The organism is Bacteroides sp. An19 (assembly GCF_002160215.1).
Lineage (GTDB): Bacteria > Bacteroidota > Bacteroidia > Bacteroidales > Bacteroidaceae > Phocaeicola > Phocaeicola intestinalis.
Window position 1 is genome coordinate 1 of the sequence record NZ_NFKD01000039.1, and the last position, 42,406, is coordinate 42,406.

The window sequence follows — 42,406 nt, forward strand, 5'->3', positions numbered from 1 at the left end:
AAGGCCACGAACATCCGTAACCGTGTGAGCATACACGAGCGTCCGGCGGAAGCCGACGGCAAACGTTTCGGGGACTGGGAGATGGACCTCATCGTGGACAAGGACAGCAACGCCATCCTCACGCTGACGGAAAGGAGCACGAACTTCCTGTTGATGGAAAGGCTCAAGCACGGGAAGAAAGCGAAGCCTGTGGCAAGAACCGTGTGGAGGTTGCTGCTGCCATACAAGGGAGAGGCCTTGAAGTCCATCACCACGGACAACGGCAGTGAGTTCGCCGAGCATGAATGGATAACCAAGAAGCTCAACGTGCCCGTGTATTTTGCCGATTCCTATTGCGCATGGCAGAAAGGAGCCATAGAAAACGGCAACAAGCTGATACGGCAATATATCCCGAAAGGAACCGACATCAGTACGGTTACAGAAGGAAAAATAACCAAGATCAGGAAGAAAATTAATGCCAGACCGAGAGAAAAACTCAATTTCTCGACTCCGGCTGAGGTCTTTTTCAAAAATATTTCGTAATGTTGCACTCGCTGGTTGACTCTGCCGCTGGTATCGTTTGTTGTAGCTGTTCCATTAGCTTGGGTGATACTTTACAAATATACCGAAGATTTTGTATTGAAGGCTCCGCTAAGTCCGTGGATATTCATCGTTGCCTTGCTGTTGGTTGCAGTGATTTCTTTGGGCACACTTTGGTGGCAAGTAAACAAGGCAGCCCGTATCAATCCGGCGGATGTGATGAAGGCGGAGTGATTAAATTAAGAATTAAGAATGATGATTATACATTACTTGAAAATTGCTTGGCGTAACCTGTGGAAGTATAAGACGCAGAGCGCGATTTGCATCGTGGGGCTGGCGGTAGGCTTTGTCTGCTTCGCCCTGTCCGCTTTGTGGATACATTACGAAACGACGTATGATTCGTCCTACGAAGGGGCGGACCGGATGTATCTGGTTTATAAGAAAGATATATTGAGTAAATCGGGATATAGCATTGGCCTGCCTTATCCTGTATCAACTTGGCTGAAGCGCGATATGCCGGATGTAGAGGCTACGTGTGCGTTTTCTTGGGGAGCAAAAGGAATATTGGTTGGAGAAAATGGGCGTAAGATAGAAGGAGGCGATTTGCAGGCAGACTCCTGTTTTATGAACCTGTTCGGGCTTTCGGTATTGAAAGGAAATTACGATTTCCTGTCGGTAAAAGACAAGATAGCCTTGACCGAAGAGTGCGCCATGCAATTGTTCGGTTCTACAGATGTACTGGGCAGAAAAGTAAAGCTGAATGAGCGGATGGAGCTTTCGGTATGTGCCGTTGTGGAGGGATCGGGTGAGCATACCAGTTTCCCGTTTTCGTATTGGTACAATCATATAGACCCTGTTTGGCACGACCAGTGTGCATACAACGTTTGTATGGTTGTCATAAAATTGCGTGAGGGGGTAAGTCTGGAAGCATTCCAACAGAAGTTCGACCGTTATGTAGGGCGGCTTACGGAGAAGCAAGGGAAAGCCGTCTTGGAAGGGTGCCGTTTCATCCCTTTGAGTAGGTATCATTATGCTTCGTTCAATGAAGAACGTACTATCCGCTTCAATTATCTGGTGTTGTTTGCCGGGGTAGGGTTGCTGGTCATTCTGAGTTCGTTGTTCAATTACCTGATGTTGTTCGTGAGCCGTATGCGGATGCGTGAGCGTGAAATAGAACTTCGTAAGGCGTGCGGTTCTTCCCGTATGCGATTGTTTCTGTTGTTCATGACCGAATATTTGCTGGTAATCGTATTTGCCGGATTGGTCGGAATGGTGTTAATCGAACTTCTTCTTCCTCTTTTTCGGAATGTATCGGGAGTGACTGGAGGCGTTAACGCTTCTTCGTTGGCTTATTTTATGGGGATATTGTTGGTTTCGGCTTTATGTTTGTTCCCGTTCATCCGTTACAGGGAACGGGGATATATCCGCAGGTTGGACGTATTCCGCAAGGCAAGTGTCTTTTTCCAATTGCTGGTCAGCATGCTGTTTATATGTTGTGTAAGCGTGTTGCTCAAGCAAGTCATTCATTTGCGTCATGCCGATATAGGTTGGGAACGGAAAAATCTGGCTGTGTTCGATTATATGTATCCGCAAGATGATTTTGAGCAAATAGCCAAGCGTGTAGGGCAGTTGTCATATACGCAAGTTTTATTGAAGGGTCATTTGGGATTGTTTCATGCCCAGATGCGTATGGCTTCTTCAATAGATGATTGGGAAGGGAAACAGGATTCGGATGCTTCGGTAAATATAGAATTTATCCCCGAAGGCGAAACTTTCATGCGTTTTTATGGCTTGAAATTGCAGGAAGGTGATTATCCGAAAGCGGGTGCTAATGAAATAGTACTCAATGAAAGTGCAGTGAGAGCATTGGGCATACACAAGATAGTGGGAAAGTCTGTACATATGACAAATAAATGGTGTACGGTAACAGGAATTGTGAAAGATTTTCATACAACGGCTCCTACCGTTCCGGTCAATCCGATAGCTCTTACGGGAGAAGCCCATGAAGCGGAAATCGATGGGATCCGAGTGGTTTATAGTGGAGATTGTCTGGCGGTAAGATATCACGAAGGAAAGGGAGAGGAATTGCAAGCGTATGTTGACCGGATGATGGCAGAAGACTATCCCGATGTAAGGTATCGTTTAACCGATATTGAAGAAGCATACGACCGGTATCTTCAATCGGAATATTTGTTGCTGAAATTGCTGGTCTTCGTATCTGTGGTGTGCATGGTAGTTTCCTTGTTTGGCATTTACTCGTTGGTGACACTTGCTTGCCGGCAGCGGCGGAAAGAAATAGCAGTCCGCAAGATAAACGGAGCTACGGTAAGCGATATATTGCTTATTTTTGTGAAGGAATACTTTCTGTTGTTGACATCGGCGGCTCTTGTGGCTTTCCTCATCGGCTACATACTGATGAAGCATTGGCTGGAGCAGTATGTCGAGCAGACCGAAATCAGCGTATGGCTTTTCCTCCTTATTTATATAGGTATGGCGTTGGTGGTTTGCCTGAGCATCGGCTCGCGCGTATGGGAAGCCGTGCGGCAGAATCCGGCGGAAGTAATAAAGGAAATGAATTGATTTTTAAGGTAACGAGGAAACGAGTTGACAAGATAACGAGGTTTAGAATACCAAAGCTATCTAAAAGCCTTGTCAACTTGTCAACTCGTCACCTTGTCAACTGAAACTAAAAAAATATGATACAGCATTACTTGAAAATTGCTTGGCGTAACCTGTGGAAGTATAAGACGCAGAGCGCGATTTGCATCGTGGGGCTGGCGGTATGTTTGTTGTGCTTCAGCATTTGCCTGTATGTATGTCGGCTGATGTGGGCAACCGACCAATGCTTCCCTCAGAAAGAGCGTATTGGCGAGATTGCGATGAAGGAACCCCAAGGAGCGAAAGATTTGGCTGGAGTGCCTCCGGAACTGATAGATAAGTTGCGTATCCTGAACGGGATGGAAGCAGAAGCCTTTACATACCTGGGGTATCCAGGCTATCGTTCGTTTGAGATAGAAGTGAAGCCCGACGAGATGTTGCCGTTCGACCCGATGCTATGTATGGAAGTAGATACGTGTTTCCGTCAAGTATTCGGTGTGGATGTGCTGGCGGGTTCGTGGCAAGCTGCCGTGCATACGCCCAATGCGGTCATCTTGTCGGAAACCTTGGCGCGGCGTATCTATGGAAACCGCTTGCAGGATGCCATCGGAAAGCGTTTGTGCACCACGTCGAGGTTCGCCTTTGCGGGTGCGAACAGTGGCATCGGCTATACCGTGCAGGCGGTGATGGCAGACATTCCTTCCAATAATAGTTTTACGTATATGCAGCCTCTCGCCATGCTGGTGTTGAATGATAGCGATGGGAGGCTGCAATGGAAGGGAAAGGACGTGACGGGAGGTATGGGTTATGTATTGCTGAAAGGAGGGAAAGATAGCCGGAAGAAACTGGAAGCAGACCTTCGCACCAAGGGATTGGGTTTGCAGATGTTCGGCAGGGAGTTCGATGTGCATGTCCGTCCTTTAGGTTATGCCTATTGGAAGTACGGTGGTACGATGTATATCGTGTGGATTGCCGGCATTATCGGGAGTCTGGTGCTTTTGGTGGGGTTGCTCAATTTCTTTTATTTCCAAGTGGGGACTTTTCTGGCGCGTAGCGGCGAGTACAGTCTCCGGCGCGTATTCGGGGGAGGCAGCGCACATCTGTTGGGGCAATTATTTGTTCAGGCGGCACTGACGGTGCTGATAGCTTTCCTGTTGGTCTTTGTCTTGATAGAGTTGTTGGCACCCGTATTGCACATCGACATGATGGAGTTCGAACTTAGCATTGATGGTCCGGTATTGCAATACCAGTGTGCCCAATATCTGTTGTTGGTGCTGGCAGGCAGCTTGGGCGTATGCCTGTTTACTGTGGCACGTACACGTCGGATAAATATCCAGACAGGCATCCGCGGCATAAGTATCGGACGGGGCAAGCATCGGGTGCGCAACATCATGCTTGCCATCCAGTATTTCATTTGCTGGATATTTGTCACCTTGTCTTTCGCACTCTATCTGCAGGCAGATAAAACCACATCGGCACTCTTCGGTACGTTGACCCGTCAGGAGAAAAGCAGGATATTGAGCATCCCCTTGGATTACCCGTTTATGAAGCAGGCGGAAAAGCTTGCCTTGATAGAGCGCATGAAACAATGTGCGGGGGTGGAAGATTGCCTGTTGTCAGACGTTGATTATACACAGGGTGCCTCCGGCAATGTGTTCTATATCCAGCCGGATTCCCGGCGCGATAAGGAGGAAACTCCGGTCAATATTCTTAGTGTGCCTCATAACTTTTTCCGGTTCATGCACATTCCTGTCTTGCAAGGCAAGGTTCCCAATACAGAGAATGAACTGGTAATCGATCAGGTTTTCGGGCAGGAATTGCGCACGAAGCACCGGATGGAGCCTTTGGGTGCTACACTTTATGGATATTACGACGAGGGATATAAAGTAGCAGGGATAAGCAGTCCTTTTGTGACCAATGCCTACGGAGGAACGTTTGCTGAGAAAGGGTATGTTTTCCAGCTGGTGGATTTCCGTCAGTATGTGGGGCATTGTTACCTGAAGTGCTATGCCGGAAAGGCAGATGAAGTGCGCACGCAGGTTGACGGATTGTTGCATCAAGCCTTACCCCATACGGTAGAGCCGCGTATCTCTACTTTTCAGGATGACATCGAGGCGAAACAGGGGATAGAAAATGCACTGAAAGGCATCATCTTCTTTCTCGCAGTGGTATGCGTGACCCTTACGCTTTTAGGTGTTTACGCAGCTATTACCATTGATACGGAAAGCCGCAGTAAAGAGGTCGCCATCCGCAAGGTGCATGGGGCAAGCGTGGGGCAGATTATGTGGCTTTTTGCCCGTACTTACATCGGGATAGGTGGGGCGACGGCTTTGTTGGCTTTTCCGCTGCTTTATGGATTTATGGAGTATTGGGAACAGATGTATCGCATTTTTTTCCGCTACGGAGTTTGGTTTTGGGTAACTGTGTTTCTGTTTGTGGCTGCGGTCACAGCCTTTACGGTTGTGTCTCGCATTGTGCGCATTGCCCGCATTAATCCGGCAGAAATGATAAAGAAGGAATGAAACTAGGTGACAAGGAAACTAGGTTTAGAGTACCAAAGCTATCTAAAAACCTTGTCAACTTGTCAACTGAAAATATTTAATTAAAATAATAACGAACATGAGAAAACTGATGTTAGCCTGTATGCTTGCCGGAACATTGGCGGCACAGGCGCAAGGAAGATTTACAATTGAAGGTACTTTGTCGGGGGTAGACGAAGGAACTGTGTTGGGGTTGTATAAAGACGAAGGAGGAGTAGGTACGGAAGTAGCGGTAGATACATTGCGGAACGGTCGCTTTTTCTTCGAAGGCATGACTACAAGCAATGAAGTGGAAGAGTACGACGTGATGGCAAAAGACTATGGAAAACTGCCTCCTGTCTGGCTTAGCTTGTGGATCGGGCCGGATACGCATTTGAAAGTGAAAGGTGAGAATGCATTACTCCGCACGTGGAGTGTGGAAGGGGGAGCGGAATGTCAGCAGTTTCAACAGCAGTTGATTGAAGCGTCTAAAAAGGAACTGGATGCTTTTCAACAATCTACGATGGAAGCTGTCACTTTGAGCCTGACTTTGCAAAACGCTTCGGGAGAGCAACGGGAGTCGATAATCGCTAAGTTAAAACAGATGCAAGATGAGCAAGACAGCTTGCAACGGTGTGTCATGGCGAACAATATCCGTCTGATGAAGCAGACGGTGGTAAATAAGGTATGGATGAACAGCTTGAACGGATTAGGGATGTCGCTGAAGTATGATAAAAAGTTCTTGCATCGGGATGAGGTGAAAGCACTTTACGAAAGTTTGCCGGATGAATGGAAGAATACCGATGAAGGAAAGTCTGTCTATACGGCACTCTATCCGCCGGTAGTGGTGAAAGACGGGGAAATGGCGGTTGATGGAGATTTGTATGACCTGCAAGGCAAGGTGCATCATTTGAGTGAGTTCCGTGGGAAATATATCCTGCTCGATTTCTGGAGCAGGGGATGCGGTCCCTGCATCCAGTCGCAACCGGAATTGAAAGAAATCAGCGAGCTGCATAAAGATAGCTTGGAAGTGGTCAGCTTGAGTATAGAGACTGAAAAAGGATGGAGAGCTTCGGTAAAAGACCATCCGTTGGCATGGAATAACTGGAACGACCTGCAAGGGCGGAACGGTATTTCTGCCCGTTATGGAGTGAACGGTATTCCGCATTTCGTGCTGATAGCTCCCGACGGACACATCTTGAAGAGTTGGACAGGATATGGTCCGGGTTTGTTGAAGGTGCAGCTCCGCCGGTGGATGCATCCGCGGCCTCAAACGGTCTACGGCACACACGAAGGCAATCCGACGGTAGACTACCCTGTGTATGGAAGTTCGAATACCGATGCCTTGCAGATAACGCAAGTGGAACGGACTGATACCGCAACCATTGTCCGCATACATGCTTATTATATCCCCAAGTATTGGATTCGGTTGAGCAAGGAAACCCATTTGGTGGCAGATGACGGGACATCGTGTCCGGTACTCCGTTCGGAAGGTTTTCCCTTGGGTGAGCGGTTCTTTATGCCCGAAAGCGGAGAGGTAACGTTTACGCTATATTTCGCCCCACTTCCGGCAGGCACCCGTACCTTCGATTTTACGGAAGGCGATGGGGCCGATTCGTGGCAAATCAAAGGGATCAGGTTGAGAAAATAATTATAGGTAATAAGGGAAAAAGTTGACAAGGTAACAAGGAAACAAGTTGACAAGGTTTAGAATACCAAAGCTATCTAAAAACCTTGTCACTTTGTCAACAAAAAAATAGAAAGAATATGATAAAGACAAACAATTTACAAAAGGTTTTCCGCACCGACGAGGTGGAGACCTGGGCATTGAACAATGTGAGTATTGAAGTGAAAGAAGGCGAGTTTGTAGCCATTATGGGTCCTTCGGGATGCGGCAAGTCTACGTTGCTGAACATCTTGGGGTTGCTCGACAATCCTACGGGAGGTGAGTATTACTTGAACGGGAAGGAAGTGTCGAAGTACACCGAAGCGCAGCGCACGTCCATTCGCAAGGGAATCATCGGTTTTGTATTTCAGAGTTTCAACTTGATAGATGAACTGAATGTGTACGAGAACATCGAATTGCCTTTGCTTTACATGGGTGTTCCGGCTTCCGAACGTAAGCGGAAGGTGGAGGAAGCTATGGAAAGGATGGCGATAGCCCACCGTTCGAAACATTTCCCGCAACAGCTTTCAGGAGGGCAGCAGCAGCGTGTGGCGATAGCCCGTGCGGTAGTTTCCAATCCGAAGATGATACTTGCCGACGAGCCGACCGGTAACCTGGATTCGAAGAACGGAAAGGAAGTGATGAGCCTGTTGACCGACTTGAACAAGGAAGGCACCACCATCGTGATGGTGACCCACTCGCAACACGATGCCGGTTATGCCGGACGTATTATCCGTCTGTTCGACGGTCAGGTGGTGACGGAAGTGGCGTTATGATGGTATATGTTGGTTAAAAACGCAGATTAACGCAGATTTTCGCAGAATTTGAATATGGGTGAAAGTTTGTGTTAATCTGCAGGAATTTGAGTTCAATTGATTAGTTGATTCTTATGTCTTATTATCAGTTATTGCGGTTGATTGTACGAGGCTGGTGGCGCAACAAGTTGTTTACTGTGGTAGCATGGGGCAGTTTGGTCATTGGCATCTTGTGCGTTTCTTTGTTGGGAGCTTTTGTATTGCATGAGTATCGTGCCGATAAAGTGATTCCTGACGGAGAACGTATCTTACGCCTGACTCAACAGGTGTCAATGGGAGAGCAGGCAGCGACTACTTTTATATATGGACCGGATGTGCCGCAAATCGTGTCTGCTTTTCCCGAAATAGAAACTTCTACCCGTGTGTCGAAACGTAGTAAAGTTTCGGTTGTATATCGGGATGAGACGTTTTCAATAGAACGGTTTATGCTGGCAGATTCAACGTTTCTTGACTTCTTTCCTTTGAAGGCGGTGCAAGGCAGTTGGCAAGAAGTACAAGTACAACCGGATGCGATTGCTTTGGAAGAAAAGACGGCGTTGCGGATATTTGGCTCATCGGATTGCTTGGGAGAATCCCTTGCCATGACTGTTGACGGAGATGTTCGTCCGATGGTTGTGAAAGTGGTGTTCCGCAATCCGGCGCAGGCTTTATTGTCTGTAGGTGCTTTGAGTCTGTCGGCAGGTTCTGATGACGGAGAAGCTTGTTTCATCAAATTGCGTGAAGGGACGGACTTGGATAAATTCCGGCAGAAGTTTGCGGAAACTCTTCTTCCTACGGTATTGGGTAAAGGTCATTTGGATACACAAACTTTACACGAGTCTTATTTTGATACCAGTGTGCAGGACCTTGTTTTGCGGCATCGTTCGCTTGTCATTCTGGTTATTGGAGGAGTCGTGGCATTGCTTGTATTGTTAGTCGCTTGTTTCAATTACCTCAATTTAGGGCTTACCCGTTTGTTGGACCGGATGCGTATGTTGCATATTGAGGTTTTTGCCGGTGCGTCGCGGAAAGACATTTATCGCCAGTTGTTTTTAGATACGTGCCTGATGATTGGGCTGGCGTTCATTTGTTCTTTTTTGCTGATGAATGACCTGTTGCCTTTGTTCAACCGGTTGATGGATGTCGAGTTGACGATGGGGTACATACTGTCTTATCAAGTATTGCCTTGGTTGTTGTTGGGAGGTATTGTCCTTGCGGGGATTCCTGCCTTTTTCATCAGCCGGAAGTTGCAGTCGCTTACCGAAAGCGAGTATCGTTGGTTCTATCAGGGTAAGATAAGACGTTTGCTGGTGTCTTGCTTTCAGGGAGGACAGTTTGTCGTGACCTTGGTTTTATTCAGTGTGTTTTTGATTATCCATAGCCAGTTGGAACTGATAAAGAAAGACAACCTGCGGTTTGAGGGAGTAATTGATGTGTATGTAGAAAAGGATTGGGGACCTCCTGTTTCTGCGTGGATGGAAGAAGCAAGGCATTGGCAAGGAGTAAAGGAGGTGACCTTGTCCGAAACAGGGCTTTTTGAAGAATCAATGGCCATTATCGGAAAATCGGGAAATCCGGAAGACATTGTTTGGATAGATATGGTTTCGTGCCGGAAAGACTTTTTGGACTTTTATCGGCTGGAACTGATAGACTCGGAACAGACCGCTCGTTTGCTTCCTGCTACCGCCTATCCCGTTGTGGTGAACGAAACATTTGTGAAGAAGTTTGTTCCTGATGGCATCAATCCGATTGGTGAACAGGTGTCCAAATACCTTCCCGATGAACCGTTGTTCGATAACCGGACTATCGTAGGGGTAGTGCGTGATTTCAGGAAAAGGTCGTTATCCGAATCGGTTTGGCCGTTGTTTATCAGCCTGAACGATGTATCGTCTGCCGATGTGCAAACACTTTCGGTAAGGGTAGAGGAGGGCAGGAAAGCGGAAGTCTTGAAACAGTTGAGACGGAAATGGGAAGAGGTTTATCCCGACCGGACGTTTGTATATCAAGATATAGGAGGTATATTGGAAGAAGCCAATCGGGATGTCGTGATGTTGACGGATATCCTGTCTTTGTATGCGGCAATCAGTTTGTTGCTGACTTTTTCTGGTTTGTTCAGTTTGGTGCGTTATACCGTCCGTCTGCGTCAACGTGAAATTGCCTTGCGGAAGATACATGGAGCTTCTTTGGGACAAATACAATGGATATTATCTTGCTCGTATGTAGCGGGGGTGGCAATTGCCTTCCTGATAGCCGTGCCTTTGGTGTATGCTTGCATGCTACCGTGGCTGGAGCATTTCCGTTATTATGCTCCCATCTCCGTTTCACATTTCATGATACCGTTGGTGATTACGGCTGGAGTCATTTTCCTTACCGTGTGGCTAATCGGTTATAAAGTTGCGAAAATGAATCCTGCTGAAGTCATCAAGCGGGAATAACCGATTTTATGCGTATATTTGTTACATTATTCAATAAAAACAGCTTATGAAAAACAGTACATTTGTTGCATCGGCTTTATCAGCCTTGATGCTGGCGGCTTGCCAGACAGGACCTAAAGTCGTAGAGAACCCACTGATTGAGAGTGCCAACAGCATGACACTTGATATCGCGAAAGTAGAACTGACCGACACCGCTACGGTGTTGCATGTGGATGCGTATTTCCGGCCGCATTATTGGATTCGCATCGATTCGAAAACTTATCTGCGGGCAGAAGGTAAAAACTATGCTTTGACTGATGCACAAGGTATTACACCCGATTCGCTCTTCTGGATGCCTGAGTCGGGAGAGGCTTCGTTTGTGCTTTCTTTCCAGCCGTTGCCCAAACGGACAAAGTCTTTCGACTTCATCGAGTCGGATTGTGCCGACTGCTTTAAGCTGTTCGGCATAGACCTTACCGGGAAGAAGAGTTATGATACTCCTGAAGGCATTCCTGCCGAAGCTTTGCAGATAGACGGGAATGCAACCATGCCTGCACCTGTCTTTAAGAGTGGGGAAACGACGGTTGAAGTCCATTTGCTTCATCACCGGAAAGAATTGGGAAAGGAACAGGCTATGTATGTCAACACTTTGACAGGCGGGCAAGAGGAATATACGGCAGCCATTGATTCGGTAACCGGAGTAGTGACATTCAAATTTAGCCAATATGGTCTGGCTGAGGCTTTGTTCCCGATGGCTGGTTCGGTATTGCTTGCTCCCGGCGAACATGTCACGGTGTATATAGACCAGCGGTTCAGTGGCCAACGTATCGTTGCCAGTCGAAAAGGTTCGGAAATACAGTCGTTCCGGACATTGTATGCAGATGGCACGTATGCCAATCTTAATAACCTGGTTAATAGCCGGACGGATTGGCCCGCATGGTCAATGAATCTGTATAGCGGCAAGTTTGGGGATTACAAGATGAGTGCGGAAGCGTATGAAACGTATGTGGTAAATCGGTATAAGGAGTTGTCGGATAGCATTGCGTCGGATAGCCTGCCATCTTTGATGAAAGAATGGATGCTGTTGTCCTTGAAAGGCGAAGCAGTTGTGGCTATGATGGATGGAGACTGGGGACGTGAGTTCAATTACCGCTACTTGCATAACGACTGGGACAGGCGGAATCCCGTGAAAGGAATCGACCCGATGAAGCCTGAAAGCATCTTAGGGCTTACCAAGTTATTCGATATAAACGACCTGCAACTGTTAATGGGGGCACGAAGCTCTGATTATATCGGTAGTGTGGCGTATGCGGATGAAGCTTGGATAAAAGCTGCCGGCATTCAGACCGGACTGGTACCTTCGTTACGGAAGTTTATTCCGCTTGTCGGGAAAGCACAGGCTGGGACGTTGACCGAAGCCGATATGAAAGTATTCGGTGCGGAAGACAATCCGTTTTATGCGGATGCATTGAGAGCGATGCAGCAAGAGACGTTAGCCCAATTAGAAGCTGTAAAGGATAAGGCGGTTGTTGAGCGGACTCCCGATGTACCGGTTGAGAAGTTGTTCGATGCCATTGTATCTCCCTATAAGGGCAAGGTGGTGTTGGTGGATTTTTGGAATACGTGGTGCGGTCCCTGCCGTGCGGCTATCAAGGATACCGAGCCGCTGAAAGATACGGAGCTGAAGAGCGATGACTTGGTATGGATTTACATTGCCAACGAGACATCGCCCATTGTTAAATACAAGACCATGATTCCTGATATCAAAGGCAAGCATTTCCGCCTGAACGATAAGCAGTGGGAGTATCTCGCCAAAAAGTTCAAGATAGACGGCATTCCTTCTTACGTATTGGTGGATAAAGACGGATCGTACCGTTTACGTAACGATTTGCGCGACCACGATTTGTTGTGCAAGACATTGGCAGAGAAAAGCCAGTCTGAATAATAAATCGGTGTAAAGAGTTGTATCTGGCGGAAAATGATGTAAAGGGAGTTCCGCAAAGTACCGGTAGATACTTGTTAAGAAACGAATATATACTTCATTTGCCGATGAAGTATATATTCGTTTGCAGTTTCAGTATATATGAAACTGCTTTCGAAGATATCTTCGTTTTTCAACCCTGCTTACTGGCAGCATGCAGCATTGTCACTTATTTTCTGTGCAATCTGTGGTGAAAGCAAAATGCCGTTAGAAGGCAATGCCTTCGGGCACGATGCTTTCAATGCGGTTCTCCACTTCGTCGGGCACTTTGGAAAAGAAATCCAGTCCGGTTTCTTCTTCTACCTGGTCTACCTTGACCATGTAGTTCTTCAGATTCTGGTGATGTGCTTTGTTTTCGAACAGGAAGCCCATGGCAATGGGGTTTTTTCGGTTGTAGATGAGCACGACTTTAAAGAAACGGTCGGGTACAGCCACCTGGTGCTTTCCGATTCGTTTGGGTGAAGAAGTGTCGTAGATGGGACCGCAGGCGATGTATACGGTGCCGTATTTCTTTGCCCATTTGCGGCAACTCTCTTCCAGGTCGCCCCAGTCATCGCGGTTTAGTTTGCGGTTTTGCGGGCAGATGTTGCTCATGTAGAACGATTCTTTCATTGCCTGTTTGCTCCATTTCATGTCGGCTGCCGGGGCCATGTGTCCGCGGTCGTAGCCCGAATGGGTGTAGTCGGAGGTCTCCACGCGAGGTTCAGGCAGACTGGGGTCGGGCAGGAACTGATTGGTGCGTCCTTCTTCTCCCGTCGTTTCCTGGCGCGTAAGTTCCCATGCCACCCAGTTGGGGGTTTTATAATGATGGTTGTAAGACACGGTATATCCGGTATGGGTGATGATGGTTTCGTCTCGCTGGCGGATGGTTTTCGGTATCTCCAGTTGTAAGGAGTATCTGCCATCTGGCGCTTTGGCATTTGTGTTTTCAGTGACACTTGCTTTATCCGTCAGTGTTCTGATTGTTTCGGAGCTGAATATTTTTCCATCGTTCTGGTAGAGGTAAAGAGCTCCGATAATGATTGCTGCCAGCAGGATAAAGCCTTTCAGTCCTCCTCCTGCTTGTTTTTTACGTTTTTTTGCCATATTACAGAAGTTTGAAACGCATCCGGAAGATGCCGTCTTTATAGTCGTGGCTGATGATTTTGAACATACCTATTTCGGATGTGTTGGCTACGTGCAGTCCGATGCAAAGGCATTCATCGTAATCGCCCACTTTCACAATGCGTACGGTGTCCGAAGCTCCTTCGGGCAGGCGTTTCAGGTCGAATCGTTCCCTGGCTTCTTGCTGGGTGATGAATTCGGTAGTGATGGGCAGGTGCCGGGCTATGACTTCGTTTACGGTTGTTTCGATGTGGGTTATTTCTTCATCGGTCGGGGCTTGTGGCAGGGCAAAGTCGAGTTTGCTTTTCTTGCGTTCAATGTGCGCCGATACGGCTCGGCCGCATCCGAAGAGGTTGACCATGGTACGGTTTACGATGTGTTCGCACGTGTGCATGGGCGGATATTCCGTCTTGTTATGTCCGTTGAGTTGAGGTTGTTCCATAATTCTTTTTTTGCGTGGTGTATTTTTTTTGATGCATCATGACACACAGATTACCCGGATAGCATAAAAATGTCTGTCTGCGTTATCTGTGTGTCATTAAAATGCACAAATTAATTATAATTACTTGTTCATGTTGCTGTTGGTCAATGTCTTGCCTTCGTATTCACCGGTCAGTGCATTGAGGAAAACTTCTATTTTTTGTGCTTCTTCGGGCGATAGTTCTTGTCCTACCTGGTATTTTGCCATCATGGTAATTGCCTGGTTAAGTGTTTCTACACTTCCGTCGTGGTAATACGGATAGGTCAGTGCCACGTTGCGCAAGGTTGGTGTCTTGAAGCGGTATCGGTCTCGTTCTACCTTGGTTTGTGCCCATCGTCCGTTGTCTCCATCTGTCAGTCCCGACTTTTGGGTCAGTTCCCGGTCTTCAAAGTAGTTGGCGCGTTGTCCCATCAGTTCATAACTCAGCCCACCCATGCTGGCACCGGCATGGCATGTGGCGCAGCTATATTGCTTGAACAGGTTATAGCCTGCTATCTGTTCGTCGGTCATGGCAGACTTTTCACCTTTCAGATAGCGGTCGAAAGCCGAATTGGGTGTTACCAGCGTTTTTTCGAATTCGCTGATGGCGTCAGTGATGGTGGCTTGGCTCAGCCCTTCGGGATAAACCTTTATGAAGTCTTTTACGAACGCTTTGTCTTCGGAAAGTCGTGCTACGATTTCATCGAATGACTGGCATCCCATTTCTACGGGGTTCAAGGGAGGTCCTCCGGCTTGTTCTGCCAATGTCTCAGCACGTCCGTCCCAGAACTGTGCGAAATTGAAGCAGGCATTATATACCGTCGGGGCATTTACTCCGCCCAGCTGTCCTTTGATACCTTCCGAGTAGCGTTTGTTGTCTACTCCGGCGGTGTTCAGGCTGTGACAGGTAGCACACGAAACGGTTCCATCGGCAGAGAGCCGTGTGTCGTGATAGAGCAGTTTGCCTAAAGCTGCCTTTTGCGGATGATAAGCGATGCTGTCGGGCAGAGGACGTACGGGTTCGTTGACAAATTCGGGTGCTGCCAGCGGGTTGTGGAAATACCTGGCACGGATGCTTTTGATAGCTGCCAGCATCCGGTCGCGCTTTTCAGGGGTGATGGACGAGCCCCAATGTACGAGGTAATACTCTTTCATCGGCATGGAACCGTCGATGATGCATTGCTCTACTTTGTTGAGGTCTACTTCATTGGGTACCGATTCGTCTTTCATGGTGCGCATGAAAGGCAGGATGTCGAATGTGGCATAACCTTCTTGCACATGCTTGTTTATCATTCCTTTGATGACAGGGAAGTGGGCATAGAAAGGCAAATCCGGTGCCATTGAATGGCAGGAGGCGCATCCGCCGTCTGTCAACACTTGAACCACTTGCTCGTTTGCCGTTAAACTGGCAGACGGAGCATTGTTTACAGCTCGGTAGATGACGGCGAGCAGGGCTATTACCGCCACCACGGTTAAAACAATGATTGAACTTTTTTTCATGTCGTTTTTTTATGTTATTGAGTTTTTATATTTATGGGTTGTTTCCTATAGGCTAACTATTTTGTTATTCACGGGACACAGCTGGCAATCTGTTATGCTTTTGTCAAGTATATACGTGCATACTGTTTTGTGCCGAGGGCAGGTAGTTGACACCATACCAACACATCTGCATGCACAGGAAGCCGGTTGCCAATAACAGGACGTTCCACTTCTGGTGCCGGGGCTTGCCATAGAGACGGAGGTGAAGGTAAAGCAGATAGATGCTCCATGTGACGGCGGCCCATGTTTCTTTCGGGTCCCAACTCCAGAAATATCCCCATGCTTCTTTTGCCCATAGGGCACCGCTTAGCATGCCGAAGGTCAGGAAGGCCAGCCCGATACATGTCAGGCGGTCGATGGTGGGTTGATAGCGGCCGGTATGTTTTATCACACCTGCCAGGGCAAGCAGGAAGGCACAGCCGAACACGGCATAGGCAAAGATGTAGACTGTTACGTGGGGCACGAACCAGTAACTTTGCAAGGCAGGCATCAGTGAGCGGTCGTGCTGTTCGGGGTTCATCAGATTCATGATGACGAATACAAGGGTGAGTAGGGTGGAAAGGGGAAGTATCCACCTGTAGTGCCAACGTCGGTAGGTAAGCAAGCCGCATAGCATCAGGAAGAAAGAATACCACAATCGGGTTTCTCCTTGGGTACGGAGCGGCGGACGTTGCAACGAAATCCAAAAGCAAATAATGAAGGCTGCATAGATACACAGTCCGGTACAGGTCAAGGCGAAAGCTTTCTTGCTGAATTCCGTGCTACGGAATGCCGCGAAGGCACCTCCCACCCATAGCAGTGTTGCACTAAGGGCAAATCCGATAAATTCGTCCCATGTCAGCATGTTTCATCACCTCCTTTCTTTGGCAGGGCAGGTATCCCTTGTGTAAATAAGAGTACACAACCAGCTATCAGCATCCAGATTCCTGTCCATAAAGCATACTTCCAAGGCTCTTTCACCAGTTGCAACACGCAATAATGTGGTTGTTCGTTTGCCGGTACGTGTTCGTAATCTGTCAGGTAAAGATTGTCCGTCCACGAAAGTGTGTAAGGGTGATTTACTTTCAAGGTAGCACTTTTGTCTCCTATGATTACTTGGGCGTTGTAGCTTTGTGGGGTTCCATCGGGATGATAGGCTATATCGAATGTCTGCAACTGCATGGAATCTTTCAGCAAGATGCTTTTTCCGTGTCTGTCGAATGCTTGCCGGGTCGGTTGGTCTTTGGTGACCAGTATCCTCCATTCATGTGTGTCGGCACTTCCCGCCATTCCACCTCCTAATGCAAGTAGCAGTCCGATGTGGGTCAAGGCAAAGCGCAGCTTGTGTGCCCGTTTTCTGCACATGCCCCGGTAAATGACGATGAGCAGGTGGGCAAGTAAGGCAATGAGGGTGAATACCGTCCACCATGAATCGGGGGTCAGTAACGTACCGAGGCCCATCAGCAGGCATGAAACAAAGGTTATCCCCAATAACAAGAATGTGGTGGCAGGTGCTGATAAAACCAGATAGCCAGCCGACTGAGGTTTTTCTTTGTGAAGAATCCACAGGCTTGTCACCCCCAATAGCAGGAGGGCGGCATTTACAGGGAAGGCGAAGAATGCTATCTGGCATTTACCGAATGTCAGCTGGCAACCGAGTGCTACGGCGAAGTATGTACCCCAATATCGATATAACGTCGCTTTTTTCATAAATCCGTCTGGCTTTATTTGTTCCGATGCAAAAGTACATATTAATGTAATAGGTTCTTTCTTTGCCGATGATTTATTTTAACGGATATCTGCCAATATCCCATGTAGGGGCGGATGCGATATGCCCTCTACCATGTGTCATATACAAAATGCTCAATTAGTACCGCGGGAAGCATAGACAGTTTCTTAGAATCTGTCGTTTAAGGTATATTTTGAAGTATTTTTCTAGTTGAAGAAAAAATTTTTTGCCGAAAATTTGTTGTGAAAGAAAAAAAGACTTACCTTTGCACCGCAATCAGGAAAATAACGGTTGCAAGACCAAGTTGGTGCCATAGCTCAGTTGGTAGAGCAAAGGACTGAAAATCCTTGTGTCACTGGTTCGATTCCCGTTGGCACCACATGATAATTAGAGAGTTACAGATGATGTAACTCTTTTTTTTATGCTCTTTTTGAGGCTGAGTGACCCCCTTAAACAGGAAATTAAATCAAATAAAAAGCTCCCTATCATTATCCGTATTCTGAATAATGATAGGGAGTTTTTTATTGTGCGATGAAGGTTGTTGCAGATGGAATGTTCTTATGACGGATCAGTCTGAAGAACCAATACTGAAGAATCTGCTTGTTTTTATATTATTCATCGCCATATATGGATTCTTTACCAAATGTTCACGCGTTTTTCCGGAGCTACGTAAAGTGGATCGTTCGGAGTGATGTTGAAAGCATCATACCAAGCCTGAATATGAGGCAGGGCACCGTTTACACGCCATTCGCCCAACGAGTGAGGATCGCTCTTGGTATATACACGAATCTGTTCGTCGCGGATGTTTCCTGCCCATAACGTAGCATAGGCAATGAAGAAACGTTGTGCAGGTGTAAAGCCGTTTTTATCTTCCAACGGGGCATCTTTTGTGGCGTTTTGGAATGCCAGGTATGCGATGTTCAAACCTCCGTGGTCGGCAAGGTTTTCACCCAAGGTGAGCTGGCCGTTTCCGTATAATCCCGGAAGTACTTCGATGTTGTTGAAGAAGTCCACCATTACTTGTGCACGTTCTTTGAAGCGGTCGGCATCTCCTGCTGCCCACCAGTCTTTCAGATTGCCTTCCTTGTCGAACTGACGTCCCTGATCATCGAATCCGTGAGTCATTTCGTGTCCGATTACTACGCCGATAGCACCGTAGTTGGCAGCATCATCGGCTTCCATGTTAAAGAATGGTGGTTGAAGGATTGCTGCCGGGAAGCAGATTTCGTTAGTAGAGGGATTGTAGTAAGCATTGACGGTTTGCGGTGTCATCAGCCATTCATCGCGGTCGACTGGTTTTCCCAAACGGGATATCATGTCGTTGAAGCCCCAGGCAGCAGCACGGCATACGTTTGCCCAATACGAGTCTTTCTGGATTTCAAGTGCTGAATAGTCTTTCCACTTGTCGGGATAACCCACTTTCACGCGGAAAGCATCCAGTTTTTCATGGGCACGCATTTTGGTGCTGTCGCTCATCCATTCTTGTGCATCGATGCGCTGTCCCAGTGCTGTTTGCAGGTTTTTTACGAGGTTGACCATACGTTCCTTGGCTGCAGCGGGGAAATATTTTTCGACATACATTTCGCCTACCAATTCACCCAATAAACCATCGACGCTATTAACGGCACGTTTCCAGCGTGGTTGATTGGCTTGTCGTCCGGACATCACTTTACCATAGAAGTCGAAGCGTGCAGTCACGAAATCATCACTCAATGTGGGAGCTGCAGCGTCAAGCAGGTTGTATTCCAAGTATGAAATGCTTTTGGAGAGCGGCAGGGTATTGATGAGCTTCGCTACTTCCTGAATGGGTTCTATTTGTTCTACGTTCAGTTCGGCAGGTGCTTCGATACCCAAAGCCTTCATAAAGGCATCCCAGTCAATGCCGGAAATCTGCTTCTTGAGTTCGGCATATGTCATTTTGTGGTAATTGGCTTCGGGGTCACGCAGTTCGGTTGCACTTTTCGATACTTTGGCAATGGCAGTTTCTATTTCCATTACGTCTGCCACCTTCTGTTGTGCATCGGTTTCAGTAAATCCGGCAAGGGTGAAAAGTTTTGCAATGTATTTTTTATATTGCTCGCGGATGTTTTGGGTGATGCTGTCATTGTCGAGGTAATATTCTTTTTCGCCCAAGTTGATGCCGCCTTGTCCCATCTGGAAGATGTTCAGCACACTGTTTTTGGGATCGGCATAAACGTAGTAGCTGAAGAAAGTGCCTATACCTGCTGTACGTCGCATCTCGACTGCCATCGGGATGACCTGGCTTTTGTCAGTAAGTGCGGCTATTTTTTCAAGCATAGGTTTCACTGGTTCGCATCCTTGCTTGTTCAGTGTCACACTGTCCATTGCCATATTATAAAGGTCACCGATTTTCTGTGCGGCGGTTCCAGGTTCGTTTTGTTTGGCTGCAAGTTCTTCAATCAGCCCGCGCAGCTGCTTCTGATTGTTTTCTGCCAGTTGGTCGAATGTGCCGTAGCGTGAATATTCAGCGGTTAGCGGGTGTGCGTCGTTCCATCCTCCGCAGGCATAACGGAAGAAATCGGTACCGGCGGATACGGTAGTGTCCATATTCGCCAAATCAATGCCCGAAGTGTTCGTGGCATTCTTTTGTCCGGTGCAGCCGGCCATTGCCAGTGTGGCAAAAGCGGCTACTGCTACATAATGTTTTGTTTTCATATTGCTATTTTGTTTAAAAACTTAGTTTTGTCTTTATCATTACGAGTAAAAGAATTATAGGGGTATTTTCCCTGTCAAGTGTAGGTTGAGAATTTATTTCAGTTCTTCCAGTTCAAGTGAAATGGTTTCCCATTCGGTCTCCGCTGCGGCTATCTGCTCTTTCAGTTTCTGATGTTCCTGGTAGAGTGACATGTCGGCTGCACCTTCGGGTGTTGCCATACGGTTTTCGAGTGCCGACACCTGCTGTTCCATTTTTTCGATAGATGTTTCCAGTTCTGCTACCTGTTTTTCCAGCTTGCGTATCTTGCGTGTTTGTTCTCGTTGGGCTTCGTAAGAAAGTTTGCCTTCACTGGGAGGATCTTTTTCTTCCTTTTTCTTTACACCTTCGGCTGTAGATGCGGAGAGATGAAGTTCATTCAGATTTTCTATTTTTTTCTTCTGTAAGAAATCGTATATGCCGCCGATGTGTTCTTTCACCAGTCCTCCGCCGAATTCGTAGACTTTGGTCACCAGTCCATCGAGAAACTCACGGTCGTGCGAAACGACTATCACAGTGCCGTCGAATTCGCGTATGGCTTCTTTGAGTACATCTTTCGAGCGCATATCAAGGTGGTTGGTAGGTTCGTCGAGAATAAGCAGGTTGACCGGTTCGAGCAAGAGGCGTATCATTGCCAACCGGCTTCTTTCTCCTCCCGAAAGCACTTTTACTTTTTTGTCGGAAGCTTCGCCTCCGAACATAAATGCGCCCAGGATATCGCGTATCTTCAGGCGTATGTCTCCTTTTGCCACGCGGTCGATGGTATCGAATACGGTCAGGTTCTCGTCAAGTAGTTGTGCCTGGTTTTGGGCAAAATAGCCGATTTGCACGTTGTGTCCGATGGTGAGTTTTCCTTCATAGGGTATTTCGTCCATGATGCACTTGACGAGTGTGGATTTTCCTTCGCCGTTCTTGCCCACGAATGCTATTTTTTCACCTCGATGGATGGTAAGGTTCACATCGTGGAATACCACATGGGAACCGTACGCTTTCTTCAGGTTTTCGCATATCACGGGATAATTGCCCGAGCGGATGGCGGGTGGGAACTTGAGGTGTAAGGATGAGTTGTCTTCTTCGTCCACTTCGACAGGTACGATTTTTTCGAGTTGCTTGATGCGGCTCTGCACCTGTACTGCCTTAGTCGCCTTATAACGGAAACGTTTAATGAAGTCTTCAGTGTCTTTTATTTCTTTCTGTTGGTTTTCGTAGGCACGGAGTTGCTGTTCACGTCGTTCTTTGCGGAGGACAACGAACTGGTCGTAAGGTACCCGATAATCATAGATATGTCCGCACGATATTTCGATAGTGCGATTGGTGACATTGTTGATGAAAGCCCGGTCATGGCTGACCAGTACTACGGCTCCCGGTTCCATTTTCAAGAATCCTTCCAGCCACTGAATGCTCTCGATGTCAAGATGATTGGTAGGCTCGTCAAGCAGAAGCACGTCTGGATGGCGCAAAAGCAGTTTGGCAAGCTCGATGCGCATACGCCATCCTCCGCTGAACTCACTGGTAGGACGGTCGAAATCAGAACGGGCAAAGCCCAAGCCCACCAAGGTGCGTTCCAGCTCAGCCTGGTAATTATTGCCTCCCATCATTTGAAAACGTTCGTTTTCGTGTGTAAAACGGTCTATCAGTCCGTGATAGTCTGGCGAGTCATAATCGGTACGGTCTGAAAGTTCCTGGTTCATCTGTTCCAGGTGTTTTTTCATTTCGAAGATATGTTCGAATGCCATTTCTGCTTCGGCACGTACCGTACGTGTATCGCTCAGCACCATAACCTGGGGCAGATAACCGATGGTAACTCCGCGCTGTACCGCTACTGTGCCTTCGGTGGGACGTTGCATGCCGGCAAGTATTTTCAATAAGGTAGACTTGCCGGCACCGTTCTTGCCTACCAGGGCAATGCGGTCTTTCTTGTTGATAACAAACGATACATCTTTGAACAATGGAGTTACTCCGAATTCCACTTTCAAACCTTCTATAGAAATCATATAAATGCCTAGTCCTTTAGTTCTTGAGTTTGTAAGTCCTTAAGTCTTTTCGTTTTGCAAGCTAAACTTAAAAATTCAAAAACTTAAGAACTTACAAATTCATCTACTCATTATTCAGTATAGCGTTCGATGGTCTGTTCGCGGTCGGGACCTACTGATACGATTTTGATGGGAGTACCCAACTGGTCTTCAAGGAAGGAAATGTAGGCGTTGAATTCTTCGGGGAATTCGTCTTCACTAGTCATCTTGGTCATATCGGTCTGCCAGCCGGGCATTTCTACATATACCGGCTCTACACCTTCGGTGATATCGTAGGGGAAATAGTCGATTTCTTCTCCGTTCACTTTGTATGCTACACAAGCTTTCACGATGGGGAAGGCATCGAGTACATCACTCTTCATCAGGATAAGCTGGGTGACTCCGTTGACCATAATGGCATAACGCAATGCTACGAGGTCGACCCATCCACAACGGCGTTCGCGTCCGGTCACTGCCCCATATTCATGTCCAAGGTCGCGGATAGTTTTTCCGGTTTCATCGAACAGTTCGGTAGGGAATGGTCCGGCTCCTACGCGGGTACAATAAGCTTTCATGATGCCATATACTTCGCCAATTCGGTTGGGTGCCAGTCCCAGTCCCGTGCAGGCTCCGGCGCAAATCGTATTGGAAGAAGTAACAAACGGATACGAACCGAAATCAACATCAAGCATCGTACCTTGCGCACCTTCGCACAACACACTCTTGCCTTCATTCAGGAGGCGGTTTATTTCGTGTTCGCTATCCACCAAGTGGAACTGGCGCAGGTATTCGATACCTTCCATCCATTGTTTTTCGGCTTCGGTTATATCATACGAATAGTTCAGACTTTGGAGAATTTTTTCGTGACGTGCTTTGGCAGCTGCGTATTTCTCGTCAAATCCATGCAGGATGTCACCTACACGCAGACCGTTGCGGCTCACCTTGTCGGTATATGTCGGTCCGATACCTTTTCCGGTGGTGCCTACTTTCGATGCTCCCTTGGCAGCTTCATAAGCTGCATCCAGCACCCGGTGGGTAGGTAAGATGAGGTGTGCTTTTTTCGAAATGTGCAGGCGTTCTTTCAGCGGATGTCCGCTTGCTTCAAGTGCTTCTGCCTCGCTCTTGAATAAAGCTGGGTCCAGCACCACGCCATTACCGATGATATTGACTTTATCGCCTTGGAATATCCCTGACGGAATAGAACGGAGTACATATTTTTGACCTTCAAATTCCAGTGTATGACCGGCATTAGGTCCTCCTTGGAAACGAGCAACAACATCATAACGCGGGGTCAGTACATCTACGACCTTCCCTTTACCTTCATCGCCCCATTGCAAACCTAACAATACATCTACTTTCATATAATCTAATTTTTAAGTTTTTGAAATTTTTCTTCTTTTCGCTACCATACACTTGTTGCATAGCCCGTATATATATAAGGAGTAGTGAGAGGCATGAAAACCTTTCAGTTTGGTATCTACGATGGCTTGTTTCAAGGTTTCATCTTCGAACTCGGAAACCTTGCCGCACGAAGTGCAGATCATGTGATGGTGAGTCTCGTTGTTGTACGAACGTTCATACTGCGATGTATTGCCGAACTGGTGCTTGATGACCAGTCCTGCATCAATCAGTAAGATAATCGTATTGTATAGCGTGGCACGGCTGACACGGAAACGTTCTTTTTCTGCCATATATGAATATAGCATCTCGATGTCGAAATGTCCTTTGATGGTATAAATCGTGTCGAGAATGGCATATCGTTCGGGTGTCTTGCGATGCCCGTTCTTCTGCAAATAATCAGTCAGAATCTGTTTTACCTTTTCTTTTATATTTTCTTCCATCCGCTCAGTCTCTTTCTGGGTCAAAGGTAATCTTTTTTACGTAATTTAGAAAGGCTACAAAGAAAAATTTCTATAAGAAACTGTCTTGAATTTATCATGTGCTGATTTGGGATGAGTTTTTAAGGCATTTCCGCTTCTGTAACTGGCGTTTTCTTTACCGGCTTTAACTTCTGCAAGTCCCGTATCATTCTTCTTTGTTTTTCTGTAGAGTGAACACGAATTCCAGTCCTCCACTCGGATTGTTCTTGGCGAAAATGGTTCCTCCGTGGAAGAGTACGGCGTTTTTTACGATGGCAAGTCCCAGTCCAGTGCCTCCAAGCTTGCGCGAGCGTCCCTTGTCTATCCGGTAGAAACGTTCGAAGATGCGGTTCAGGTGTTCTTCGGGTACGCCTACTCCTGTATCGGAAAAGCTGAAATAGTAGTATTTCTCGTCTTCGCGGAAACAGTTGATGCGGACGGTCACACCGGTTCCTGCGTATGCAATGGCGTTGTCCATCAGGTTACGGAAGATGGAATAGAGGAGCGAACTGTTTCCGTTGATGATAAGTCCGTAGGGCACTTTGTTGATGACCGTGATGTGTTTTTCTTCCAATGCCAGTGCCAGCTCGTTCAGCATATTCTTCAGCATCAGGCTCAGGTTTACCTGTTCGCGTTCTACCAGGTTCGGGGCTTCATCCATGCGTGTCAGCACCGAGATGTCACGCAGCAGGACGGTGAGTCGGTTGCTTTGCGCATAGCTTCGTTCGAGGAATGCCTGCATTGTTGCCGGAGGCAGGTTGGGGGTGTTTAGTATTGTTTCCAGGTATCCCTGTATGCTGCTGACTGGTGTCTTCAGTTCATGGGCGATGTTTTGGGTGAGTTGCCGCTTCAGGCGTGCCTGTTGTTCTTCCTGTGAGATGTCGTTGATGGATATTTCGAACGAGTGGTCTTGGAAAATGATGCATTCTACCGAAAAAGAACGTCCGTTCTTGTCCACATGAAGCGATAGTTTTTTCTCTTCCTTGCTGAAGTTTCCGTCGTTGCGGTTCAAAAAGTCGGTAATGGGATGCAGTTCGGCAATGTTGAACACTTCTTCGGTCGAGGTCAGGTTGTGGTCGGAGATCGTGTTGGCATATTGGGTAAAAAGGTTGTTTACCAGTATTTCTTTTCGCTCGCGGGTGAAGACCCCCAATCCTTCATGTGAGGTTTGCAGGTGCGATATCAGTTTCTCGCGTTCGATATACAGAGCTTCTTTGGCACGGTGCAGGCGCTGGTATATCTTGATGATGTGTTGGGAGATTTCGCCCAGTTCGTTTTTGGGGAACGATTCAGAAATGTCGATCGGTTCGTTGCGGTCGGCACGTAGGGCGAATTGTTGCAGTCGGGTGATGGACATCCCCAACTTTCGTGTGTAGCGGTAGAACAGGATGACCAGCATCAGGCTGATGGTCAGTGTAAACCATACGAATTCCGAGTCGGCTTTGAGGTGCTTGCTTAGGCTTACGTTGTAGGGCAGTGCTGAGCGGATGATGAGTTGTTGTGAAGGATAATAGTGTGCCGAATAGAAATATTCTTGCCCTTCGATGCTGGCAGAGATGCGGTTGATGTCATAGCCGCTTCCATACATCAGTGCGTCTTGCACCTCTTTACGGGTACGGTGGTTCTCAAACTTGCTTACATCGGGTTGGATGTTGTCGTATATCACTTTACCTTGGGTGGTAATGATGGTTACACGGATATCGGGAATGATATGGGTAACAACGTATTGTTGCAATGAATCGGTATCGAGGGACTTGCACGAGGTGATGAAGTCATACATCCGGTTATTGTAATTCTGTAATTGCATGTTCAGCAAATCGCTCTTGTATGCTTTTTCACGCTGGTATTGAAAAACGAGGAAGCACGTCGCGAAGATGACGAACAGCAGGATGACCGACAGGAAAAGCCGTTTACTGAACGGTAACAGACGGTATATCAGTTTAGTCATAAGCTTTTTTTTAGGTACTAGTTGACTAGGTACTAGGTAGCTAGGCTCTAGATACATCGGCAGAATTGTTTAAACCTAGTACCTGATTCCTAGTATCTGAAAATAATTTATTCGCATTCGAAGCAATAGCCGTATCCCAGACGGGTAACGATATGTTTGCCGTATTCGCCGATTTTCTTGCGTAGGCGGGTGATGTTAACGTCTATCGTGCGGTCGAGCACGTACACCTCATCGTTCCACACCTTCGAGAGGATGTCCTCGCGAGAGAACACACGTCCTGAGTTTTGGAGCAGCAGCAGTAGGATTTCGAACTCTTTCTTGGTGAGTGAAACTTCTTCGCCGTTGATTGTCACCTTTTTCTGTGGCACATTGATGACCAGTCCCTTGTATTGCAGTTCTTCACTGTCTTTCAGCTGGAGGTTGGCGGTGCGGCGCAATACGGCTTTCACGCGCATGATGACTTCGCGTAGCGAGAATGGCTTCGAGATATAGTCGTCAGCACCTAGGTTGAAGCCCGTGATGGTATCGTTTTCCGTGTCTTTGGCGGTAATGAAAATGATGGGGATGTTGGCGGTGTCTTTGTCTGCCTTCAGCATGCGCGCCATCTTGAATCCGGAAATTTCGCCCATCATCACGTCCAGCAGCAACAGGTTGTATTGCGTAAGGTCCAGTTTCAGGGCCTCTTCTGCCGAGTTGGCAGTATCGACTTTGTAACCCTCCATTTCGAGGTTGAACTTCAGGATTTCGCACAAATCGTCTTCATCGTCTACTACAAGGATTCGGTATTCGTTCATGGTTTCATTCTGTTTTATGTTATGTATGTTTGAAACGCGGATTAGCGCAGATTCACGCGGCTTGTTTTTTAATAGGCAATAGATGCTCTTCTATGTGTTGTCTCTGCGCCAATCAGCGCTAATCTGCGTTTCAAAAAATATATCCGGACGCAAAGATGAGGCTTTCTTGTTTCGGTATTGTGAAATAGGTATTACAATCCGGTTACAAAGTAGGGCGGGTAAACTCTCCGGCAATGGGACGGCTCAGCTCGTTACGCACCTGTTGCGGGGTAAGCCCGTGCCCTAACAGGAACATCAGTTTGGTGAGCACACTTTCTACAGTCGAGTCGTATCCGCTGATGACGCCCGCGTCCAGCAGGTGCAAGCCGGTTTCGTAGCGTGCCATTTCCACCATGCCTGTAGGGCATTGCGAGATGTTGACGATAATGATGCCGCGCTCCGTAGCTTCTTTCAGCAGGCGGATGAACCAGGGCTTTTGCGGGGCATTGCCCGAGCCGTAGGTCTTCAGCACCACAGCCTTCAGTCCCGGAGTGCGTAAGACACCTTGTACGATGTTTTCCTGTATGCCGGGGAAGATGGTGAGGATGATGACATTGGTGTCGAACACGAAGTGGGGGTGCATCGGCACATCGGGATGCGCTTTGCGGATGCGGTCGTATTCATACTTGATGTGGATGCCTGCCGTAGCGAGCGGGGGATAGTTGTACGAGCGGAAAGCGTTGAAGTTCTCGGCGTTGATTTTCGTCGTGCGGTTTCCGCGCAGCAGCAGGTTTTCGAAGAAGATGCACACTTCGGGCACCACTGCCGTACCGTCGGGATGCTTTGCTGCGGCAATCTCGATAGAGGTTATCAGGTTTTCTTTTCCGTCGGTGCGCAGCACGCCGATGGGCAGCTGGCTTCCTGTCAGGATGACCGGTTTGCTCAGGTTTTCCAGCATGAAGCTTAGTGCCGATGCCGTATATGCCATGGTGTCCGTGCCGTGCAGGATGACGAATCCGTCGAAATTATCGTAATTGTATTGGATAATCTTGACCAGTTTTGCCCACAGTGCCGGTTCCATGTCCGATGAGTCGATGGGCGGGGTGAACTGGTACGAAGATATCCGGTAGTTGAACCGCCGCAGTTCGGGCACGTTTTCCTGAAGCTGGTCGAAGTTAAAGGCTTCCAAAGCCCCTGTTTCGGGGTTTTCTATCATACCGATGGTTCCGCCGGTATATATAAGGAGTACGGATGGATAGTCGGGCTTAATCATAATTCGTGTCTGTTTTGTGCATGCAAAGGTACGAAATAGCGTGCGAAATCCGAAATGTTTTCTATGGTAAATAACAAAATGTTTGCCTTTGAGTGAGGAATTGAAAGCCCAGATGGGTATTATTGTGGCTAATTGATAGCTTATACCTCAGTCAGCTAAATTTGTAAATCAGTGTAGACAAGAAATGAATTTGTAATTCCGGATAGAATCATAGCAAGGCGCATCCGGTTGTGGAAGCCTGCGGATAGAGGTGCGTCGGCAACGCATATAGGTCCATCCGCTGTAAGATTATTAATCTTCAGGCTGCAAGATTATTAATCTTACAAGCGGAAGATTATTAATCTTACACCAGACGAGGTTGTCCCGTGTCTTGGGCAAAATGCGGATATTCATTAAAAATATTTCTTTGCCTGCACACTCCACGTGCAGACAAAATCAGGATGAACCATATAACAGACCTGATAACTTGCCGGTGGAAAAGATTTGTATGCACCAGCAACAAAACCCCCTTGCTGCTGAAGATGAAAAGGCATGACACGCAAGTGTTCCCTGAAATCGACTTCTTCTTCTCCCATCAGCTTGTAGAGCGTTTCCTTTGCCGACCAGTGCAAGAGCATATAATATAAGGTGGAGGTACGTGAATCTCCGGCAAACCCTTTTACCGCTTCCGTCTCTCCGTCCAGCTCTTCGGCACACATGAAACGGCCGGCAATCCTCAATACCCGGTCTGCCACCTGCTCGATATCCACTCCTACTTCGGCAGACGGATGCAGTGCTACAGCCACATACCCCCTGGTGTGAGAAATCGAAAGCCGATAGCTCTGGTCTGTAAGGAAAGGTTTGCCCGAAGGAAAATGCCCGACCTGTTTCTCTTCACCGCACAATGCCTTAAGCAATACACGCACCGCAAGATACTCGGTACGGCGTGACTCTGCACGCAGTGCGGACAGTTCAGCATCGTAAGGCAATGAGTCACCCAACATCGCACGCAACTCTCCGCCGGTTTCTTCCACCTTCCAGATGGCAAACACAGCGCCATCGCTTTTCCAACTCTTAAACAGCGACATTCTTCCGGGTTACTTTTACTTTCACAATACGATGGGCATCCATCTGAAGCACTTCGAACACAAAATCCTTGCAACGGATAATCTCATGCAGTGCCGGGAACTCTCCTTTCAGTTCGAGCACCAGTCCTGCCAAAGTATCGGCATCGCCAGCCAGCTCTTCGAAATCATCCGGGTCGACATCCAATATCTTATAGAAATCGGACAGCAACGTTTTCCCCTCAAAAACATACACGTTATCCGAAACCTTTACATAGCTGCGTTCTTCTTCGTCATATTCATCATTGATTTCCCCAACGATTTCCTCGATAATGTCTTCCATCGTGACCAGCCCCGATGTACCTCCAAATTCGTCCACCACAATCGCTATATGGATCTTGTTTGCCTGAAAATCACGCAACAGGTCATCAATCATCTTGGTCTCGGGCACGAAATAGGCAGGCCGTATCAAGTTCTGCCACTTGAAAGTGTCGTCTTTTTCCAAGTAGGGCAACAAATCCTTAATATACAGAATGCCCTTTATATTATCGCGCGATTCTTCATAAACGGGGATACGGGAGTATGCATTGTCCACCACACACCTGATGACTTCTGAAAACGGGGTGCCGATTTCCAAATCTACCATATCCAGCCGCGAAGTCATTACCTCTTTTGCCGTTTCCTCTCCGAAACGGATGATGCCTTCCAGCATATTGCTTTCTTCCGAAATCTCACGTTTGTCGGTCAGCTCCAAGGCTTGCGAAAGTTCGTCCACAGAAAGGCCGGTCTTTTTATGCTTCTGCGCCATCCTGTTCACAAAAAAGGCAGAACGTACCAGAATGCCTGAAAAGGGACGGAAAATCCTACGCAGGAAGACAATGAGAGGCGCTACTTTCCGGCAGAACCCCAACGAATCTTGTGCCGAATAGATGCGAGGCATAATCTCGCCGAACAATAACAGCAGGAATGTCAAGACGATGACACAAAAGACCAGCCGCAGCCCCTCAGCCTCTTCCCCACGCATCACATCGGAAAAGAAGAAAGCCCCCAGCACGACAATCGTCACATTGACGAAATGATTGGATATCAGAATCGTTGCAAGCAGACGTTCCGAGTCGTCCAGCAACTTAAGGATACGCTTGTCGGCCGCCGATTTTTCTTCATCCACTTCTTCCCTGTCGTTTTCAGACAAGGAGAAGAAAGCTATCTCCGAAGCCGAGACAAGACCGGACACACACAATAACAACACAGCCAGCACAGCAGCTGCCAACGCTCCTACGGAAGGAGATGCAAACGTGAAGCCGCTACACCACTCTTCAATGATAGATAAACACGAGTCAGGATCCAAAACAAAAAATTTTAGTTAAACATCAGGTTTATATGCCATCGGTCAGAAAGGCAAATCATCAGAAGTGCCAGCCTGCTGCGCCGAAACATTCGCCTGCTGTGCCGCAGCAGGCTGGGAAGGGGCGGTTGCCGGCTGGGGAGAACGCGGAGTCAGCATCTCCATATTATCGGCAAAGATTTCCACCACATAACGCTTGATGCCGTTCTGGTCGTCATACGAGCGCGAGCGTATCTTTCCTTCAATATAAAGTTTGTCCCCCTTGTGTACATATTTCTCGGCAGTCTCCGCCAGTCCGCGCCACAACACGATGTTATGCCACTCCGTACGTTCGGGCACCTGCGTGCCGTTTGCCAATGTATAAGCTCTGTCTGTAGTGGCCAAAGGAAAAGCGGCTACCGCCACCCCATTATCCAAATAGCGTACATCCGGGTCTTTCCCGACATTTCCAATCAATTGCACTTTATTCAATGACATATCTAAATCGTTTACTGATTATTTGGTTTCAAAATTACAGAAAAAAAACGAGATATCAAACGCGGAACCGCAAATTTGTGCAAATCGCCGACCGGGACGCATTGGAACGCCCCCTGCGGCATCCCCCCCGGGGCGATGCGCACGACATAACAGTCGGCATAAATCACCCGATGTGACAAGACATGCTTCACCTGCTTTGCCACCAACCGCACAGACAAGATTTCGCATTCCGCAAAAAGCTGCCTGTATGCCGGCAGCACGCATACCTCTTCTTCTTCCATCGCCCGTCCGGTTTCTATCAACGGGAACTCATACAGGTTGTGCCAGATATCCCCCGCCTCCCGCTTGTGCAAGAAGGTATCCCCGCCGGCATCTATATAAAAATAAAGGAAATACCGGTTGCTCACTTTGGTTTTGTGCTGCTTGCGCGGAAGCACATCCACCAATCCTTTCTGCAATGCCACACAGCTGTCTGCCAACGGACAGAACATGCACGAAGGGGATGAGGGCACGCACTGCAAGGCTCCAAAGTCCATTATTGCCTGGTTGTACAGGGCAGGAACCGACTTTTCGAGCAACTCTCCAGCCAATGCCGCATAAAGTTTCTTGCCTTGCGTGGTGTCAATCGGTTCTTCTACCCCCAGCCAGCGTGAAAGCACCCTGTACACATTGCCGTCGACCACGGCACATGGCATACCGTAGGCAAACGAGCAAATGGCGGCGGCGGTATAATCGCCCACTCCTTTCAATTTACGTACCTCTTCGTAAGTATCCGGAAAAGTCCCGCGCGCAGCTATCGAACGTGCCGCCTCGTGCAGGTTCCTTGCCCGTGAATAATAGCCCAACCCCTGCCAATATTTCATCACTTCGTCTTCACCGGCCGCAGCCAAAGCAAACACATCCGGAAACCGCCGGATAAAACGGCAGTAATAATCGTACCCCTGTACCACACGCGTCTGCTGGAGTATGATTTCAGATATCCATATTTTATAAGGGTCTTTCGTGTCCCTCCACGGCAAATCCCGCTTGTTCTCCTCATACCAATGTATCAAGGTTTCACCGAACCGATTCATAACTTTTCCATTGCTTTTGATTAAAAACACTAAAAACATCTGCAAAATTACAGGTTTTAAGGATGCTTGAAACAGTTTTTTAAAATTTTGTTCGAAAGAAATTTTTCCATAAGCGAGAAAAGCTATATATTTGCAATCCAAAAAATTAAGATAACGTATAACAATAATTATTAGCGAAATGACTAAAGCAGAGATTGTAAACGAAATTGCCAAAAGCACCGGCATTGACAAGCAAACGGTACTCACTACGCTGGAAGCATTTATGGATTCAGTAAAGACGTCATTATCAAATGATGAAAACGTATACCTCCGTGGATTCGGCAGTTTCATCGTGAAGAAAAGAGCGCAGAAGACTGCCCGGAACATTTCAAAAAATACGACCATCATCATTCCGGAACACAACATTCCGGCATTTAAGCCAGCAAAGACGTTTACTCTTTCAGTAAAGAAATAATTAACATTAGTATTAACCCTATAAAATTTTGAAGCTATGCCAAGCGGAAAGAAAAGAAAAAGACATAAAATGTCAACTCACAAACGTAAAAAAAGACTGAGAAAGAACAGACACAAAAGCAAAAAATAATTGTTAGTCTGTCCGACTTCAATAAAGAACAAACTTGCAAAGCTCCTTCATAGTCTTTCAGGTTTGTTCTTTGTGTATTGAGAATCTTTTGTTTCAAAAAAAGTATTAACCCGTAAACTAAGTATAACAAGTGACAAGCGAATTAGTAGTAGATGTACAGCCGAAGGAAATCTCCATAGCTCTGCTGGAAGACAAGAACCTGGTAGAGTTCCAGAAAGAAGAAAGAAACCTTTCCTTTTCCGTCGGCAATATGTACGTGGGCAAAGTCAGAAAGCTGATGCCCGGACTGAACGCCTGCTTCATAGATGTCGGTTTCGAAAAAGACGCTTTCCTTCATTACTTAGACCTCGGACCTCAATTTCTTTCTTACCAGAAGTATCTGAAACAAGTTATCAGCGACCGAAAGAAGCTTTATCCCATATCGAAGGCATCCATGTTGCCCGATATTGAAAAGGACGGAAGCATCTCGAACGTCCTGCAACAAGGACAAGAGGTTATCGTACAAATTGTCAAAGAACCCATTTCCACCAAAGGACCGAGACTGACCTGCGAATTGTCGTTCGCCGGCAGATACCTGGTACTGATCCCGTTCAATGATAAAGTGTCGGTATCGCAAAAAATCAAGTCGAGCGAAGAACGCGCACGCCTGAAACAATTGCTGCAAAGCATCAAGCCGAAAAACTTCGGCGTCATCGTACGCACGGTGGCAGAAGGGAAGCGCGTGGCTGAACTGGACGCCGAACTGAAAGTATTGCTGAAACACTGGGAAGAGACCATCACAAAAGTACAAAAGGCAACCAAAATGCCTACACTGGTCTACGAAGAGACAAGCCGCACGGTAGCCATGCTGCGCGACCTGTTCAACCCTTCGTACGAAAACATCTACGTGAACGACGAGACCGTTTACAATGAAGTAAAGAATTATGTAGCCCTGATAGCCCCCGAACGTGTGGGTATTGTCAAGCTATACAAAGGCCAGCTTCCCATTTTTGATAACTTTGCCATCACCAAACAAATCAAGTCATCGTTCGGCAAAACCGTTTCTTATAAAAGCGGGGCTTATCTGATTATCGAACATACCGAAGCGCTGCACGTAGTGGACGTGAACAGCGGTAACCGTTCGAAATCTGCCAACGGACAAGAAGCCAATGCCCTCGATGTGAACTTGGGTGCAGCCGATGAGTTGGCGCGCCAACTCCGATTAAGAGATATGGGAGGAATCATCGTTGTCGACTTTATCGACATGAATCTTGCCGAGAACCGTCAGAAACTGTACGAGCGTATGTGCCAGAACATGCAAAAAGACCGTGCCAAGCATAATATTCTGCCCCTCAGCAAATTCGGTCTGATGCAGATAACGCGCCAGCGCGTGCGTCCGGCAATGGATGTGGCTACTGATGAAGACTGCCCCACCTGCTTCGGCAAAGGAAAGATAAAGCCTTCCATCCTGTTTACAGATACACTGGAAAGCAAAATTGACTACTTGGTCAATAAGTTGAAGGTCAAGAAATTTACATTGCACATCCACCCCTACGTGGCTGCTTACATCAACCAAGGCATCATGTCGCTCAAGCGGAAGTGGCAGATGAAATACGGCTTCGGAATCAAGATTGTCCCGAACCAAAGCCTTGCCTTCCTGCAATATAAATTTTATGACGCGCACAACGAAGAAATAGACATGAAAGAGGAGTTCGAAATCAAATAGACAAGCAAACAAAGAACCTCCAAAAAACAATTATCCCCTTGCCTGCTCCTTAACAACATAAGGAAGGCAAGGGGATAATCCGTAAGATACACTTCCCGTTATTTCCGTTTCATTTTCTGCATCATGCCTGCCATCTTGCTGCCCGTTACCATCTTCATCATCTTGCGGGTCTGGTAGAACTGCTTCAAGAGGCGGTTCACTTCCTGAATGCTTGTTCCACTACCCTTGGCAATACGGTTCCGGCGGCTTCCGTTCAGGATTTCAGGATGTGTGCGCTCTTGGGGAGTCATCGAATAAATAATTGCCTCAATGCTCTTAAAGGCATTGTCATCAATATCGATATCCTTAATCGCCTTTCCTACGCCCGGAATCATCGAAGCCAGTTCTTTCAGGTTACCCATCTTCTTGATTTGCTGGATCTGTCCCAAAAAGTCGTTAAAGTCGAACTGGTTCTTCTGGATTTTCTTCTGCAAACGCTTGGCTTCTTCCTCATCGTATTGCTCTTGTGCACGCTCTACCAACGAAACGATGTCGCCCATACCCAGGATACGGTCTGCCATACGTGCCGGATGGAAAAGGTCGACGGCATCCAGTTTCTCGCCCGTACCAACAAACAGGATAGGCTTGTTTACCACCGTACGGATGGAAAGGGCGGCACCGCCACGCGTATCACCATCCAATTTGGTAAGTACCACACCGGTGAAGTCGAGACGTTCGTTAAATTCACGGGCTGTGTTCACCGCATCTTGTCCGGTCATCGCATCCACCACAAAAAGGGTAGCATCCGGAGTGATGGCATTTTTGATAGCGGCAATCTCGTTCATCATCTGTTCGTCTATCGCCAACCGGCCGGCTGTATCGACAATAACCAGGTCATACCCTTTCGCCTTGGCTTCCTGAATGGCATTCAAGGCTATCTGTACCGGATCTTTGCTGTCCGGTTCGCTATAAACCGGTACTTCCACTTGCTCGCCCAGCACTTTCAACTGGTCGATGGCAGCCGGACGGTAAACATCACATGCTACCAGCAAGGGCTTACGGTTCTTCTTCGACTTGAACATCCGTGCCAGCTTGCCCGAAAAGGTTGTCTTACCCGAACCTTGCAGACCCGACATCAGGATAACAGCCGGACGGCCTTTCAACTCCAGTTCCACCGTATCGCCTCCCATCAGCTTCGCCAGCTCGTCGTGAACAATCTTCACCATCAACTGGCTGGGCTTCACGGCCGTCAGGACGTTCTGCCCCAGTGCTTTCTCTTTTACCGTATCGGTAAAGTTCTTTGCCACCTTATAGTTTACATCGGCATCCAGCAACGCACGACGTACATCTTTCAGGGTCTCCGCCACATTGATTTCGGTGATTTTGCCTTCACCTTTCAATATCTTGAACGACCGCTCCAGTCTTTCACTTAAATTATCGAACATAATTCTATTTACTATTTAGCGATTTATTATTTACTATTTAGCGATTTACTATTTAATTTTTATGCCACAGAGGCACAGAGATGTACGCCGTCTCTGCACCCAATAAAAAAGCAGCGTGCAAAAATAGTAAAAAACTTGCAGGCTTCAAATCTTTTTGTTCTGCCATTTCGCTTTTTTCAGATAAATCACACTGAAAACCAACATCAGGGTATAGTAAATCACTTCGGTAGTGAAACAAATCTCCACCGGAGCCTGCACCACCATGCCGATGATGATGATATAGAGGGCATAAAACACCTGTATGCCGATTTCGAGCACCAATGCCGCCTGTGTATTACCTGTTCCCGAAATACCGTTGAAATACACATTGGAAAGTGCCGCAATCAGCATCGCCACGCACACTACATAAAGTGCCAGTTCCGATTCATGAAGCAATGCCTCCTCGCCTGTATATACCGAAAGGATGGCATGAGGAAATGCCACGCACAACACTACACAAACCACCATGATGAGGAACGACATCCGGGCGATGCGGTTCAGCAGATACATCACCTTCGACACACCTCCCGAACCGATAAGGTTGCTCACCAACGAGTTCGCCGTAGTAGAAAGTGCCTGCACCGGAATAAGCAAAACGACGTAGACACTGCGCACAATATTGGCTATCGCCAGCTGGCGCTCGCCCAACCGCTCCAGTGCCATAAAAAATACGAACCAGATAGCCATCGAGAGGAAATACTGCACCATCGTGAAACAGGAAATATGCAAGATACGCACCACCATGTTCCAGTCGAACTGCCCGAAGCGGTGCAGCCCGTACTTATGAAGGTCTATCTTCGCATAGGTATATACAAGGTAAAACACCAGCGAAGACGCCTCGGCTATCACCGAAGCCAGTGCCGCCCCACGCACACCCATCTCGGGGAAACCCCACTCACCGAACACCAATACATAGTCGAGTATTACATTGACCGCAGCCATGACCACAGCACTCATCGTAAGCACTTTCGTCTTAGTAATGCCTATATAAAGGGCACGGAACATCACGTTGACAAATGCAAACAGGAACCCCCAGATGCGCCACGTAAAAAACTCGTAAGTAGCATGGTAGATATTGTCTGATGTAATGAGCAGGCGTATCAGAGGCTCGGCAAACAGATACATTGCCGCCAGCAGCACTACCGCCATCCCGAAACTAAAGGCAGAGCCCTGCCACATAATCGGCCCCACGGCATGGTAGTTCCCCTCACCATTACGCCGCGCTATAAGAATCTGCGAACCCACACTGAAACCGAAAGCCACCGTATAAATGCAGATATACAGCAGTCCACCCATAGCCGAAGCTCCCAGTGCCACTTCGCTCACATGTCCCAAAAAGGCAGTATCGGTCACGTTGATGACATTCTGTGCCAGCAATCCCAAGAAAATGGGATAAGTTACATTCCATATTTCTTTGTTCGTGTACATAACAGATTGTTTGATGATATAATTCTTGAAACAAGCGCACAAAGATACGGATTTTATACATACAAACCTAATCCTACTCTTTTCCCCAGACCTGGAAACTGTCTCTGCTATACTATAGGTATAGATATATTTACTATTTTTCGATTTACGAAATACGATTTTAATATCAAAATAGTAAATAATAAATTGTCAAATCGTAAATTAATAAATCTGTGGTGATAAATCGCACAAGCCGTTTTTATATCTCCAACCCATGTAGTGCCAGGTGCACATATTTTTTTTGCATGTCGGCAGGTTTGCATACGACACCATCTATCATCAGCAGGTCAATGTCGAGTGGAATAATCCCTGTCTGCTTACTGGCAGGAGTGCGCCCACAAGCTTTTTCTATGTTCTTGAAAAAGCTCCTCAAACTATCTGGATCCCAAGTGGTTTCAAACAGTGCCGCCCGGTTGAGATAAGGAGCATGATGTATGCTCCCTTCGGGTGCGGTCTGTATGGTTTTCCCCCATCGGATACGAGGAAAATAATGTCTTAATACTTTCTCGGCTATATTCATATGCATTTCCGCATGGTAATTCGACCCGATACACAAGACACATTGATGCATTTTTTCCATAAATAGTTCTTTTAATCTTTCCAACCTGCCAGAAACTGCCCGGAATCCGTCCAAGAATAACGGTATAGCGTCCATAAATATATGAAACCGGCACTGCCTGAAAAACAGTGCAAGTTATAAAAAAGATCATAAACCCGCAAAAAGGGAGCCGAAAACATTCACTTCAGAACGGAACAGGATGATAAATACCATTCTGCAACCAGCCTGAATGACGCGCCAAACACAGACAACTTACTTTACCATACGAACCCGCCTTTTTTAAAACAAAATAACAAAGAGGCAGAAAATAATCGGGTGAAATACATGTCGGATAGTTTTTTTTCTTAACTTTGCGGTGCAACTGAAATGCAAACACTTTAAACAAAAAATATTGAGACTATGATGACTATTGACAAATTCAACTTTGCCGGAAAGAAGGCAATCGTCCGCGTGGACTTCAATGTACCTTTGGACGAAAATGGTAAGATTACCGATGACACTCGTATCCGTGGCGCTCTGCCTACCTTGAAGAAAATCTTGGCTGACGGCGGCGCTTTGATTATCATGTCGCACATGGGCAAGCCCAAAGGCAAAGTAAACGCCAAATATTCGTTGAGCCAGATTGTTGATGCTGTATCAGCAGCTCTGGGCACTCCGGTACAATTCGCTCCCGATTGCGCTAAGGCACAAGACGCTGCCGCTGCCTTGAAACCGGGCGAAGTACTGTTGCTGGAAAACCTCCGTTTCTATCCGGAAGAAGAAGGCAAACCCGTAGGCATCGAAAAAGAAGACCCCGCTTACGAAGCTGCTAAGAAAGAAATGAAGGCACGCCAGAAAGATTTCGCCAAAACATTGGCTTCATACGCTGACTGCTACGTAATGGACGCATTCGGTACGGCTCACCGCAAACACGCTTCTACAGCCGTTATCGCCGACTATTTCGATGCAGACCACAAGATGCTGGGCTACCTGATGGAAAAAGAAGTGAAAGCCGTTGATAACGTATTGAAAGACATCAAACGCCCGTTCACCGCTATCATGGGTGGTTCGAAAGTTTCTACCAAAATCGGTATCATCGAAAACCTGATGGATAAGGTAGACAACCTGATTCTGTGCGGCGGTATGACATTTACTTTCGCTAAGGCTCAAGGCGGCAAGATCGGTAAGTCTATCTGCGAAGATGACAAGCTCGACCTGGCTCTCGACATCATCAAGAAAGCAAAAGAAAAAGGTGTAAACCTGGTATTGGGTACCGACTGTATCGCAGCTGATGACTTCAAGAACGATGCCAACACACAAGTTTGCCCGGCTAACGACATACCGGAAGGCTGGGAAGGACTGGATGCAGGTCCTGCAAGCCGCGAAGCATTCAAGGCTGCTATCGTAAATGCCAAGACTATCCTGTGGAACGGTCCTGCCGGCGTATTCGAATTCGATAACTTCACCGGTGGTTCGAAAGCCATTGCTGAAGCCATTGCAGAAGCTACCAAGAACGGTGCCTTCTCACTGATTGGTGGTGGCGACTCTGTAGCCTGCATCAACAAGTTCGGCATGGCAGACCAGGTATCTTACATCTCTACCGGTGGCGGTGCATTGCTGGAAGCCATCGAAGGCAAAGTATTGCCGGGTGTAGCTGCTATCTGTGGCGAATAAAAAACTTATCTATAAAGCCCGGAGAGCCAGTATGACTCTTCGGGCTCAACACGGATTAACGCAGATTTTCGCAGATTCTTTTAATTTACTATTTTTCAATTTACGAAGTACGATTTAATGCTTAAATAGTAGATAGTAAATTGTCAAATCGTAAATTAAAAGAATCTGCGTTAATCTGCGTTTCATACAAACTTACCTCATTCATGGCAGGCATCTATCTACACATCCCCTTCTGCAAACGGCGGTGCATCTATTGCGATTTCTTTTCGACGACCCAAAGCGGACAGACAGACCGATACATCGAAGCATTATGCGCTGAACTGGAACAACGGAAAGATTATCTTGAAGATGAAGAAATCGAGACCGTCTACATGGGCGGAGGAACACCTTCACAATTGCAGGAGAAACATTTCGAAGCACTGTTCGACACCCTATATCATCATTACAGTATCCACCCCGATGCCGAAATCACCATCGAAGCCAATCCGGACGATTTACACCCCACCTATATCCGGATGCTCCGGCACTTCCCCTTCAACCGCCTGAGCATGGGGATACAGACATTCAACGATGCCACCCTGTCTGTCCTGCAACGCCGGCACAATGCCCGACAAGCCTTGGAGGCATTCTGGAACTGCCGGGAAGCCGGTTTCGGAAATATCAGCATCGACCTGATGTACGGATTGCCGGGAGAAACACTCGCCACATGGCAAGCCGACTTGGAGCAAGCCATCGCCCTGCACCCCGAACACATTTCCGCCTACCACCTGATTTACGAAGAAGGCACACCCCTATGGAAACTCAGGGAAGAGCATCGGGTAAGCGAAATAGACGAAGATTTGAGTGTAAGCCTTTTTTCCGAACTGATTCATACGTTGAAAACCGCCGGATATGAACATTATGAGATTTCCAACTTCTGCCTGCCCGACAAATATTCACGCCATAACTCCAGCTATTGGACAGGCAAAACATACCTAGGATGCGGAGCTTCTGCTCATTCATATAACGGCACGTCACGCCAATGGAACATCGCATCGCTTGAAAAATACATAACAGGCATCGAAAACCATAAGCCTGATTTTGAAAAAGAAGAGCTCGACCTCTACACCCGCTACAATGATTTTATCATTACCAGCCTGCGCACCATGTGGGGCATGTCCCTGACCAGGCTCAAGACCGGTTTCGGAGAAAAACTATACGATTATTGTATCCACCTTGCCACGCCCCATTTACAACAACATACTTTACAACAGACCGACGATTTCCTGAAGCTTACCGAACAAGGTGTCTTCGTGTCCGACGGCATCATGAGCGACCTGCTTTGGGTGGACGATTGAAACAAGATTGAAACAAGATTAGTCCCCTCTGGAAGAAATTTTCGTAAAAGAGGTTGCATAGTTTCACTTTTTTACCTATTTTTGGCAAAACGTTTAAAAATGTAAGTCATTATGAGCAATAAACAGAAAAGATTCATCTTACCCGAAGACGAAATACCACGCTTCTGGTACAACATTCAGGCAGATATGATAAACAAACCGCTGCCTCCCTTAAACCCTGCTACCAAAGAACCGCTCAAACCCGAAGACCTTTACCCTATCTTCGCCAAAGAACTTTGCCAGCAGGAATTGAACCAAACAGATACATGGATCGAGATACCCGAGGAAGTGCGCGACATGTACAAATACTACCGGAGCACCCCGCTGGTACGTGCATACGGACTGGAAAAAGCATTAGACACCCCTGCCCACATTTATTTCAAAAATGAAAGTGTCAGCCCAATCGGCTCGCACAAGCTGAATTCGGCACTGGCACAAGCCTATTATTGCAAAAAAGAAGGCGTAAGCAATATCACAACCGAAACAGGAGCCGGACAATGGGGAGCAGCCCTGTCGTATGCAGCCAACGTATTCGGACTGGAAGCTGCCGTATATCAAGTAAAAATCAGCTACGAGCAGAAACCATACCGGCGCAGCATCATGCAGACCTTCGGCGCACAGGTGACTCCTTCACCTTCCATGTCAACCCGCGCAGGAAAAGACATCCTGACCAAATACCCTAACCACCAAGGTTCACTGGGTACAGCTATTTCTGAAGCAGTAGAACTGGCACGCACGACACCTAACTGCAAATACACTTTAGGCTCTGTATTAAGCCATGTCACTCTCCATCAGACCATTATCGGACTGGAGGCCGAAAAGCAAATGGAAATGGCAGGCGAATATCCCGATGCCATCATCGCCTGCTTCGGCGGAGGTTCCAACTTCGGCGGCATCGCTTTCCCGTTCATGCGGCACACCATCCTGGAAGGAAAGAAAACCCGATACATTGCAGCCGAACCGGCATCATGCCCCAAACTGACACGAGGCAAATTCGAATACGACTATGGAGACGAAGCCGGATATACCCCGCTGCTTCCGATGTACACATTGGGACACAATTTTACCCCTGCCAACATCCATGCCGGAGGCTTGCGTTATCACGGAGCTGGTGTCATCGTATCGCAGCTGATAAAAGACAACCTCATGGAAGCCGTGGATATCCAGCAATTGGATTCGTTCAAAGCCGGCTGCCTTTTCGCCAAAGTAGAAGGCATCATCCCGGCACCGGAATCATGCCACGCCATCGCTGCCACCATTAATGAAGCATTGAAATGCAAAGAAAGCGGCGAAGAGAAAGTGCTTCTTTTCAACCTCTCCGGACACGGCTTGATCGACATGAGCGCTTACGACCAATACCTGGCAGGCAATCTCACCAATTATAGCCTGAGCGATGAGGAAATAAACAAGAGCCTGGCAGAAGTGAATGAACTGAATAAATAATGCGGAATATAGGAATGTGCTAATGCGGGAATAAACCTCCAATGCATTAGCACATTTTTATCCGCGCATATAAATGAATGCCTTCAACCAACTGAAACCATGATGCGCTAACCGAAGATATATTACCTTGCCGTTTCAGTTATCTCCTCAAGCCATAGCAGTTATCTGATATTGCCCATGAAGCATATCTTCGTTCTGCAAACATAGGTACTTAATGGAAAAAAAGCCCACCGTCAAGTTAGAAGTGCAACTCCTCCACCGCCTTCCTCCGTCCTTGGAGCGTAGCGGAAAGGGCGGAGGAAGGCGGTGGAAGCCGGGCTTCGGGTCATCCGGCAATAC

The 42,406-nt window shown here is 47.4% G+C and carries 32 protein-coding genes and 1 tRNA gene; 14 read left to right on the forward strand and 19 right to left on the reverse strand.

Features of this window, described 5'->3' with window-relative positions:
- The 8 genes from B5F25_RS13615 to B5F25_RS13650 all read left to right on the forward strand — a co-directional run.
- The coding region (locus tag B5F25_RS13615; protein WP_140406946.1) for an IS30 family transposase at positions 1-522 on the forward strand (522 nt) is incomplete at its 5' end.
- 15 nt (positions 523-537) lie between these two features.
- Entirely contained in the window at positions 538-753 is a 216-nt protein-coding gene (locus tag B5F25_RS21840) for an FtsX-like permease family protein (RefSeq protein ID WP_087250157.1), read from the forward strand.
- A gap of 18 nt (positions 754-771) precedes the next feature.
- Positions 772-3,099 carry an ABC transporter permease gene (locus tag B5F25_RS13625; protein WP_087250159.1) on the forward strand — a complete coding sequence of 776 codons (2,328 nt, stop codon included), beginning with the start codon at positions 772-774 and terminating at the stop codon, positions 3,097-3,099.
- Positions 3,100-3,215: 116 nt separating this feature from the next.
- Positions 3,216-5,639, forward strand: a complete 2,424-nt coding sequence (locus B5F25_RS13630; protein ID WP_087250161.1) for an ABC transporter permease — start codon at positions 3,216-3,218, stop codon at positions 5,637-5,639.
- A gap of 97 nt (positions 5,640-5,736) precedes the next feature.
- Positions 5,737-7,287 (forward strand): TlpA disulfide reductase family protein, encoded by a 1,551-nt coding sequence (locus tag B5F25_RS13635; protein WP_087250162.1) that lies wholly within the window; start codon positions 5,737-5,739, stop codon positions 7,285-7,287.
- Positions 7,288-7,403: 116 nt separating this feature from the next.
- Entirely contained in the window at positions 7,404-8,078 is a 675-nt protein-coding gene (locus B5F25_RS13640; RefSeq protein WP_087210077.1) for an ABC transporter ATP-binding protein, read from the forward strand.
- 113 nt (positions 8,079-8,191) lie between these two features.
- A complete protein-coding gene (locus B5F25_RS13645; protein ID WP_087250164.1) occupies positions 8,192-10,531 on the forward strand; it encodes an FtsX-like permease family protein in 2,340 nt (779 codons plus the stop codon).
- Between the two features lie 46 nt (positions 10,532-10,577).
- The gene (locus B5F25_RS13650) at positions 10,578-12,455 is read left to right on the forward strand and encodes a TlpA disulfide reductase family protein (RefSeq protein ID WP_087250166.1); all 1,878 of its coding nucleotides are present in this window, start codon (positions 10,578-10,580) and stop codon (positions 12,453-12,455) included.
- A 243-nt stretch (positions 12,456-12,698) separates the two neighbouring features.
- On the opposite strand, the gene B5F25_RS13655 is transcribed toward B5F25_RS13650, so the two are convergent.
- The 5 genes from B5F25_RS13655 to B5F25_RS13675 form a co-directional block, all read right to left on the reverse strand.
- Complete coding sequence (locus B5F25_RS13655; protein ID WP_087250168.1) at positions 12,699-13,577, reverse strand: DNA/RNA non-specific endonuclease; 879 nt, start codon at positions 13,575-13,577, stop codon at positions 12,699-12,701.
- Between the two features lies 1 nt (position 13,578).
- A complete protein-coding gene (locus B5F25_RS13660) occupies positions 13,579-14,037 on the reverse strand; it encodes a hypothetical protein (RefSeq protein ID WP_087250170.1) in 459 nt (152 codons plus the stop codon).
- A 120-nt stretch (positions 14,038-14,157) separates the two neighbouring features.
- Complete coding sequence (locus tag B5F25_RS13665; protein WP_087250172.1) at positions 14,158-15,555, reverse strand: cytochrome c peroxidase; 1,398 nt, start codon at positions 15,553-15,555, stop codon at positions 14,158-14,160.
- A 103-nt stretch (positions 15,556-15,658) separates the two neighbouring features.
- Positions 15,659-16,438, reverse strand: coding sequence for a cytochrome c biogenesis protein CcsA (ccsA, locus tag B5F25_RS13670; protein WP_087210062.1), 780 nt, complete (start codon positions 16,436-16,438; stop codon positions 15,659-15,661).
- Positions 16,432-17,283: a cytochrome c biogenesis protein ResB gene (locus B5F25_RS13675; protein WP_087250174.1), complete on the reverse strand. Its 852-nt coding sequence runs from the start codon at positions 17,281-17,283 to the stop codon at positions 16,432-16,434. Before B5F25_RS13675 ends, ccsA begins: the two co-directional genes overlap by 7 nt.
- Before the next feature lie 325 nt (positions 17,284-17,608).
- On the opposite strand from B5F25_RS13675, the gene B5F25_RS13680 reads away from it, so the two are divergent.
- A tRNA-Phe gene (locus B5F25_RS13680) sits at positions 17,609-17,681 on the forward strand.
- Positions 17,682-17,938: 257 nt separating this feature from the next.
- Here B5F25_RS13680 and B5F25_RS13685 read toward each other — a convergent pair.
- The 11 genes from B5F25_RS13685 to mutY all read right to left on the reverse strand — a co-directional run bounded on the left by B5F25_RS13685 (position 17,939) and on the right by mutY (position 31,818).
- Positions 17,939-19,978, reverse strand: coding sequence for a M13 family metallopeptidase (locus tag B5F25_RS13685; RefSeq protein ID WP_087250176.1), 2,040 nt, complete (start codon positions 19,976-19,978; stop codon positions 17,939-17,941).
- A gap of 93 nt (positions 19,979-20,071) precedes the next feature.
- Positions 20,072-22,009: an ABC-F family ATP-binding cassette domain-containing protein gene (locus tag B5F25_RS13690; protein ID WP_087250178.1), complete on the reverse strand. Its 1,938-nt coding sequence runs from the start codon at positions 22,007-22,009 to the stop codon at positions 20,072-20,074.
- 110 nt (positions 22,010-22,119) lie between these two features.
- Complete coding sequence (locus B5F25_RS13695) at positions 22,120-23,388, reverse strand: adenylosuccinate synthase (protein WP_022038763.1); 1,269 nt, start codon at positions 23,386-23,388, stop codon at positions 22,120-22,122.
- Between the two features lie 12 nt (positions 23,389-23,400).
- Positions 23,401-23,868, reverse strand: a complete 468-nt coding sequence (locus tag B5F25_RS13700) for a transcriptional repressor (protein ID WP_087208271.1) — start codon at positions 23,866-23,868, stop codon at positions 23,401-23,403.
- Between the two features lie 184 nt (positions 23,869-24,052).
- Entirely contained in the window at positions 24,053-25,834 is a 1,782-nt protein-coding gene (locus B5F25_RS13705) for an ATP-binding protein (protein ID WP_087208269.1), read from the reverse strand.
- Between the two features lie 107 nt (positions 25,835-25,941).
- On the reverse strand, positions 25,942-26,628 hold the full coding sequence (locus B5F25_RS13710) for a response regulator transcription factor (protein WP_022038766.1): 687 nt from the start codon (positions 26,626-26,628) through the stop codon (positions 25,942-25,944).
- 202 nt (positions 26,629-26,830) lie between these two features.
- Positions 26,831-27,880 (reverse strand): type I asparaginase, encoded by a 1,050-nt coding sequence (locus tag B5F25_RS13715; RefSeq protein WP_013618852.1) that lies wholly within the window; start codon positions 27,878-27,880, stop codon positions 26,831-26,833.
- A 392-nt stretch (positions 27,881-28,272) separates the two neighbouring features.
- Positions 28,273-28,947, reverse strand: a complete 675-nt coding sequence (locus B5F25_RS13720) for a 4'-phosphopantetheinyl transferase superfamily protein (protein ID WP_087250179.1) — start codon at positions 28,945-28,947, stop codon at positions 28,273-28,275.
- Positions 28,934-30,271 carry a gliding motility-associated protein GldE gene (gene gldE / locus B5F25_RS13725; protein ID WP_087250180.1) on the reverse strand — a complete coding sequence of 446 codons (1,338 nt, stop codon included), beginning with the start codon at positions 30,269-30,271 and terminating at the stop codon, positions 28,934-28,936. The genes B5F25_RS13720 and gldE overlap by 14 nt, the downstream gene beginning before the upstream one ends.
- A gap of 42 nt (positions 30,272-30,313) precedes the next feature.
- Positions 30,314-30,745, reverse strand: a complete 432-nt coding sequence (locus B5F25_RS13730; RefSeq protein ID WP_022038770.1) for a single-stranded DNA-binding protein — start codon at positions 30,743-30,745, stop codon at positions 30,314-30,316.
- A gap of 11 nt (positions 30,746-30,756) precedes the next feature.
- Positions 30,757-31,818 carry an A/G-specific adenine glycosylase gene (gene mutY / locus B5F25_RS13735; protein ID WP_087250192.1) on the reverse strand — a complete coding sequence of 354 codons (1,062 nt, stop codon included), beginning with the start codon at positions 31,816-31,818 and terminating at the stop codon, positions 30,757-30,759.
- Positions 31,819-31,996: 178 nt separating this feature from the next.
- On the opposite strand from mutY, the gene B5F25_RS13740 reads away from it, so the two are divergent.
- Positions 31,997-32,272: an HU family DNA-binding protein gene (locus tag B5F25_RS13740; protein ID WP_022038772.1), complete on the forward strand. Its 276-nt coding sequence runs from the start codon at positions 31,997-31,999 to the stop codon at positions 32,270-32,272.
- A 259-nt stretch (positions 32,273-32,531) separates the two neighbouring features.
- Positions 32,532-34,106, forward strand: coding sequence for an Rne/Rng family ribonuclease (locus B5F25_RS13745; protein WP_022038773.1), 1,575 nt, complete (start codon positions 32,532-32,534; stop codon positions 34,104-34,106).
- 98 nt (positions 34,107-34,204) lie between these two features.
- On the opposite strand, the gene ffh is transcribed toward B5F25_RS13745, so the two are convergent.
- The 3 genes from ffh to B5F25_RS13760 form a co-directional block, all read right to left on the reverse strand.
- Positions 34,205-35,530 carry a signal recognition particle protein gene (ffh, locus tag B5F25_RS13750; RefSeq protein ID WP_087250182.1) on the reverse strand — a complete coding sequence of 442 codons (1,326 nt, stop codon included), beginning with the start codon at positions 35,528-35,530 and terminating at the stop codon, positions 34,205-34,207.
- Between the two features lie 144 nt (positions 35,531-35,674).
- Positions 35,675-36,997 (reverse strand): MATE family efflux transporter, encoded by a 1,323-nt coding sequence (locus B5F25_RS13755; RefSeq protein WP_087250184.1) that lies wholly within the window; start codon positions 36,995-36,997, stop codon positions 35,675-35,677.
- A gap of 238 nt (positions 36,998-37,235) precedes the next feature.
- The gene (locus B5F25_RS13760; RefSeq protein WP_087250186.1) at positions 37,236-37,616 is read right to left on the reverse strand and encodes a 2-amino-4-hydroxy-6-hydroxymethyldihydropteridine diphosphokinase; all 381 of its coding nucleotides are present in this window, start codon (positions 37,614-37,616) and stop codon (positions 37,236-37,238) included.
- 378 nt (positions 37,617-37,994) lie between these two features.
- Between B5F25_RS13760 and B5F25_RS13765 the strand changes: the two genes are divergently transcribed.
- From B5F25_RS13765 to B5F25_RS13775, 3 genes are all read left to right on the forward strand, one after another.
- Complete coding sequence (locus tag B5F25_RS13765) at positions 37,995-39,248, forward strand: phosphoglycerate kinase (RefSeq protein WP_087250188.1); 1,254 nt, start codon at positions 37,995-37,997, stop codon at positions 39,246-39,248.
- A 203-nt stretch (positions 39,249-39,451) separates the two neighbouring features.
- The gene (hemW, locus tag B5F25_RS13770; protein WP_087250190.1) at positions 39,452-40,585 is read left to right on the forward strand and encodes a radical SAM family heme chaperone HemW; all 1,134 of its coding nucleotides are present in this window, start codon (positions 39,452-39,454) and stop codon (positions 40,583-40,585) included.
- A gap of 111 nt (positions 40,586-40,696) precedes the next feature.
- Positions 40,697-42,067, forward strand: a complete 1,371-nt coding sequence (locus B5F25_RS13775; protein WP_022038780.1) for a TrpB-like pyridoxal phosphate-dependent enzyme — start codon at positions 40,697-40,699, stop codon at positions 42,065-42,067.
- Positions 42,068-42,406 lie beyond the last annotated feature (339 nt).

Excerpts from the sequence above, each read along its gene's own strand:
- B5F25_RS13625 (WP_087250159.1), top strand. The coding sequence starts at position 772 with ATGATGATTATACATTACTTGAAAATTGCTTGGCGTAACCTGTGGAAG.
- B5F25_RS13630 (WP_087250161.1), top strand. The coding sequence starts at position 3,216 with ATGATACAGCATTACTTGAAAATTGCTTGGCGTAACCTGTGGAAGTAT.
- B5F25_RS13635 (WP_087250162.1), top strand. The coding sequence starts at position 5,737 with ATGAGAAAACTGATGTTAGCCTGTATGCTTGCCGGAACATTGGCGGCA.
- B5F25_RS13640 (WP_087210077.1), top strand. The coding sequence starts at position 7,404 with ATGATAAAGACAAACAATTTACAAAAGGTTTTCCGCACCGACGAGGTG.
- B5F25_RS13645 (WP_087250164.1), top strand. The coding sequence starts at position 8,192 with ATGTCTTATTATCAGTTATTGCGGTTGATTGTACGAGGCTGGTGGCGC.
- B5F25_RS13650 (WP_087250166.1), top strand. The coding sequence starts at position 10,578 with ATGAAAAACAGTACATTTGTTGCATCGGCTTTATCAGCCTTGATGCTG.
- B5F25_RS13655 (WP_087250168.1), bottom strand. The coding sequence starts at position 13,577 with ATGGCAAAAAAACGTAAAAAACAAGCAGGAGGAGGACTGAAAGGCTTT.
- B5F25_RS13660 (WP_087250170.1), bottom strand. The coding sequence starts at position 14,037 with ATGGAACAACCTCAACTCAACGGACATAACAAGACGGAATATCCGCCC.
- B5F25_RS13665 (WP_087250172.1), bottom strand. The coding sequence starts at position 15,555 with ATGAAAAAAAGTTCAATCATTGTTTTAACCGTGGTGGCGGTAATAGCC.
- ccsA (WP_087210062.1), bottom strand. The coding sequence starts at position 16,438 with ATGCTGACATGGGACGAATTTATCGGATTTGCCCTTAGTGCAACACTG.
- B5F25_RS13675 (WP_087250174.1), bottom strand. The coding sequence starts at position 17,283 with ATGAAAAAAGCGACGTTATATCGATATTGGGGTACATACTTCGCCGTA.
- B5F25_RS13685 (WP_087250176.1), bottom strand. The coding sequence starts at position 19,978 with ATGAAAACAAAACATTATGTAGCAGTAGCCGCTTTTGCCACACTGGCA.
- B5F25_RS13690 (WP_087250178.1), bottom strand. The coding sequence starts at position 22,009 with ATGATTTCTATAGAAGGTTTGAAAGTGGAATTCGGAGTAACTCCATTG.
- B5F25_RS13695 (WP_022038763.1), bottom strand. The coding sequence starts at position 23,388 with ATGAAAGTAGATGTATTGTTAGGTTTGCAATGGGGCGATGAAGGTAAA.
- B5F25_RS13700 (WP_087208271.1), bottom strand. The coding sequence starts at position 23,868 with ATGGAAGAAAATATAAAAGAAAAGGTAAAACAGATTCTGACTGATTAT.
- B5F25_RS13705 (WP_087208269.1), bottom strand. The coding sequence starts at position 25,834 with ATGACTAAACTGATATACCGTCTGTTACCGTTCAGTAAACGGCTTTTC.
- B5F25_RS13710 (WP_022038766.1), bottom strand. The coding sequence starts at position 26,628 with ATGAACGAATACCGAATCCTTGTAGTAGACGATGAAGACGATTTGTGC.
- B5F25_RS13715 (WP_013618852.1), bottom strand. The coding sequence starts at position 27,880 with ATGATTAAGCCCGACTATCCATCCGTACTCCTTATATATACCGGCGGA.
- B5F25_RS13720 (WP_087250179.1), bottom strand. The coding sequence starts at position 28,947 with ATGTCGCTGTTTAAGAGTTGGAAAAGCGATGGCGCTGTGTTTGCCATC.
- B5F25_RS13730 (WP_022038770.1), bottom strand. The coding sequence starts at position 30,745 with ATGTCATTGAATAAAGTGCAATTGATTGGAAATGTCGGGAAAGACCCG.
- mutY (WP_087250192.1), bottom strand. The coding sequence starts at position 31,818 with ATGAATCGGTTCGGTGAAACCTTGATACATTGGTATGAGGAGAACAAG.
- B5F25_RS13740 (WP_022038772.1), top strand. The coding sequence starts at position 31,997 with ATGACTAAAGCAGAGATTGTAAACGAAATTGCCAAAAGCACCGGCATT.
- ffh (WP_087250182.1), bottom strand. The coding sequence starts at position 35,530 with ATGTTCGATAATTTAAGTGAAAGACTGGAGCGGTCGTTCAAGATATTG.
- B5F25_RS13755 (WP_087250184.1), bottom strand. The coding sequence starts at position 36,997 with ATGTACACGAACAAAGAAATATGGAATGTAACTTATCCCATTTTCTTG.
- B5F25_RS13760 (WP_087250186.1), bottom strand. The coding sequence starts at position 37,616 with ATGGAAAAAATGCATCAATGTGTCTTGTGTATCGGGTCGAATTACCAT.
- B5F25_RS13765 (WP_087250188.1), top strand. The coding sequence starts at position 37,995 with ATGATGACTATTGACAAATTCAACTTTGCCGGAAAGAAGGCAATCGTC.
- hemW (WP_087250190.1), top strand. The coding sequence starts at position 39,452 with ATGGCAGGCATCTATCTACACATCCCCTTCTGCAAACGGCGGTGCATC.
- B5F25_RS13775 (WP_022038780.1), top strand. The coding sequence starts at position 40,697 with ATGAGCAATAAACAGAAAAGATTCATCTTACCCGAAGACGAAATACCA.